We start from the raw sequence: 57,215 nt of genomic DNA, 5'->3' as shown, positions 1-57,215 counted from the left end.
GCGATGCAGGGCATCGAGCGCGGTACGGCGGAGTTCGGTACTGCTCATCGGCGGTCGTCTCCCAAAGGCATGACGGGCGAGGTCGTTCCTCCCCATCTGTCATCGGAACCTGAGAGGTTCGCCCCGACCACCGAAGTGGTCATGGCTTGCACCTTGGGTGGAGCCGCTGACACAGCGGCCCGCTTTTCAGATGTGCCTCGCCCGCGCGGTAACGGTGCCTGAGAGATTCAAGGGAGGGACTTGCTCCTTCGGCGCCCCGCACCATCGGTGCCGGGGACTCTCCCGCGCGGATTCAAACGGCCGGTATGCAGTTGGCGCGCACATCATTGCACGCCGCCCCCTCTCCTTGACCACCCTTGCTTTGTGACCGGCCTGTGGCCGGAAGCGGACGGAACCGCGAGACATCGTGCATTACCTTCTCTTTACATTCAGTGGGGAGAACCTTTCCTGAACCCCCAGGGAGGACGATCACGGTGACAAGGACCACGGCATACGCGACGACGACGGACGTCGCCCTGCCCCAGCAGCCGGCGGCCCCGGCCCGCGAGCGGTGCGGCGACCTCCCCCACGCTCGGCTGCGCTCGCGCGGGGGGACCCCCATGGCACCGGTCGTCCGCGACCTGCGGGACCGTGCGGGGCGCAGTCCGCACGGCCTGCTCTTCGGCCCCCGTGACCTGGTGGTGGTCACCGGCCTGCCGGGCAGCGGCAAGTCGACGCTGATGCACCGCGCGGTCCGGGGCCCGCGCATCGACTCCCAGGACGCCCGCGACCGCTGGGAGCGCCGCATGCCCGGCTTCCTGCCGTACGCGGTGTACCGCCCCCTGGTCCGCCTCGCCCACTACGCCGCACTGCGCCGTGCCCTGCGCTCCGGCGAGGGGGTCGTCGTGCACGACTGCGGTACGCAGGCCTGGGTGCGCGACTGGCTGGCCCGCGCCGCCCGCCGCCGGGGCGGCACGCTGCACCTGCTGCTGCTCGACGTCCCGCCCGCCACGGCCCTTGAGGGCCAGCGCGAGCGCGGCCGGGGCGTCTCCCGGTACGCCTTCCTGCGCCACCGCAGGGCGGCCGCCCGGCTGCTGCGCGGGGTGGAGCGGGGCGAACTGCCCCAGGGCTGCGACTCGGCGGTGCTGCTCGACCGGGAGGCGGCGGACGTGTTGCGCCGCATCGGGTTCGCGGGCTGAGGAGACCCGCCCGGGCGCGCACAGGTACCCGCTAGCCTTTCAGCCACAACAGTTGGTCCCAGCAGGCGGTAGGCAGATGGACTTCCCGGCGGACTTTCCCGCGGACTTCCCGGCACAGACGCAACCCCATCCGCACAGCGGTTGGCCCGGCAACGAGCTGGAGGAGGTGCTGTCGGCTTCCTTCGGCATCCCCTTGGCCGGCGGCCGGATCATCGAGGTGCTGGGCCGGAGCTACGTCTGGGTCCCGCTGCCCAACGGCGGCGGCCCCGGCAGCGGCCCGCTCGACCTGCCCACCATGGAGATCGACGGCCAGGCGTACGTGCCGGTGTTCAGCTCCGAGGAGCAGTTCCGCCAGGTCGTCGGCTCCCACATCGGGTACACCGTCGCCCCGGCCGTGGAGTTCGCCCGCGGCCTGCCCCCGCACGTCGGCGTCGTCGTCAACCCGGACGGCATGGTCGGCGTCCCGCTCCCGCCCGAGGCCGTGGCCGAGCTGTGCCGGGCCGGCCGTACCCCGCTCGACGGCCCGGCGAGCGGCGGCCGCGTCCGCCTCTTCGAACCCGACTGGCAGGAGGACCCGGTCGACTTCCTCGCCGCCGCCTCCGCCGAGTTCGAGCGGATCGGCGTCGTCCGCACCGCCCGCCGCTGCCTGGCCGCCGTCGAGACGGCCGACCCGGTCATGTTCATAGGCGTCGAACTCACCCAGTGGGAGGGCGACCTGCGGGCCCTGCCCCTGGACGCCCTGGGCCGGGCCCTGGGCGCGGTCCCGGTGCGATGGCCGGTCAACCTGGTCCTGCTGGACGTGACCGACGACCCGGTGGCCGACTGGCTGAGGACGACCGTCCGGCCCTTCTACCAGCACGGCAACTGAAGCGCCCGCCCCGAGGGGCGCGGGGCCGTGTCGGCACACGGCCCCGAGCGACAAGCCACACACAACCCGCACCCGCCGACGGACACCGAGCCGCGAGCTCGCAGCGGCTTAAGCTGTTTCCACACGCGGGACGACTTCTCGAAGGGGCGGTAACAGGTGAGCGCGAGCGGCACCGCTGCGACCGGACAGGTCGAGCACATGCTGCGCCAGGTGACGCCCGGGCGTTACGACGCCTACGAGGCACTCCTCAGGGCGCTCGCGACCCCCGCCTCCGGCCAGATCTGGATGCTCCTGTGGCACGGCCAGGCCGGCTCCCCCGACGCCCAGTACGGGAACATGGAGGTGGAGGGCTTCGGCTACGCGCCCTGCGTCACCTCCGCCCAGGAGTTGTCGGCCAGCGGCTGGAACCGCTCCTACGAGGTGGTCGACGCGGTCGACGTGGCCCGCACCCTCTACCCGGACCGCTTCGGCCTCTGGCTCAACCCGCACGCCCCGGGCGGCGGCGTCGGCATCCCCTGGCTCGACCTGCGCCGGATCGCCACCGGCCTCGACCGCCAGCCCGCCGGCCCGCTGCGCCTGTCGGAACCCGGCATCGAGGTCCCGCAGTTCTACGCCCTGCTCGCGCAGAACGCCCACCGCACCCAGGCCGTCCGCTCGTTGCGCCGCGCCTGGGTGCAGCCCGCGCTCGGGGCGCCGTACCTCGCCATCGGCCTGGAGGTGTACGACGCCTCGCCGGCCGCCGTGGACTCGGTGCGCGCGATGATGCAGCAGTCCGTCGGGGCGGTCCCGGACGGACTGCCGGTGTCGACCGTCGTGATGTCGGACGAGTACGACCCCGTGGCCATGTGGATGCGGGCCAACGCCCGCCCGTTCTACGACCGTGAGGCGCACGCCCCCGCCCCGCCCACGGCACCCGCCGCCGGGTACGGTTATCCGCCGGCGCAGGGCGGTTACTGAGCGGATCGGGCCTCCGCGGTCCGCCCCTGGGCTTCACAGGGCCGACACATTTCTCCGCGCGTAGATCACCGACGATGATCCCGATCCGTCCGTAATGAAACTTTTTTCCCAACTGGCATGCGTCCGGGGTGTGTTACCCACTGTTCGGATAACGGAATCCCCTGCACTGCATCACGGTTGCGCATACTTTCCCCGTCAGCTCTGGCGGGTGATCGCGACGAAGCTGAAGACTCGCGACTCAGACGCAAGGTCGAGGGCCTCGTGTCCGAGTGCAAGTCGACAAAGCCGCAATCCGCGGCAGGCACAGGCCGGTCACCACCGGCGAGAGGGGTCAGGTCACTGTGACCGCACCGATCGAGACCACCGGGGCGGCAGCCGAGGCACAGCCGGAAGCTGTGCTCGAGGGTGCCGGTAAGGGGCAGATCGAGGGCCGTTCCCTGGGGCAGATCGCCTGGACCCGGTTCAAGAAGGACAGAGTCGCCGTCGTCGGCGGCGTCATCGTGATCCTGCTGATTCTCATCGCGATCCTCTCGCGCCCGATCCAGGCGATGTTCGGCCTCGACCCCAACGCCTTCCACCAGGACCTCATCGACGCCAACACCTCGCTGCCCAAGGGCGGCATGGGCGGCATGAGCGCCGGCCACCCGCTGGGCGTCGACCCGAAGTTCGGCCGTGACATCGCCACCCGCATCCTGGAGGGCTCCTGGGTGTCGCTGGTGGTCGCCTTCGGCGCCACGATCCTGTCCAACGTGATCGGCGCCATCATGGGCGTCGTCGCCGGCTACTACGGCGGACGGGTCGACTCGGTCATCAGCCGGCTGATGGACACCTTCCTCGCCTTCCCCCTCCTGCTCTTCGCCATCGCCATCTCCGCCACCCTCCAGGGCGGCGCGTTCGGCCTCAACGGACTGCCGCTCCACCTGAGCGTGCTCATCTTCGTCATCGGCTTCTTCAACTGGCCCTACCTGGGCCGGATCGTGCGGGGCCAGACCCTCGCCCTGCGCGAGCGGGAGTTCGTGGACGCCGCCCGCGGCATGGGCGCCAAGGGCCCGTACATCCTCTTCCGCGAGCTGATGCCGAACCTGGTCGGCCCGATCATCGTCTACTCGACGCTGCTCATCCCGACCAACATCCTCTTCGAGGCGTCCCTGAGCTTCCTCGGCGTCGGCATCCAGCCCCCGCAGGCGTCCTGGGGCGGCATGCTCCGGGAGGCCGTCACGTACTACCAGGTCGATCCCCAGTACATGATCGTGCCCGGACTCGCCATCTTCATCACCGTCCTCGCGTTCAATCTGCTCGGCGACGGTCTCCGCGACGCTCTCGACCCCCGCAGCCGCTAGGCAGCTCCCGAGAGCCCATCAAGTTTCCGATCATGGAGGGGAAGCAGACCATCATGCGAAGGTCAGCACTGGCCGCGGTTGCGGCCATCGGCTCCGCCAGCCTGCTCGTTGCAGGTTGCAGCAAGGCCGATGACAACAAGGACGGCGGCACGCCGAAGGCGGCCGGTGCCAACAAGGCGACCACGGGTGTCGTCAACGCGTCCACCAAGAAGGGTGGCACTGTCACCTACGAGATGTCGGACGTGCCGGACTCGTTCGACCCGGGCAACACGTACTACGCGTACATGTACAACCTCAGCCGGCTCTGGGCGCGCCCGCTGATGACGTTCACTCCCGGCCCCGGCGAGAAGGGCAACACCCTCGTCCCGGACCTCGCCGCGAGCAAGGGCGTCTCCAGCGACGGCGGCAAGACCTGGACGTACAAGCTGCGTTCGGGCCTGAAGTACCAGGACGGCACGCCGATCACCTCGAAGGACGTCAAGTACGCCGTCGAGCGGTCCAACTTCGCGCGTGACGTGCTCTCGCTCGGCCCGAACTACTTCCAGCAGTTCATGAAGGACGGCGACAAGTACAAGGGTCCGTACAAGGACAAGAGCGCCAAGGGCCTGTCCTCGATCGAGACGCCGGACGACACCACGATCGTCTTCCACCTGAACCGTTCCTTCCAGGAGTTCGACTACCTGGTGGCGGCCCCGCAGACGGCTCCGGTGCCGCAGGCCAAGGACGACGGCGTCGACTACGTCAAGCACATCGTGTCCTCCGGCTCCTACCAGTTCCAGAGCTACCAGGAGGGCAAGCAGGTCGTCCTGGTCCGCAACAAGAACTGGGACCCGAAGACCGACCCGCTGCGCAAGCAGTACCCGGACAAGATCGTCGTCAACCTGAAGGTCAACGCCGAGACGATCGACAAGGACGTCCAGTCCGGCGACGCCACGGCGGAGCTCACCGGTATCGGTGTCGGCGCCTCGACCCAGGCCAGCCTGCTCAACTCCGCGGACGGCAAGGCCAGCACCGACAACGCCTACGGTGGCCGCCTCGTCTACGCGGCGCTCAACACCAAGGTCAAGCCGTTCGACAACGTCGAGTGCCGCAAGGCCGTCCAGTACGCCATCGACAAGGTCTCCGTGCAGACCGCCGAGGGCGGCCCGATCCGCGGTGACATCGCCACCACCGTGCTCCCGCCGGACATCCCCGGCTACCAGAAGGCCGACGTCTACGCGACGCCCGGCAACAAGGGCGACGTCGCCAAGGCCAAGGAGCACCTGAAGGCCTGCGGCAAGAAGTCGATCACGACCAACATCACGGCCCGCTCCGACCGCCAGCAGGAAGTCGACGCGGCCACGGCGATCATCAGCTCGCTGAAGAAGGTCGGCATCAACGCCAGCCTGAAGCAGTTCCCGCAGGGCAAGTACTTCACCGACTACGCGGGTGTGCCGAAGTTCACCGAGAAGAACAACGTCGGCATCATGATGATGCAGTGGGGTGCCGACTGGCCGTCCGGCTACGGCTTCCTCCAGCAGATCCTGAACAGCAAGGCCATCAGCCAGTCCGGCAACACGAACCTGTCGCAGTTCTCGGACAAGGACGTCGACGCCAAGCTGGCCCAGGCGATCGCCGCCCCGGACGTGGCCACCCGCAACAAGGTGTACGCCGAGATCGACAAGGCCACCATGGACCAGGCGGTCATCGTCCCGCTGACCTACTTCAAGGTCCTGCTGTACCGCTCGCCGTACGCGACCAACGTGGTCTCCACGTCCGCCTTCAGCGGTCAGTACGACTACCTCAACCTCGGCACCACGAAGAAGTAGCAGCCCCGGAAGGCAGGTGAAGGCATTGGTGCCCGCGGGCTTCGCGGCCCGCGGGCACCAGCGCCGGTCCCCGTGATCTCGTACATCCTCCGTCGGACGGTAGCGGCAGTGATCCTGCTGCTGGTCGTCTCCGCGGTCACCTTCGCCATCTTCTTCCTGCTGCCGCGACTGGCCGGTCAGACAGCGGACCAGTTGGCTCAGCAGTACATCGGCAAGAGCCCGTCGAAGGCGGACATCGCCGCGGTCAAGCACAACCTCGGTCTGGACCAGCCCGTCTACGTCCAGTACTGGCACTTCATCAAGGGGATCGCGGCCGGCGCCGACTACAGCGTCGGTCCCAGCACGGTGCACTGCAACGCGCCCTGCTTCGGCTACTCCTTCAAGACCCACGAGGCCGTCTGGCCGAAGCTCGTCGACCGCCTTCCGGTGACCCTGTCGCTGGCCGCCGGCGCCGCCGTGATGTGGCTGCTGTCCGGTGTGGTGATCGGCGTCATCTCCGCGCTGAAGCCGCGCTCGGTCTTCGACCGCACCTTCATGGGCGTCGCGCTCGCCGGTGTCTCGCTGCCCATGTTCTTCACGGGCAACCTGGCGATCCTGCTCTTCACCTACCAGTGGCCGATCTTCGGCCGCACCTACGTCCCGCTCACCGAGAACCCGGCACAGTGGGCCAACACCCTCTTCCCGGCGTGGTGTTCGCTCGCCCTGCTGTACTCCGCCATCTACGCGCGGCTGACCCGCTCGGGCATGCTGGAGACGATGAACGAGGACTTCATCCGCACGGCCCGCGCCAAGGGCCTGCGCGAGCGCAAGGTCGTCGTCCGGCACGGACTGCGCGCCGCGCTCACCCCGATCATCACCGTCTTCGGCATGGACCTCGGTCTGCTGCTCGGCGGCGCGGTGATCACCGAGACCGTGTTCTCGCTGCACGGCATCGGTGAGTACGCGGTGGAGGGCATCACCGACAACGACCTGCCCCCCATCCTCGGCGTGACCCTGCTCGCCGCCTTCTTCGTAGTGATCGCAAATCTCCTGGTGGACCTGCTCTACGCGGCCGCCGACCCGCGGGTGAGGCTCTCGTGACCGAACTCTCCAAGACCGGCGCCGCAGTGGGGGAGCCCACCTCCGGCAGGGCGCCCGAAGCCTTCCTCGAGGTCCGCGACCTCAAGGTGCACTTCCCGACCGACGACGGCGTGGTCAAGTCCGTCGACGGACTCAGCTTCAAGCTGGACAAGGGCAGGACCCTGGCCGTCGTCGGCGAGTCCGGCTCCGGCAAGTCCGTCACCTCGCAGGCCATCATGGGCCTGCACCGGCTCGGCGCGCGCGGCAAGAACGTGCGGATGTCCGGCGAGATCTGGCTGGACGGCAAGGAACTGGTCTCCGCCTCCCCGGACGAGGTGCGCAAGCTCCGCGGCCGCGAGATGGCGATGATCTTCCAGGACCCGCTGTCCGCGATGCACCCGTACTACAAGGTCGGCGACCAGATCGTCGAGGCGTACCGGGTCCACCACGACGTCAGCAAGAAGGTCGCCCGCACGCGTGCCGTCGAGATGCTCGACCGGGTCGGCATCCCCGAGCCCGCCAAGCGCGTCGACAGCTACCCGCACGAGTTCTCCGGCGGTATGCGCCAGCGCGCCATGATCGCCATGGCGCTGGTCAACAACCCCGAGCTGCTCATCGCGGACGAGCCGACCACCGCCCTCGACGTGACCGTCCAGGCGCAGATCCTCGACCTGATCCGCGACCTCCAGAAGGAGTTCGGCTCCGCGGTCATCATGATCACGCACGACCTCGGCGTGGTCGCCGAGATCGCCGACGACGTCCTGGTGATGTACGGCGGCCGCTGCGTGGAGCGCGGTCCGGCCGGCGAGGTCTTCGAGCAGCCGCAGCACCCGTACACCTGGGGTCTGCTCGGCTCGATGCCCCGTATCGACCGCGAGACCTCCGACCGGCTCATCCCGGTCAAGGGCCAGCCGCCGAGCCTCATCAACGTCCCCTCGGGCTGCGCCTTCCACCCGCGCTGCCCGTACGCGGACATCCCCAAGGGGAACGTCACCCGCACGGTGCGTCCCGAGCTGGAGCAGGTGAGCACCGGGCACTGGACCGCCTGCCACCTCTCGGCGGAGGACCGTACGCGGATCTGGACCGAAGAGATTGCGCCGAAGCTGTGAGTGAGACGACGAAGACCGGGGTGACGAGCGGGGCCGCCGACGGCGAGGTGCTGCTCAAGGTCGAGGGCCTGACCAAGCACTTCCCGATCAAGAAGGGCATTCTCCAGCGCCAGGTCGGCGCGGTGAAGGCCGTCGACGGCATCGACTTCGAGGTGCGCAAGGGCGAGACCCTGGGCGTGGTCGGCGAGTCGGGCTGCGGCAAGTCGACCATGGGCCGGGTCATCACCCGCCTCCAGGACCCGACCGGCGGCACGATCACCTTCGACGGGCAGGACATCACGCGGCTGAACACCGGGCAGCTGCGCCCGCTGCGCCGCGACATCCAGATGATCTTCCAGGACCCGTACGGCTCCCTGAACCCCCGTCACACCATCGGCTCGATCGTCTCGGCGCCCTTCCGGCTCCAGGGCGTGGAGCCCGAGGGCGGTGTGAAGAAGGAGGTCCAGCGGCTGCTGGAGCTGGTGGGCCTGAGCCCCGAGCACTACAACCGCTACCCGCACGAGTTCTCCGGCGGTCAGCGCCAGCGCATCGGCATCGCCCGCGCGCTCGCCCTGAAGCCGAAGCTGGTGGTGGCGGACGAGCCGGTGTCCGCGCTGGACGTGTCGATCCAGGCGCAGGTCGTGAACCTGATGGACGACCTCCAGCAGGAGCTCGGCCTCACCTACGTGATCATCGCGCACGACCTCTCGGTCGTCCGGCACGTCTCGGACCGGATCGCGGTGATGTACCTCGGCAAGATCGTGGAACTCGCCGACCGCACCTCGCTGTACGAGGCGCCGATGCACCCGTACACCAAGGCGCTGATGTCGGCGGTGCCGGTACCGGACCCGAAGCGGCGGGGCGCGAAGAGCGAGCGCATCCTGCTCCGCGGCGACGTGCCGTCCCCGATCGCCCCGCCGAGCGGCTGCCGCTTCCACACCCGCTGCTGGAAGGCCACGCAGATCTGCAAGACCACCGAGCCGCAGCTCGTGGAGCTGAGGGCCGGTCAGCGGGTCGCCTGCCACCACCCGGAGAACTTCGCCGACCAGGCCCCGCAGGACACGGTGCTGCTCTCGGTGGCGAAGCAGGCGTCGGAGCTGGTTCCGGACGCGGTGCTGGAGGAGTCCGCGGAGACGTCGGCCGCGGTCGCCGCGGAGACCTCCGGCGGTCTCGCGAAGGAACCCTCGGCGGAGCCCGTCGAGGAGCCGGTCACCAAGGAGCCGGCCGCCGAGGCCAAGGTTCCGGCCCCCCGGTCCGCCGAAGCCGACGCGGAGGCCTCGACCGCCGAGGCGGCTGCCGACGCCGTGGCCCCGGCCGAGAAGACCGGCCCCGGTGCGAAGACGTCGACCGAGAAGGCCGCACCCGAGGCCGACTCCGGCGAGCCGGCGGAAGCCGAGGACACCCGGGAAGCCGAGTCCCAGGAGTCAACCGACAAGTAGCACATGACAACTCGGCAAAGTCATGTACATGCATGAACGGGAGAGCGCAGAGTCGTCCGTGTCCGTCTGATGATCGACACGATCGAAAGGGACGACCATGGCACTCTCCCGTTCGGCACGTTTAGGGGTTGTCGCCACCGCGGCGGCCTCTTTCTTCGCCGTAGCCGCATCCTCCGCCCCCACCCCCGGCGCGCCCGGCATCGGCGACAGCTACTTCCCGCAGCTCGGCAACGGCGGCTTCGACGCCCGCCACTACGACCTGTCCGTGGCCTACGACCCCGCCACCGACCGCCTCGACGGCCGTACGACGCTCACGGCCCGCGCCACCCAGAACCTCTCCTCCTTCGACCTCGACCTCCAGAAGCTGGAGGTCACCCGGGTCGAAGTGGACGGCAGACGCGCCCGGTTCACCCGGGACGGCGACGAACTGCGGATCACCCCGCGCAGCCCCGTGCGCAAGGGCCGGACCTTCACCGCCACGGTCACCTACGGCGGCGTACCCGAACCACTCGGCGGCCCCATCGTCTTCGGCTCGGACTACGGCTGGATGAAGACCGACGACGGCGTCTTCGTCGCCTGCGAACCCAACGCCGCCTCCACCTGGTTCCCGTCCAGCGACCACCCCTCCGACAAGGCCACCTACGACATCCGGATCAAGGCGCCGAAGGGCCTGACCGGCGTCTCCAACGGCCGGCTGGTCTCGACGTACGACAAGGGCGCCTCGACGTACACCCACTGGCGCGAGAACAGGCCCATGGCGACCTACCTCGCGACGGCCACCATCGGCAAGTTCGACGTGCGGACCGGGAAGACGCCCTCCGGCATCCCCATTTACGTCGCCATCGACCCGGTGCTGAAGAACAGCAACAGCGTCGACGTGTACGCCGTCACCGCCGCCGCCACCGACTACTGGTCCCAGATCTTCGGGCCCTACCCCTTCGAGGAGACCGGCGCGATCGTCGACGACATGCCCCAGGCCGGGTTCTCGCTCGAGGTGCAGAGCAAGCCCGCCTACTCGGCCGTGCGCAACGAGACGACGATCGTGCACGAGCTGGCCCACCAGTGGTTCGGCGACTCGGTCAGCGTGGCGAAGTGGAAGGACATCTGGCTGAACGAGGGCTTCGCCACCTACGCCCAGTGGCTGTGGGCCGAGCACCAGGGCACCCGCTCGGCGCACGACTCCTTCCTGGCCGGCTACAACTCGCGCCCCGCCGACTCCGACTTCTGGAAGCTCGAGGTCGCCGACCCGCAGCACGACACCATGTTCGCCTCGGCCGTCTACCAGCGCGGCGCGATGACCCTCCAGGCCCTGCGGGAACGGATCGGCGACAAGGCGTTCTTCAAGCTGCTGCCCGCCTGGACGAAGCTCCACCGGTACGGCAACGCCGACACCGCCGACTTCATCCGCCTCGCCGAGAAGGTGAGCGGACAGCAGCTCGACGACCTCTTCCAGACCTGGCTCTTCACCACAGGGAAACCGGCGCTCTGACCTGCACTTGTAAGGCGCATGCTCCCTGACAGGTGAGAATGTCGGGGTGGTCGAGCAACTCTTCAGTCCCTCCGTCCAGCACACCCTCGATGTCGTCGGCATCTTCGTCTTCGCGATCTCCGGTGCGCTGCTGGCCGTCCGCAAGAACTTCGACGTCTTCGGCATCGCCGTCCTCGCCGAGGTCACCGCGCTGGGCGGAGGACTGTTCCGCGACATCGTGATCGGGGCCGTGCCGCCGGCCGCGTTCTCGGACCTGGGGTACTTCCTCACCCCGCTGCTCGCGACGCTCGTCGTGTTCTTCCTGCACCCGCACGTGGAACGCATCCAGGCCGCGGTGCTCGTCTTCGACGCGGCCGGCCTCGGCCTGTTCTGCGTGGCCGGCACGACCAAGGCGTACGACTACGGCCTCAACCTCACCGCTTCGGCGACCCTGGGCCTGGCCACCGCCGTCGGCGGCGGTGTGCTCAGGGACGTGCTCGCCAACGAGGTGCCGTCGCTGCTGCGCTGGGACCGTGACCTGTACGCGGTCCCGGCGATCGTCGGCGCGACCATGGTGGTGCTGTGCATCCACTACGGCGTGCTGACCCCGTACACCACCGCTCTCGCCGTCGTCACCGCTTTCGTGCTGCGCCTGCTCGCGATGCGGTACCACTGGCGAGCGCCGCGTGCGTGGAACCGCCGGTCGACGGTGACAGAGGAGTAGTACCGTCCGTGGCCGCCGTCCGTGGCCGGTTCTTGCCCATCTGGAGGGTCAGCCAGCGGAAGGAGGGCACCACCTGCGGCCGCCACAGCGCCATGGTGTGGCCACCGGCGCTGCGCGGCAGGAACACCACGTGCACGGTCGTCGGCGCCTTGGCGATCTCTTCCAGGGCCACGCCCGCCTGGTAGCCGTCCCCGGACTCGCCGGAGGCGTACAGCGCGATCCGGGGCGGCACGGCCGACTTCCTGAGAAGCAGGTAGGGATTGTTCGCCGCGCGCAGGGCCGGGGTCTGCGAGGCGAGCGAGTTGCGTTCGCCGATCGGGTCGTTGTACCCGGAAAGGCTCACGGCGGCCCGATAGCGGTCGGGATGGGCGACGGCCAGCTTGACCGCGCAGTGCGCGCCCGCCGAGTACCCGGCGACCGCCCAGCCGGAGGGCGCGGGCTCGGCGCGGAAGTTGTCCATGACCATCTTGGGCACGTCGATGCTCAGCCAGCTGTCGGCGTTCACCGTGCCCGGGATGTTGGCGCAGCCGGTGTCCACGCCGGCCAGCAGGTTGGTGCGCGGCGCCACCAGGATGAACGGCGCGACCTGGCCGTCCTTCATCAGCGGCAGCAGCTGCTCGTGGGCCTTCATGGAGCCGAACCAGGCCTTCGCCGAGCCGGGGTAGCCCGGCAGCAGCTCCACGACCGGGAACTTGTGGTGGCGGTAGGCGGGCTCGTCGTACTGCGGCGGCAGCCAGACGTAGACCTCGGCGTTCACGCCCGAGACCCGTCCCTTGAGCTGGGTGACGCGGACCCCGCCGGCCGCGTGCATACCGGGGCCGTCGGCGGTCTGGAAGGCCTGTTTGACCCTGGGCAGCCGCTTGAACGCTATGCCGCCGGTGCCGTCCCGGCCGAGGTCGGCGGCCTGCTGGACGTGGTTGCCGGTGCCGAGCAGGTCGGCCCAGTTGTCGTAGAGGTTGTTGGAGTTGTTGACGAGGATGAACACCAGCGTGACCGCCGTGCCCTGGGCGAACAGCAGCATCAGCACCCGGGCCGCGACGCGCAGCGCCTTGGGCCCCCGCATCCTCGACCACAGAACGAGCGGCAGAACGAGGGCGACGACGGACAGCACGATCGTCGTGTAGAGAAACGCAGTCCCGGTGAGGCTCATGCCTTCATAGAGGGGGATCAAGGGCTCGGGGTTACGGACGTGTCCGGACACTTACCGAACAATTGCCGGGATCTCACCCGGGAGGCGGGATCTTGCCGTCCGCGTCTCGTCACGCGCCCGCAACATCCAAAGCTACCGCTTAGTAATTTCCTGTTGTACGGTTCACTCATGCCAGAAGCAGCCTCCACTCCCGTCATACGGGCCGTGATCGGCGCCAGCGAGTTCGACCGCGACACCGCGGTCACCCGGCGCGAGCCCGGGGTCTACGACATCGACCTCTCCGCCGGCTGGACCATCATCAACGCCGTCAACGGCGGCTACCTGCTGGCCGTGCTCGGCCGTGCCCTCGCGGACACCCTCCCGCACCCCGACCCCTTCACGATCTCGGCGCACTACCTCACCGCCTCCCAGCCGGGCCCGGCGGTCGTCCGCACCGAGACCGTCCGCACCGGCCGCACCCTCTCCACCGGCCAGGCCTCCCTCTTCCAGTACGACGAGGCGGGAGACGAGGTCGAACGGATCCGCGTCCTCGCCTCCTACGGCGACCTCGACTCCCTCCCCGACGACGTCCGTACGACGGCCACGCCGCCCGCGATCCCGCCCATGGACCAGTGCTTCGGCCCCGAGGACGGCCCGGCCCCGGTCGAGGGCAGCTCCGCCATCACCGACCGCCTCATGCTCAAGCTGGACCCGGCCACCCTCGGCTGGGCACTCGGCGCCCCCTCCGGCAAGGGGGAGATGCGCTCGTGGTTCGGCCTCGCCGACGGCCGGGACCCGGACCCCTTCGCGCTGCTGCTCGCGGTGGACGCGCTGCCGCCGACCGCCTTCGAGATCGGCCTGTCCGGCTGGGTCCCGACGGTCGAACTGACCGTGCACGTACGCCACCGCCCGGCCCCCGGCCCGCTCCGGGTGGCCATCACCACCCGCAACCTGGCCGGCGGCTTCCTGGAGGAGGACGCCGAGGTCTGGGACAGCGACGACCGCCTGGTCGCCCAGTCCCGCCAACTCGCCCGCGCCAGGCTCGGCTAGGGCCGGTCACGCCCCCAGCGGGGCGCGCCCCAGCCAGGCCGCCAAGCGGGTGTAGGCGTCGGCCCCTTCGGGGGCCTCGATCACGTCGCCGAAGGGGGTGTCCGCGTCGCGCCGCGGGTCGGGCAGGACGCGGCGGGCCGTGGTGAGCGCGAACTCGGCGAGTTCCGGGTCGAGTTCGTGCGGGTGGCCGATGGACTCGGCCAGGTCCCAGGTGTGCGTCACCAGTTCCATGACGTAGCCCGACAGTGCGGCGTGGCCGGGGACCTCACCCCACGGGACGCGGACCGGTGCCGTCATCCGCTCGTCGCTCTCCCAGGCCTTGAGGGCCCGGGTGCGCGCCTCGTCGTACACCGCCGCCCACTCGGCGTCCTCGACACCGTCGGCGAACGGGTGCACCGCGAGCCCGTCACCGCCCTCGCCGACCACCGCGATCCGTCGGGTGCCGCCGACGGTGTGGCTGAGCAGCGTGCGTACGTCGAACTCGGCGCAGGGGGTGGGGCCGGACAGCTGCTCGGGCCGCACGGTCTTGATGAGGGCCGCCGCCTGCTCCGTCGCGCGGGCGTACAGGGGACGGGGGTCGATGATGTCCATGGGATGCCTCTCCTTGAGCCGTCGAGCCGTCGATTCGTCGGGGCGAGCATCGCCGGATAACCTGACATCCGCCGTCAACATTTGCCGCGGGATCTCCGACGGCGCGATCCTGGCCGGGTGAAGTCCGACCGCCTGCTGTCCATCCTGCTGCTCCTCCAGACCCGGGGCCGGGTCCCGGCGCACGAACTCGCCCAGCGGCTCGAGGTGTCGGTGCGCACCATCTACCGCGACGTCGAGGCGCTGTCCGCCTCCGGCGTCCCGGTGTACGCCGAACGCGGGCGGCACGGCGGCATCGAGCTCCTCGCCGGCTTCCGTACGGACGTCACCGGTCTCACCGCCGACGAGTCCCGCGCCCTGTTCATCCTGGCCGCCCAGGGCGCGCACGCCGCCCTCGGACTGGACGCGGCCCTCGGCTCGGCGCTGCGCAAGGTGATGGCGGCCCTGCCCGCGCCGCACAGGCCGGCCGCCGAGGTGACCAGCCGCCGGATCCTGGTCGACGCCACCCGCTGGAAGAGCGGGCCGCGACGGGCCGTCGACCTGGAGACGCTTCAGGACGCGGTGTTCGCCGACCGGCGCCTGCGGCTGCGCTACCGGCACAGCGGGGAGCGGGAGCCGCACACGTACACCGTGGACCCCTACGGCCTGGTCGCCAAGGCGGGCATCTGGTACCTGGTCGCCGACCGGCGGGGCGGCCCGCGCCTGTTCCGCGCCGACCGGGTGCGATCCGCCCGGGTCCTGGACGCCCCCGTGCGCCGCCGGCCCGGCGTCGAACTCGCCGACGTCTGGGAGGCGCTGCGGCAGCAGGTCGAGGAGACACCGGGGGGCGTGGAGGTCACCGTACGGGTGCGCCGGGAGCGGCTCGACATGTTCGTCCGGATCACGGCCTCCCTGCTGTCCGAACTCCCGGACGACGCCGCCGAGGACGAGTGGGTGACCGCCCGGCTCACCTGTCCGTCCGTCCGCGCGGCCCGCCAACTGCTCGCGTTCGCCGACGGGGTGGAGGTCCTCGCGCCGCCCGAGGCGCGTGCCGACCTGCTGGCCGCGGCGCGTTCCGTCACGGAGCTGTACCAGTGAGTAAGCCCGGGCCGCGGCCGAAAGCCCAGGTGGAAGCGGGTACTTGGGGCTGCCTTTACCCGGTGGACAGGGCGGTCACAGGAAGGACCCAAGAACGCCCTAAGCGCCGTTGATTGAGTGCCCGCCTCAGGACTTCCTCACCCTTTCTGGAGCTGGCTCTCATGAAGCGTGCACGCCTCGTCCCGGCCGTCGCCCTGCTCGCGCTCTCCCCGCTGCTGCTGACCGCGTGCGGCTCGGGCGACTCCTCGTCCTCCGGCGGCGGCTCCGCCCAGCAGAGCTGCCAACCGCCGTCCGGCATGCCGACCGGGGGCGCGTCCGGCCGCCCGAGCGGCGCGCCGAGCGGCGCACCGTCCGGCGCCCCGTCGGGTGCGGCCTCGGGCAAGCCGACCGGAGCTCCCTCGGGAGCCCCCTCCGGCATGCCGAGCGGCGCGCCCGGCGGTGGCCAGGGAGGCCCCGGTGGCGGTCAGGGCGGCGGCTGCGGCGGCCCCGGCGGGGGACAGCCGGGGCAGGGGCAGCAGGCTCAGCAGGGCTGACGGGGGTTTCGTACCGCAGGGGCGGTGGGTCCGGGTGAACGGGCCCGCCGCCCCTTGGCGTTCACGCGGTCACGCGTTCGCGCGGGTCAGTCGTGCCAGTGGTGGCGGCCGACGCTGATCAGCCGCAGCTGCCGGGTCGCTAGCCGGGTGACGCGCTCCCGCGCCTCCTCGGCGGCGTCCGGCGTCTCCTGCGCCTCCTGTGCCTCCAGGAAGAGGGAGGCCGTGATGAGCATCTGGTCGACGTAGAGGTGCGCGAGCATCAGCAGATCGTCGTCGCTCCACCCCTCCGCCTCGGGATCCTTGGCCAGCTCGGCCTTGACCTCCTGGGCGAACCGGGCCAGTTGGGCCCGGATGGCCTCGCGCACCGGCTGGACCCCGCCGTGGCGCTCGCGGGCGATGAAGCGGACGTGCGCGGGGAACGCGTCGACGTGGTGCGCGATCAACTCGACGGCCCGCGCGATGCGTTCCTCGCTGTCGCCCGCCGAGGACACCGTCGTCCGCACCATCGGGTGCAGACTGCCCAGCGCCTCGTCGACCAGCGCCACCCCGAGGTCCGCCGTGGAGCGGAAGTGCCGGTAGAACGCGGTGGGCGCGACTCCGACGGCGCGGGTGACCTCGCGCAGGCCCAGGCTGCTCAGGCTCTGCTCCTCCAGCAGCCCCAACGCCGCGTCCAGGAGCGCCTGCCGGGTCTTCTGCTTCTGGGCCTGCCGGATCCCGAGGGTGTGACTCATGTCATCCAGTTAACAACTGTTCTCTGGAATTGAAAAGCCGTAGGGAGCGCTAGACTCATAAGTCAGTGAACAAGTGTAACCACAACTGTTCACCGAAGCTTCACGCGAGCACCTCGAAGCACCTCGGAGCACCTCGGAAAGGGGGACCCATCCCATGCTGTTCATCGTCGCGGCTCTCCTGCTGTTCGGCGTCGCCCTGGGCACCGTGGCCCACGCGCCGCTGACCTTCAGCGCCATCGCGGCCGTCGTCATCGCCGCCTGGCTCGGCGTCTTCGCGCTCCGCGAACGCCACGGCCGCCGGCGCGGCACGTCCGCCAACTGACCCGCACCCCACGCCGCACCGCCCCATCCCACCCGCCTTTGCCCGTCCGTCCGTTCCATTCGGAGCTGATCACCATGCAACTCACCGCACCGGTGACACGCCGTACCGCCGTCCGCGATGCCGACGGCATGGCCGTCGCGTCCTTCATCCTCGGCCTCCTCGGCCTCCTCGTCCTGAACCTGTTCCTCGGCCCCATCGCCATCGTTCTGGCCGGTGTGGCCCTGTGGCGGGGCACCGCCCGCCGTGGCCGCGCCCTGCTCGGCATGACCCTCGGCGTCGCCGACCTGCTGGTCCTGGTGGCGTTCATGCAGGTGGACAACACCGTGTCCTGGAGCTTCTAGGGAACTCCCGCGGCGCTCCCGGGACCTTGGCGAGCCGTACGAGCGCGTGGGATGCGGCCTGGACGAGCCGCGACCACCGCCGAGGGGCCCCGTAGAATCGGGCTCACCATGGCTTACCTCGACCACGCCGCGACCACCCCGATGCTCCCGGAGGCGGCAGAGGCACTGACCGCCCAGCTGAGCATCACCGGCAACGCGTCCTCCCTGCACGGATCCGGCCGCACGGCCCGCCGTACGGTCGAGGAATCCCGCGAGACCCTCGCGGACGCGCTGGGCGCCCGTCCGAGCGAGGTGGTCTTCACCTCCGGCGGCACCGAGGCCGACAACCTCGCCGTCAAGGGCCTGTACTGGGCCCGCCGTGACGCCGACCCGGCCCGCACCCGCGTACTGGCCAGCCCCGTCGAACACCACGCCGTCCTCGACGCCGTCCACTGGCTCGGCGAACACGAGGGCGCCACCGTCGAGTACCTCCCGGTCGACTCCTACGGCCGTGTCCACCCCGAGGTACTGCGCGAGGCCATCGCCCAAAACCCCGAGGACGTCGCCCTGGCCACCGTCATGTGGGCCAACAACGAGATCGGCACGGTCCTGCCGGTCCGTGAACTGGCCGACGTCGCACGCGAGTCCGGCATCCCCCTGCACGCCGACGCCGTCCAGGCCTTCGGCCAGGTCCCCGTCGACTTCGCCGCCTCCGGCCTCGCCGCGATGACCGTCTCCGGCCACAAGATCGGCGGCCCGTACGGCATCGGCGCCCTCGTCCTCGGCCGCGAGTGGTCCCCCGTACCCGTGCTGCACGGCGGCGGCCAGGAGCGCCACGTCCGCTCCGGCACCCTGGACGTCCCGGCCATCGCCTCCTTCGCGGTGGCCGGCCGCCTCGCCGCCGAGCAGCGCGAGTGGTTCGCCCGGGAGATCGGTGCCCTGCGCGACGCCCTGATCGAGGCGGTCCGCACCGCGGTGCCCGACGCGATCCTGGGCGGTGACCCGGTGGACCGCCTCCCGGCCAACGCCCACTTCACCTTCCCCGGCTGCGAGGGCGACTCCCTGCTGCTCCTGCTGGACGCGCAGGGCATCGAGTGCTCCACCGGCTCCGCCTGCACGGCCGGTGTCGCCCAGCCCAGCCATGTCCTGCTGGCCACCGGCACCGACCCGGACCTGGCCCGCGGCACCCTGCGCTTCTCCCTCGGCCACACCTCCACCGAGGCGGACGTCGAAGCGGTCGCGAAGGCGATCGGCCCCGCGGTGGAGCGTGCGCGCGCCGCGGGGCTGACCTGACCTAACCGTCCGTCGCGCTCGCGGAAGCCGACGCCGAGGCCGATGCCGATGCCGAAGCGCTCGGGCTGGCCGAGGCGGTGGAGTCGCTGCTGTCCGTACTGGTGGTGGACGAACCGTCATCCGTGATCATGAGGGACGCCATCATGCCCTCGTCCTCGTGCTGGAGCAGATGGCAGTGGAGCATGTACATGTACGTGTCGTCGGCGAAGTCGGTGAACTCCATGGCGATCTCGATGGACCCGCCGCCCACCACCTCGTAGGTGTCGTACCAGCCGAGTTCGACGCCGCTGGGGTCCTCGCCGTTGATGGAGACCAACTGGTACGGCACGTCATGCAGGTGGAAGGAGTGCTCCAGCTGCGTGCTGTTCTTGATCGTCCAGATCTCCTTGGACCCCAGGGTCGTGCTGATCATGGCCATGGAGGACATGGTGGTCCCGGCCGAGCCGTTGATCAGCATGGTGGCGCCGCTCTGGCCGAGCGTGATCGTGCGGGCGGTGAAGTCGCTGGTGTCGTACCGGTCGATGGTGTTCAGCGTGCTGGGCAGGTCGTCCGGGGTGTCGGTGCCGGAGGCGGTGACGGCGAGCACGTCGTAGGTGCCGCTGCCGCCGCGGACCCAGCCGGTGGTGACCACGGCCTGGAGGGTGACGTCGTCCGACAGGTCCATCACGAACTCGGCGCGGGCGCCCGCCACGAGCCGGATGGAGTCCACGGCGGCCGCCTCGGTCAGATAGCCCTGGTCGGTGGCGATCTGCGTCAGCGTGCCGCCGTCGCTGCGCTGGACGGTGATGATGTCCGACGGCGAGGCGTTCAGTACCCGGAACCGGGTGCGGGTCTTGGTGGCGGTGAAGGAGAGCGTGGTGTCGTCCACGTTCGTCCCGTTGAGCAGCAGCGGGAAGCTGAGGTTGTTCGTCAGGTAGCCGGTCAGGTTGTACTTGATGTCCCCGGAGCTGTCCGCGGCCAGGCTCTGGAAGATGAGCGGGATGTCGTCGGTGCCGTAGTCGCTGGGCAGCGCGGCGGAGGCGTCCGAGTCGTCCTCGACGATGATCATGCCGGCCAGGCCGTGCACGGCCTGCTCGGCCGTGGTGCCCAGGGCGTGCGGGTGGTACCAGAGGGTCTTGGCCTCGTCCTTCACCTCGAAGGTGGGGGCCCAGGTCTCCCCGTCCGCGAAGGCCACCTGGGGGCCGCCGTCCATCTTGGCGGGGACGTGGGCGCCGTGAAAGTGAACCGTGGTGTCCGCGCCCAGGCTGTTGGTGATGTCGAGCAGCACGGTGTCGCCCTTGGTCCACTTCATGGTGGGGCCGAGGAAGGACTGGTTGTAGCCCATCGTGTCGCTGGTGACGCCGGACAGCACCTCGGCGGTGCCGGTCTGCGCCTCCAGCGTGAACGTGGTCGTGCCGTCCGAGGTGGTGCCCTCCAGGAGGTCCGGGACGGTGAGCGTGCCGGACGCCGCGGACGCCTTGTCGCTTCCGTTGCTCAGGAACGCGAAGGTCGCACCGGCCGCCCCGACCGCGGCCAGGCCGACCCCGGCCATCCCGCCGAGGAACTTCCGCCGGTGCAGACCCTTGCCGGCCTTGGCCCTGCTGCCCTTGGTGTGCTCCCGCTTGGTGTGCCCGCGCTTGACGTGGGTGCCGTTGTCGCTTCCGCCCGCAGTGGTGTCGGGCTCGGTGATGTCAGCCATGGCCCCGGATGTTTGACGTATGGACTATGTAAGGACTGAGCCGAAGCTGGGGGGAAGCCGCGCGGGCTGTGAGGCCGCCGTGAGCCGTGCGCTCTCTCGACTCCCTTGAATGAAAGCCACGTTGATGTGCGGCAGGTCACATCCACAGTGGGGGACGTATCGGACGCGTACGACGCGGAGCCACCTCACAGCGTGCGCGGCTTGTGAGGTGGGTCACACTTGCCGTCGTATCAGTCCCAGGTACCGGTCCCAGTCCCAGAACCGGCCGGGATCCGTGTGGTCCGTCCCCGGCACCTCCACGTGCCCGATGATGTGCTCCCGGTCCACGGGTATGCCGTACCGCCCGCAGATCGCGGCCGTCAGCCGCGCCGAGGTCGCGTACATCGCGTCCGTGAAGGAGGACGCGTGCTCCACGAACCCCTCGTGCTCGATGCCGACGCTCCGCTCGTTGTACTCCCGGTTCCCCGCGTGGAAGGCCACGTCCAGCTCGCGGATCAGCTGGGTCAGCCGCCCGTCCTTCCGCACGATGTAGTGCGCCGCCGCCTGGTGCGCCGGGTCCTGGAAGGCCTTGACCGCGCTCGCGTAGTCGCCCTGCGTGACATGGACGACCACCCGGTCCACGGGATAGTCGTCCGGCCGGTCCGCCCGCCGGTAGTTCGCCGGGGACGCCGCCACCCAGCGCGCCCCCCGGAAGTCCACCGCGCCCGCCACCCGCGACTTCTCCACCCCGGGCAGCCGCCACCACAGGTGCGAAAGCTCCTCGCGGGCGAGCGCGGCCGTGCCCGCGGCGGCCGCGAGCCCGCCGACGAGCAGGGCCCGCCGCCCCAGCCGCCGATCGGAATCGCCCCTCGCCGCACTCACCTCTGTCACCCCCATGTGATCGTCAACGGATATGCGGGACCTCCGGTTCCCACGCCCCCGTACCCTGGAGGGGCTATGACTGACACCCCGCAGCGCACCCGTCCCCTCCGCGTCCTCGCCGCCATGTCGGGCGGCGTGGACTCCGCCGTCGCCGCCGCCCGCGCGGCCGAGGCGGGCCACGACGTGACCGGCGTCCACCTCGCGCTCTCCGCGAACCCCCAGTCGTTCCGCACCGGAGCGCGGGGCTGCTGCACCATCGAGGACTCCCGCGACGCCCGCCGGGCCGCCGACGTCATCGGCATCCCGTTCTACGTCTGGGACCTCGCCGACCGCTTCCGCGAGGACGTGGTCGAGGACTTCGTCGCCGAGTACGAGGCCGGCCGCACCCCGAACCCGTGCCTGCGCTGCAACGAGAAGATCAAGTTCGCCGCGCTCCTGGACAAGGCGCTGGCCCTCGGTTTCGACGCGGTCTGCACCGGCCACTACGCCAAGGTGATCGTGGGCGAGGACGGCACGCGCGAACTGCACCGCGCCTCGGACATGGCCAAGGACCAGTCCTACGTCCTCGGTGTCCTCGACGACCGCCAGCTCGCCCACGCGCTCTTCCCCCTCGGTGACACGGTCACCACCAAGGACGAGATCCGCGCCGAGGCCGAGCGCCGGGGCCTGGCCGTGGCCAAGAAGCCCGACTCGCACGACATCTGCTTCATCGCCGACGGCGACACCCAGGGCTTCCTGGCCCGGCGCCTGGGCAAGGCCGAGGGCGACATCGTCGACGAGTCCGGCGCCAAGCTCGGCACGCACGAGGGCGCGTACGGCTTCACCATCGGCCAGCGCAAGGGCCTCAGGATCGGCATCCCGGCCCCCGACGGCAAACCGCGCTACGTGCTGGACATCTCCCCGGTGAACAACACCGTGACGGTCGGCCCGGCCGCCGCCCTGGACGTGACCGGCCTGACGGCGATCAAGCCGCGCTGGTGCGGCGCCGCCCCCACCGGACCGGGCACCTACACCGCCCAGCTGCGCGCCCACGGCGGCGAGACCGAGGTCACCGCCGAACTGGTCGACGGCTCCCTGGAGGTCCGGTTCACGGAGCCGGTCCGGGGCGTGGCCCCCGGTCAGGCGATCGTCCTGTACGACGGCACGCGCGTGGTGGGCTCGGCGACGATCTCGGAGACGGTACGGGCGACGGCCGGGGTGGCCTGAGCCCGCACCCTACGAGGTGAGGAACTCCGCCAGCACCGGCGCGAGCACGTCCGGGTCGACCATGTGCGTCTGGTCCTCCAGGACGCGGTACGTGCCGTGCGGGGCCGCCTCCGCGACCGTCCGGGTCGCCTCGCGCAGCCAGTCCGGGCTCGCGCCGCCCGCTACCGCCAGGAGGGGAACGGCGAGCGACGCGAGCCGGTCCCCCGGGACCAGGCCGTCGCCCATCACGGCGTCGTCATAGGCCAGGGTCGGCGCGATGGCCTCCATGTCGGCCCACATGGGGGACTGGCGGGCACCCTTGATCACGGCCTCGGCCAGGCCCGTGAGCCTCAGGAACAGTTCGACCGCGTCGCCGCGCCGGCCCTGCGCGAGTGCCTCGCCGAGGTTCCGGGTGTACTCGGCACGCTCCTTCGCGCCCCCCTCGTCGACGGCGAAGGGCGTCTCGTACACGGCCACCCGCCGCACCGGCAGCCCGCTCTGAGCCGCCCGCAGCGCCAGCGCACCGCCCGAGGACATGCCGTAGAGCGCCGCCTCGCCGCCCACCGCGTCGATCAGCGCCGCGATGTCCTCGACCTCGCGCTCCACGGCGTACGGCGCGGTGTCGCCGCTCTCGCCGCGGCCCCGGCGGTCGTACACGACGGCCTGGAAGCGGTCCGCGAGCCGCTGCGCCAGGGGCGCCATGGTGTGACCCGTGGACATCGCGCCGCTCACGAGGATCACCGCGGGACCCCGGCCGGTGGTTTCGTAGGCGATACGGGTGCCGTCGCCGGAAAGCGTCTCCTTGTCCATACCAGTGCAGATTGCCGCACGGTACGGAACTAGTCGGTCATGACACGTCGACTTCGTAGAAGCAAAGGTGGTCCTTGATCTGCGCCACGTCCGGCTTGGGATCGGGGTACGCCCACACGAGGTCGGGCGCGTCCGGCAGCGACCAATAGGAGGCCGTCCCCTTGAAGGGGCACTGGGTGTGGGTGTCGGAGGGCGTGAGGAGGTCCAGCCGGACATCCTCCGGGGGGATGTAGTACCGCACCGGACAGCCGGTCTCCCGCAGCACCAGGGGCCGGTCGGTCTCGGCGAGCACCTGCTCCCCGCGCACCACGCGTACGTGCTGCTCGCCCTGTTCGATGGTGATCGTGTGTCCATGGGCCATACCGGTAGAGCACCGGCGGGCCCCGCCTTCTTCCCTCCCTCGTACCCTGACCGCATGCGAATCTGCGTCTTCCTCTCCGCCGCCGACCTCGACGACCGCTACACCCGACCCGCGCGCGAGTTCGCCGAACTGCTCGGCAAGGCGGGGCACACGCTGGTGTGGGGCGGTTCGAACGTGGGCCTCATGAAGGTGGTCGCCGACGGGGTGCAGCAGGCGGGCGGCCGGCTCGTCGGCGTCTCCGTCGGCTTCCTGGCGAACAAGGCGCGGCCCGGCGCCGACGAGATGGTGATCGCCCACGACCTGGCCGAGCGCAAGAGGCTGCTGCTGGAGAAGGCCGACGCCGTGGTGATCATGGTGGGCGGTACCGGGACGCTCGACGAGGCCACCGAGATCCTGGAGCTGAAGAAGCACGGCCGCACCGCCAAGCCGGTGGTGCTGCTGAACACGGCGGGCTTCTACGACGGGCTGAAGGAACAGTTCCACCGCATGGAGGCCGAGGGCTTCCTGCCCCGCCCGCTGGCCGAGCTGATGTTCTTCGCCGAGCAGCCGGCCGCCGCGCTGGCCTACCTGGAGGAGCACCAGGACGTCGCGTGAGCGGCGGGCGGTGCGAGCATGGCGGCATGGCTACTCATGTGATCACCGGGGCGGGTTCCGGCATCGGCGCGGCCGTGGCCCGCCTTCTGCACGCGCGCGGGGACGAACTCGTCCTGCACGCGCGCGACGCGGGCCGCGCGAAGGAACTGGCGGCCGAGTTCCCCGGCGCGAGGACGCTCGTGGGCGACCTCGCCGACCCGGACCGGCTGTCCTGGGCCTTCTCCCACCAGACGCTCCCCGAGCGGGTCGACTCCCTCCTCCACATCGCCGGAGTCGTCGACCTCGGCGAGGTGGGCGACCTGACCCCCAAGTCCTGGCGCCACCAGCTCAACGTCAACCTGATCGCCCCCGCCGAACTGACCCGCCACTTCCTGCCCCAGCTCCGCGCCGCCCGGGGCCACGTGGTGTTCGTCAACTCCGGCGCCGGCCTCGCCGCCCACGCCGGCTGGTCCGCCTATGCCGCCTCCAAGCACGGCCTCAAGGCCCTCGCCGACTCCCTCCGCCAGGAGGAGCACGGCAACGGCGTCCGCGTCACCTCGGTCTACCCCGGCCGCACGACCAGCCCCATGCAGGCCAAGGTCCACCAGCAGGAGGGCAAGGACTACGACCCGGATCAGTGGATCGCCCCCGAGTCGATCGCCACCACGATCCTCACCGCCCTGGACCTCCCCAGGGACGCGGAAATCAACGACCTGACAGTACGACCGGGCCGCTGAAGCTCCGGAACCAGGGGTGAGGCCTGCTCTTGTCAGCCCCTCTGGGGGAGTTTGAGGACGAGGCCGTTCAGGCCGATGGGGGGTCGAAGGGGCGCAGCTCCCTGGCGGGGTCGAAGGGGCGGAGCCCCTGGGGACGGGAAGGGTAGGGGTGGCGGGGGCGAGACAACCAAGGGCCGCCCCACCTACGTAGGCTTCACCCGTGACCGACACCCCACCCTTCGGCCCCGCCACCGCCATCGGCTCCCTCCCCGGCACCGACGCCCGGGAAGCCGCCAGAACAGCCACCGGCAGCTTCGAGGACTTCCCCTTCCTCCCCGAGCTCCCCGCCCGCGGCCCCGGCGCCGACATGATCGGCCGCACCGCCGGAATGCTCGTCGAGCTGTACGCGCGCGTGGAGCCCAGCGGCTGGCGGATCGGCGACCGGCCGGGCCGGGACACCAAGCGGGCCCGCTCCTGGCTGGGAGAGGACCTGGACGCGCTCGAGGAGTTCACGCAGGACTACGAGGGCCCGCTGAAGGTGCAGGCCGTCGGCCCCTGGACGCTCGCCGCCGCCCTGGAACTGAGGAACGGCGAGGTCGCCCTCTCCGACCCCGGCGCCTGCCGCGACCTCGCCGCCTCCCTCGCCGAGGGCCTGCGCCAGCACCTCGCCGAGGTCCGGCGCAGGATCCCCGGCGCCCAGCTCGTGCTCCAGCTCGACGAGCCCTCCCTCACCGCCGTCCTGCGCGGTCAGGTGAAGTCCGCCAGCGGCTACCGCACCCACCGCGCCGTCGACCGGCAGATCGTCGAGGCCACCCTCCGGGACCTGGTCGGCGTGCACGCGCCAGGCCCCGTCGTGGTCCACACCTGCGCCCCCGACGTGCCCTTCGCCCTGCTGCGCCGGGCGGGCGCGGCCGGGGTCTCCTTCGACTTCTCGCTTCTCACCGAGCGTGACGACGACGCGATCGGCGAGGCGGTGGAGGGCGGCACCCGGCTGCTGACCGGAGTCGTGCCCGGCACGGACGGTCCATTGTCAGACCCTGCCGGTAGCGTCATGGGTGTCAGAACGTTGTGGCGCAGGCTGGGACTGCATCCGGGGCTGCTCGCCCGGGCGGTGACGGTCACCCCGGCGTGCGGACTCGCGGGCGCTTCCCCGGAGTACGCGCGCCGGGCGCTCGCCCACTGCGTCCAGGCGGCGAGATCCCTCGCGGACAACCCAGAGTAACGGGAGGACAACACGGTGGCCGGCGACAAGCAGCAGGCGGAGACGGCAGTGCCCGCCGAGGCACGGGAGAAGCACGCGCAGCTCGCTGAGCAGATCGAGGAGCACCGCTTCCGGTACTACGTGAAGGACGCTCCCGTCATCAGCGACGCCGAGTTCGACGGGCTCCTGAAGACTCTGGAGGCGCTGGAGGAGGAGTATCCGGAGCTGCGCACGCCGGACTCGCCGACCCAGAAGGTCGCCGGGTCGTACCAGACGGAGTTCACGTCGGTCGAGCACCGCCAGCGGATGCTGTCCCTCGACAACACCTTCAACGACGACGACCTCGCCACCTGGGCCGACCGCATCGCCCGCGAGCTGGGCGACCAGGAGTACCACTTCCTGTGCGAGCTGAAGGTCGACGGCCTCGCCGTCAACCTCACCTACGAGCGGGGCCGCCTCACCCGCGCCGCCACCCGCGGCGACGGCCGCACCGGCGAGGACATCACCCCCAACGTCCGCACGATCGCGGAGATCCCGGACCGCCTGAAGGGCGACCGCGTCCCCGACCTGGTGGAGATCCGCGGTGAGGTCTACTTCCCGATGGAGCGCTTCGAGGAGCTCAACCGCCGCCTGGTCGCGGCCGGGGACAAGCCCTTCGCCAACCCCCGCAACGCGGCGGCCGGTTCGCTGCGCCAGAAGGACCCGCGGGTCACCGCCACCCGCCCCCTGCACATGGTGGTCCACGGCATCGGCGCGCTGGAGGGCTACGAGGGCCTCACCCGCCTCTCCCAGGCCTACGACCTGCTGGGGACCTGGGGCCTGCCCACCTCCCGGCACAACCGGGTGGTCGACGACCTCGACGGCGTACGGGAGTTCATCGCGTACTACGGCGAGAACCGCCACTCCGTGGAGCACGAGATCGACGGTGTGGTCGTCAAGCTCGACGAGATCCGCCTCCAGGGCCGCCTCGGTTCCACGGCCCGTGCCCCGCGCTGGGCGATCGCGTACAAGTACGCGCCGGAGGAGGTCAACACCAAACTCATCGACATCAAGGTGGGCGTCGGCCGCACCGGCCGGGTCACGCCGTACGCCCAGGTCGAGCCGGTCACGGTCGCCGGCAGCGAGGTCGAGTTCGCCACCCTGCACAACCAGGACGTCGTCAAGGCCAAGGGCGTCCTCATCGGCGACACCGTGGTGATCCGCAAGGCCGGTGACGTCATCCCGGAGATCCTCGGCCCGGTCGTCGACCTGCGCGACGGCACTGAGCGCGAGTTCGTGATGCCGGGCGAGTGCCCCGAGTGCGGTACGCCGCTGCGGGCCATGAAGGAGGGCGACATCGACCTCCGCTGCCCCAACGCCCGTACCTGCCCCGCCCAGTTGAGGGAACGCGTCTCCTATCTCGCGGGCCGGGAGTGCCTGGACATCGAGCACTTCGGCGGGGTGGCGGCGGCGGCGCTGACGCGCCCGCTGGAGCCGGCCGACCCGCCGCTGGTCGACGAGGGCGACCTGTTCGACCTGACGGTGGAGAAGCTGCTCCCCATCAAGGCGTACGTGCTCGACCCCGACAGCGGTCTGCCCAAGCGGGACCCCAAGACGGGCGAGGAGAAGGTCGTCACGGTCTTCGCCAACCAGAAGGGCGAGCCCAAGAAGAACACCCTCGCGCTGCTCCAGAACATCGAGGAGGCCAAGACACGTCCGCTGGCCCGCTTCCTGAACGGGCTTTCCATCCGCCATGTGGGGCCCGTGGCGGCCCAGGCCCTCGCGCGCGAGTTCCGCTCCGTCGACCGCATCGAACAGGCCACCGAGGAGGAGTTGGCGACCACCGACGGCGTCGGCCCCATCATCGCCGCGGCCCTGAAGGAGTGGTTCGCCGAGGACTGGCACCGCGAGATCGTCAGGAAGTGGAAGGCGGCTGGAGTCCCGCTGGAGGAGACCGGTTCCGGCGAGGACGAGGGACCGCGTCCGCTGGAGGGGCTCACGGTGGTCGTCACCGGCACGCTGGAGAACCACACGCGCGACGGCGCCAAGGAGGCGCTACAGAGCCGAGGCGCGAAGGTGACCGGTTCCGTATCGAAGAAGACGTCGTTCGTCGTCGTGGGTGACAACCCGGGATCGAAGTACGACAAGGCCATGCAGCTCAAGGTGCCGGTCCTGAACGAGGACGGTTTCGGCGTCCTGTTGGAACAGGGCCCCGAAGCGGCGGCCGAAGTCGCGCTTCCGACCGGAGAGTAGCGGTTGAAGGCCGCCCGAACGGCGCATATCAGATGCATACGGGTGGCCGGGGTGCATTCGGGCAACCGTCGACGACCGCTGCCCGTGGAAGCGTTCCGCGGCCTACTGTTGAGGGGTGCGCCTGCCGTGCCCAGCTGCGGTCGGGGCATCCCCCTGCCCGTGCGGAGCAAGGGGAAGGGCTTTCCAACGCGGAGCCGCTGAGGGTTGTCGGGCGTCGGGCCGCGTGGCGTGGGCACCGCCGGTTGTGAGAGGGACGGGAATGGAACCGACCGAGAGCGTCGCTCCGGACTCCCGGCTGCGCCTGCGCCGCATGGCGGACGCATGGCGGGCGAGCCGGTGGCCGGGGCGGACCGCGGAGCGCCCGGGCGCGCAGGGACGCGCCACCGGGCCGCCCACCGCCACGGACGCGCGCACCACCCCCCTACCGCTGGCCGTCGAGCCCGCCGCGCTGCCGGGCGCCGAACCCGAACGCCACCTGACCTGGCCCGCGCTGCACGCGGCCGTCGTGGCGGCCGCCGCCCTCGCCCTGGGCGCCGGTTTCCTCCGCGCGTTCACCGACCACCACGCGCTCTTCCCGTCCGGCACGGTCGGCTGGTCCCTGGCCGTGCTGACCGGTGTCATCGTCGGCCATCTGGTCATGCTCGGCCGCTCCCGCTGGTGGGGCGGCACCGGTTCCGGCGCCGCCCTCACCATCGCCGTCCTGCTGCTGTACGGCTGGGTGCCCGCCGGCATGGTCAGCCTCACCGTGGTCGTCCTGGTCGGCATAGCCCGCCGCCACCGCTGGCGCCAGGGACTGCTGCAAGGCGCCGTGGACATCCTCGGGATCGGCGCGGGCGCCCTGGTACTGGGCGCCTTCGGCCGCGTACCCACCGTCGAGCGGCCCTGGAACCCCGAGAACTGGACCGTCACCACCGCCCCCGAGGTCGTTCTCGTCGCCGTCGCCTACCTCGGCGTCACCCGCATCCTGCTGTGGTACCTGCACGCCCCGCGCGGCGGTCTGCCCACCGTCGCCCGCACCGCCCTGGTCCGGCACGGCCTGGTCGCCGTGGCACTGCTCGGCATCGCCCCGCTGGTCTGCGTGGTCGCCGTCGCCCAGCCGCTGCTGCTCCCGCTGTTCGCCATCCCGCTCATCGCGCTCGACTCCACCCTGTGGATAGCCCGGGCCCGGGCGGAGGAGCAGCTGCGCGATCCACTGACCGGGCTGCCCAACCGGCAGTGGCTCCTGGAGCGGATCTGGACGGCCCTCGACGACGCCGAGCGCATCGGCGCCCGCGCCGCCCTCATGCTGATCGACCTGGACCGCTTCCGGTCGGTGAACGACACCCTCGGTCATCTCGCCGGTGACCGGCTGCTGTTGCAGATAGCGGACCGCCTGCGCCTGGCGCTGCCGCGTGGCGCGGAGGCCGCCCGGCTGGGCGGCGACGAGTTCGCCGTGTTACTGCCCGTCGCCGACTCCACCACGTCGGCGACCCGGGTCGCCCGCGGCCTCGTCACCGCCCTCAGCTCCCCGCTCGACCTCGACGGGCTCACCCTCGTCCTGGAGGCCAGTGCGGGCGTCGCCGTCTTCCCCGACCACGCCCTGGACGCCGAAGGGCTGCTGCGCCGCGCGGACGTGGCGATGTACCAGGCGAAGCGGGACCGTACGGGCGTCGAGGTCTACGAGTCCAAGCGGGACTCCAACACGCCCGACCGGCTGGGCCTGCTGGGCGACCTGCGCCGGGCCCTGGACGCGCACGAGGTCCAGTTGCACTACCAGCCCAAGGTCCGCTTCGACGGCCAGGTGGCCGGACTGGAGGCGCTGGTCCGCTGGGTGCACCCGGAGCGCGGGAAGGTGCCGCCGGACGAGTTCATAGCGATCGCCGAGTCCTCTGGGCTGATGCCCCATCTGACGGAGTACGTACTGGAGACCGCCCTCGGCCAGGTCGCCGAGTGGCGCGCGCAGGGCCTGTGCGTGCCGGTGGCCGTCAACGTCTCCCCGCGCGACGTGCACACCCCCGGCTTCGCGGGCTCGGTGGCCGCGCGGCTGGCCCGGCACGGAGTGCCCGCGGGAGCGCTCCAACTGGAGATAACGGAACACGTGCTGCTGGAGGACCCGCAGCGGGCCGCCGACACCCTCGCCGGACTGACCGGGCACGGCGTGAAGATGTCCCTGGACGACTTCGGCACCGGGTACTCCTCGCTGGTCCATCTGCGCCGGCTGCCGGTCAGCGAGCTGAAGATCGACCGCTCGTTCGTGGCCCGGCTGGCCGTCGACGCGCAGGACGCGGCGATCGTCCGCTGCACGGTCGACCTCGCCCACTCCCTCGGCCTGCTCGTCGTCGCCGAGGGCGTCGAGGACGACGAGACCTGGGAACGCCTGCGGGACCTCGGCTGCGACGCCGTCCAGGGATGGCTGGTGGCCGCCGCGATGCCCCCGGAGGAGACCACCGCCTGGCTGCTGGCCCGCGGACCGCGTGGGTGGCAGCGGCCACGGGCGGCTCTGCCGGCTGCCGAGTGATCCTCGTCTGAAGCGGTTCGCCGAGCACGGTGTACGCCTCGCCCACCGCCGTCAGTGCGGTCCAAGCCCTCTCGGCCGTCGCTTTTCTAGCAATGCTAGCCAATCTGTCGATGCTCTGATAGCTTCGCTCTTGTCCCTAGCGCTGCTAGAAAAGAGACGAGACATGACCGTCACCGCGTACACCCTGGCCGTCGTCCTCGACCTGTTCTGCCTGTTCCTCGGCTACCGGTTCCTGTTCCAGCCCGGCCCCGCGGCCGCCGGTTACGGCGTCCCGGCGGACCCCGGCGGCGACGCCGGCGCCTACCTGACCAACAAGGGCCTCAAGGACGGCACGTTCGGCGTGGTGGGCCTGGTACTGCTGGCCTTCGCCGGGGCGCGCCCCGAGGCCTGGTTCATGCTCTGCGTGGCACTCCTGCCGCTCGGCGACACGCTGATAGTCCTGCGGCACGGCGGTACGAAAGCCGTCGCGTTCGGGATCCACTTCGCCACCGCGGTCGTTGTACTGATCAGCGCCGCCCTGCTCTTCCTCGTCTGACGTCCGTACCGATCACCGGGGGTATGACCATGTCGCTGTTCGTCCCGAAGTTCGACGAGACCGTGATCGTCCGCGAGGCCGAGGCCGAAGTCGTCGGCCGCGCGCCCACCACCGTCCGCCTGCTGGCCGACAGCAGCGCGACCGGCGGCGCCCTGTCCACCCAGCGCGTCACCCTCACGGGCGGCGCGGACGGCGCCAAGCCGCACTGGCACGACAACTCCGCCGAGATGTTCTTCCTGCTCGACGGCGCCGCCGAGATCCTCTCCGGCGAGGACGTCGTCACCGCCGGCCCCGGCGACCTCGTCGTCGTCCCGCCCGGCAAGCCGCACGCCTTCGCCGCCGTGCCGGGTGCCGACGCCGATCTGCTGATCGTCATCACCCCGGGCGTGGAGCGCTTCGAGTACTTCCGCCACCTACAGCGCATAGCCCTCGGCGAGGCCACGCCGGAGAGCCTTCTGGAGGTGCAGGAGCTGTACGACAACCACTTCCTGAAGAGCCCCGCCTGGGACGCCCGCCGGTGACAGGCCAAACCGTTTCACGGGCACGGGGCCCCGCCCCATAGGATTGGCCCCAAACCACACACACTCACCCCAGAGGAACGCTGCATGCCTGGCATCACGCGCGAGGAGGTCGCCCACCTCGCCCGGCTGGCGCGTCTGGAGCTGAAGCCCGAAGAGCTCGACCACTTCGCGGGACAGCTGGACGACATCATCGGCGCGGTCGCCCGCGTCAGCGAGGTCGCCGACCAAGACGTACCGCCGACCTCGCACCCGCTCCCGCTGACGAACGTCATGCGCCCGGACGAGGTCCGTCCCTCGCTCACCCCCGAGCAGGCGCTCTCCGGCGCCCCGGCCCAGGAGCAGCAGCGTTTCAAGGTGCCGCAGATCCTGGGGGAGGACTAAGAAGCCATGACGGACATCATCAAGCTCACGGCCGCCCAGACCGCCGAGAAGATCGCCTCCGGCGAGCTCACGGCCGTCCAGGTCACCGAGGCCCACCTCGCGCGCATCGAGGCCGTCGACGAGAAGGTGCACGCCTTCCTGTACGTGGACCGCGAGGGCGCCCTCGCCCAGGCCCGCGCCGTGGACGCCAAGCGCGAGCGCGGCGAGAAGCTCGGCCCGCTGGCCGGCGTCCCGCTCGCGCTCAAGGACATCTTCACCACCGAGGGCGTGCCCACGACCGTCGGCTCGAAGATCCTCGAGGGCTGGATCCCGCCGTACGACGCGACGCTCACCAAGCGGCTGAAGGCCGCCGACGTCGTCATCCTCGGCAAGACCAACATGGACGAGTTCGCCATGGGGTCCTCCACCGAGAACAGCGCCTACGGGCCGACCGGCAACCCCTGGGACCTCACCAAGATCCCCGGCGGCTCCGGCGGCGGCTCCTCCGCCGCCCTGGCCTCCTTCCAGGCGCCGCTCGCCATCGGCACCGACACCGGCGGCTCCATCCGCCAGCCGGCCGCCGTCACCGGCACGGTCGGCGTGAAGCCGACGTACGGCGCGGTCTCCCGCTTCGGCATGGTGGCGTTCTCGTCCTCCCTGGACCAGGGCGGCCCCTGCGCCCGTACGGTCCTGGACGCGGCCCTCCTGCACGAGGTGATCGCCGGCCACGACCCGCTCGACTCCACCTCCATCGACGCCCCGGTCCCGCCGGTCGTCGAGGCCGCCCGCAACGGCAGCGTGGCGGGCATGCGCGTCGGCGTGGTCAAGCAGTTCCGCGGCGAGGGCTACCAGGCCGGCGTCATCCAGCGCTTCGACGAGTCCGTGGAGCTGCTGAAGGAGCTCGGCGCCGAGATCGTCGAGCTGGACTGCCCGTCCTTCGACCTCGCCCTGTCGGCGTACTACCTCATCGCGCCGTCCGAGTGCTCCTCCAACCTCGCCCGCTTCGACGGCCTGCGCTACGGCCTGCGCACCGGCGACGACGGCAGCCACTCGGCCGAGGAGGTCACCTCCCTCACCCGCGAGGCGGGCTTCGGGCCCGAGGTCAAGCGCCGCGTCATGCTCGGCACGTACGCCCTGTCGAGCGGCTACTACGACGCCTACTACGGCAGCGCGCAGAAGGTCCGCACCCTCATCACGCGCGACTTCGAGAAGGCCTTCGAGCAGGTCGACGTGATCGTCTCCCCGACGACCCCGACCACCGCCTTCGCGATCGGCGAGCGCGCCGACGACCCGATGGCGATGTACCTGGCCGACCTGTGCACCATCCCGACCAACCTGGCGGGCAACGCGGCCATGTCGCTGCCCTGCGGTCTCGCCCCGGAGGACAACCTCCCGGTCGGACTTCAGATCATCGCCCCGGCGCTGAAGGACGACCGGCTCTACAAGGTCGGTGCCGCCGTGGAAGCCGCCTTCGTGGAAAGGTGGGGGCACCCGCTCCTGGAGGAGGCTCCGTCGCTGTGAGCAAGGCACTGAAGAAGGCCAAGGGCTTCAAGAAGTCCAAGTCCGGCCTCTACCTGTCCATGGCCACCACCGCGTTCGGCGCGGTCAGCGTCGCCAAGCAGGCCAAGCTGGCCCGCGCCGAGAGCGACACGCTCCGTCTGGTCGACGCCGCCGTGTCCGCCGCCGCCATCGTCACCGGCCTCGCCATCCTCTACCGCGAGCTGAAGCGGTTGGGCGACGACGACGTCCTGCTGGGCTGAGAGGGAAGTTTCACCGTGACCACCACGACCGACCTGGTGTCGTACGAGGACGCGCTGGCGTCGTACGACCCCGTCATGGGCCTCGAGGTCCATGTCGAACTCGGCACCAAGACCAAGATGTTCTGCGGGTGTTCGACCGAGCTGGGCGCCGAGCCCAACTCGCAGACCTGCCCGGTCTGCCTCGGCCTGCCCGGCGCGCTCCCGGTCGTCAACGCGATCGGCGTCGAGTCCGCGATCAAGATCGGTCTCGCGCTGAACTGCGAGATCGCCGAGTGGTGCCGCTTCGCCCGGAAGAACTACTTCTATCCGGACATGCCGAAGAACTTCCAGACCTCCCAGTACGACGAGCCGATCGCCTTCAACGGCTACCTCGACGTGCAGCTGGAGGACGGCGAGAGCTTCCGCGTGGAGATCGAGCGCGCCCACATGGAGGAGGACACCGGCAAGTCGACGCACGTCGGCGGCGCCACCGGCCGTATCCACGGAGCGTCCCACTCCCTGCTGGACTACAACCGCGCCGGCATCCCGCTGATCGAGATCGTCACCAAGCCGATCGTCGGCGCCGGCGAGCGTGCCCCCGAGGTCGCCCGGGCGTACGTGCGCGAGCTGCGCGAGCTCATCAGGGCGCTCGGCGTCTCCGAGGCCCGCATGGAGATGGGCCAGATGCGCTGCGACGTGAACCTGTCGCTGCGCCCGAACGGCACCGAGAAGTTCGGCACCCGTTCGGAGACGAAGAACGTCAACTCGCTGCGGTCCGTGGAGCGCGCGGCCCGCTTCGAGATCCAGCGGCACGCGGCCGTGCTGTCGTCCGGCGGCACGATCGTCCAGGAGACCCGCCACTTCCACGAGGACACGGGGTCGACGACCTCGGGCCGTGTGAAGGAGGAGGCCGAGGACTACCGGTACTTCCCGGAGCCGGACCTCGTCCCGGTGGCCCCGTCCCGCGAGTGGGTCGAGGAGATCCGGGCCGCGCTGCCGGAGATGCCGCTGGCCCGCCGTACCCGGCTGCTCGCCGAGTGGGGCATCTCCGCCACCGACATGCAGGCGATCCTCAACGCCGGCGCGCTGGACCCGATCGTCGCCACGATCGACGCCGGCGCCGACGCGGCCTCCGCCCGCAAGTGGTGGATGGGCGAACTGGCGCGCAGCGCCAACGAGTCCGGCAAGTCCCTGGACGAGCTGGCGATCACCCCGGCGCAGGTCGCCCGGGTCACCGAGCTGGTCTCGAAGGGTGACCTGAACGACAAGCTGGCCCGCCAGGTCATCGAGGGCGTCCTCGCGGGCGAGGGCACCCCGGACGAGGTCGTCGACAAGCGCGGTCTGAAGGTCGTCTCCGACGAGGGCGCGCTCACCGCCGCCGTCGAGGAGGCCATCGCCGGCAACCCGGCCATCGCGGACAAGATCCGCGGCGGCAAGGTGGCCGCGGCCGGCGCCCTGGTCGGCGCGGTCATGAAGGCCACCCGGGGCCAGGCCGACGCGGCCCGCGTCAAGGAGCTCATCCTGGAGAAGCTGGGCGTCAGCGAGGGCTGAGTCCCCACGTGTACGGCCCCGGAGGCAGGACCTCCGGGGCCGTACACGTCTGTGTCACGACTGCCTACGGCGTCCCACGACCCGGGCGAAGCCGAGCACCCGGCCCCCGTCCGCCCGCAGCAGCTCCACCGAGTCCCGTGCCATCCCCGCCATGAACTCGCTGGGGCTCTCCTCGGCGCACACCTCGCTCCACAGCAGCCAGTCGCGCCAGCCGTCCTGGAGCCAGTCGGCGGTCTCGACGGTGACGGCCCCCGTGCGTGTCCAGTTCCGGTGCCACCAGGCGGGGGAGTGGAACGCCCAGAAACCCGGGTCCCAGTGGGGTGCGAGATGCTCCGGCGGCTCGGCCCCGGCGATCTCCTCCCGCAGCGCCGGCACGGCGACCCCGATCCGCCCGCCCGGCTTCAGCAGCCGGGTCAGCGTGGGCAGATACAGGTCGTTGGTGCCGAAGTACTGATAGGCGTCGACGGAGACGATGGCGTCGAACGTGCCCTCGCCGAACGGCAGATCGTGCGCCTCGGCGTGCACGGGCAGCACACGGTCGCCGACGCCCGCCTCGGCGAGCCGCGCGGCGTTCTCGTCGGACCCGACCCACAGGTCGGCGGCGACGACCTGGACGTCGTACTCCTTGGCGAGGAAGACGGAGGTCATGGCCCGGCCGCAGCCGAGATCGAGCACGCGCGCACCGGGCGGCAGCGTGTCGAGACCGAGCGCGGGGGCCAGCCACTCCAGCAGCCACAGCGCGTGCGGGCCCATCTGGTTCTCGATGGTCCAGCGGACGTCGTAGCGGCTGCTGCGCGGGTAGCGCGGGTGGGTCAGACGGTCGGTCAACGGGTCGCTCGACAGGTCGTTCGATGGCATCGGGTGAACGGGCTCCTCGCCTGCTGCGTACGGAAAAGGTATGCGCAAGAGTTCGATAGCAGTCGAAGCCGCTCCCCGCACCTGGATTGCTCAGCGACAGGTACTACGCTCGCCCGCCATGAGTGGACTTGCTGATTCCGGCACGCGGCCTGGAATAGCCGAGGTGGACGACGTAGAGGACCCCGCGGAGGACGACGTCGAGTTCGAGGACCCCGCGGAGGACGCGCGCCGGGCTCGCTGGACGGCCGCCGGCACCGGAGCCGTGCTGACGCTGGCCGGTGTCACCGCCTCGCTGATGCGCCTGAGCGGGGTGCCGGCCCTGGTGCCGGCCGCGTACGGCGTCGGCGCCGGCGTGTGTGCGCTCGCCGGGGTGCTGGGTGCCAAGGGCCGTACCCGGCGGGCGCTGTGGCTGCTGATCGCGGGCACGATGATCATGGCGCTCGGAGACCAGTTCGACTGAAGTGCCCCGAGGGGTGACAGAGTTCGTGTGACTGTCCTGTGATGTGCCTCCCAGTCGCGCCGGCCGGCCCGTGAACGTGGCGGACCATCACTTTCGCCGTGCAAGAGTTGTCCTCCCCTTGCTCACATGTTCTTTGCGGGCTGTTCCGTTTCTGGACGATCGTTCCCGGCCAAAGACCCACATTCAGTACCTGGGAGCACGCCCGTGGCAGCCCTTGCCCGTTGGTGTGTCCGGCACCGCCTGGTAGCCGTCCTGTTGTGGCTCCTCGCCTTCGGCGGGGCGACCGCGGCCGCAACCGTCACCGGCTCGGCCTACTCGAACGACTACGAGGTGCCCGGCACCGAATCCGGCCGCGCCGCCCAGCTGTTGCGGCAGGGATTCCCGGGTCTGGCCGGCGACGCCGACACCGTCGTCTGGCACACCACCTCCGGCACGGTCCGCGCCGCCGACGTCGAACAGACCATGACACGCGCCCTCGACCGGGTCGCCGGCCTGCCGGGCGTGGCCTCGGTGACAAGTCCGTACGACGGAGAGGGCACCGGCAGGATCAGCCGGGACGGTCACACCGCGTACGCCACCGTCACCTTCGACCGGCAGGCCGAGGACGTCAGCAGGTCCGCGGCCCAGGCCGTCGTACACGCCGCCAAGTCCGCCGAGGCCGACGGGCTCCAGGTCGAACTGGGCGGCAGCGCCATCACGCTGACGAAGTCCGCCGGCGGCCACCTGGCCGAGGCGGCCGGCGTGGTCGTGGCCGCGGTCGTGCTGTTCCTCGCCTTCGGCTCGCTCGCCGCCTCGCTGCTGCCCATCGCCACCGCGCTGGTCAGTGTCGGCACCGCGTACGCCGCGACCGTGCTCCTCGGCCACGCCATGACCGTCGCCGACTTCGCCCCCATGCTCGGCATGCTGATCGGGCTCGGCGTCGGCATCGACTACGCGCTGTTCATCGTGACCCGGCACCGGCGTGGACTGAAACGCGGCCTGGAGGTCACCGAGGCCGCGGTGGACGCCGTCGCCACCACCGGACGTGCGGTCGTCTTCGCGGGCGCCACGGTCTGCATCGCCCTGCTCGGGATGTTCATACTGCGGCTGGGCTTCCTCAACGGTGTCGCCGTCGCCGCCTCGCTGACCGTGGTGCTCACCGTCGCGGCGGCCGTGACCCTGCTGCCCGCGCTGCTGTCCTTCATCGGCCCGCGCGCCCTGAGCCGGCGCGAGCGGCGCCGGCTGGCCGAGCACGGGCCGCAGCCGGAACTGCCCACGGGGCTCGCCGCCCGCTGGTCCGCCTTCGTCGAACGCCACCCCAAGCTGCTCGGCTCCGCGGCCGTGGCCGTCATCGCCCTGCTCGCACTGCCCACACTCGCCCTCCGCCTCGGCACCTCCGACCAGGGCAACGACCCCAAGTCCGCCACCACGCGCCAGGCGTACGACCTCCTCGCCGACGGCTTCGGACCCGGCGTCAACGGGCCGCTCACCCTGGTGGCACGCGTGGACGGCGGCGCCGACCGGCTCGCCCTCGACAACCTCGACGCCACCCTGCGCGCCACCGAGGGCGTCGCGTCCGTGACGCCCGCGCGGTACGCCAGCGGCGGCGACAACGCCTACCTCACCGTCGTCCCCGACTCCGCGCCCCAGTCCCAGCGGACCAGCGAGCTCGTCGACCGGCTGCGCACCGAGGTCCTCCCGCGCGCGGAGACCGGCACCTCGCTCGACGTACGCGTCGGCGGGGTCACCGCGAGCTACGACGACTTCGCCGACGTGATCGTCGGCAAGCTGCCCCTGTTCGTCTCAGTCGTCATCGGACTCGGCTGCGTGCTGCTCCTGGTCGCCTTCCGCTCGCTCGGCATCCCGCTGAAGGCCGCCGTGATGAACGTCGCCGCCGTCGCCGCCGCCTTCGGCATCGTCGTCGCCGTCTTCCAGTGGGGCTGGGGCAGCGAACCGCTGGGCCTGGGCAGGGCGGGTCCGATCGAGCCCTTCCTCCCCGTGATCATGGTGTCGGTCCTCTTCGGCCTCTCCATGGACTACCAGGTCTTCCTGGTCAGCCGGATGTACGAGGAATGGCTGGAGACCGGCGACAACCGGCGGGCCGTCCGCGTCGGCCTCGCCGAGACCAGCCGGGTGATCAACTCCGCCGCGGTCATCATGATCTCGGTCTTCCTCGCCTTCGTGCTCAGCGGCGACCGGGTGATCGCCATGTTCGGCATCGCGCTGGCCTCCGCCGTCGCCCTGGACGCCTTCGTGCTGCGCACCCTCCTCGTCCCCGCGCTGATGCACCTGCTCGGCAGCGCCAACTGGTGGCTGCCGCAGTGGCTGGAGAGCCGTCTCCCGCGCATCAGCATCGAGCCGCCCGAGTGCCGTGTCCCGCATGAGAGGCTCACTCAGGCCGTGGTGGGACTTCAGAAGGAGCAGCAGCGCGATGTACGCGATATCGCTGGGTGACGACGGTGCCGAGCTTCGCCCCCTGGAGACCTGGCACGCCGAGGAGCTCATCGCCAACATCGACCGGGGACGGGAGTTCATCGGCCGCCACGTCGGTCTGCCGGACGTGGTGACCGACCTGGCGGCGGCCCGCGCCTGGCTGCGCTCCTACGCCGACAAGCGCGCCGCGGACGCCGGCAGCCTGCACGGGGTGTGGCTGGACGGCAGGCTCGTCGGCGGGCTGCTGTTCCGCGTCTGGGACACGGCCGGCGGGGTCTGCGAGGCCGGCTGCTGGGTGGAGCCCTCCGCCGCCGGGCGCGGGCTGGTCACGCGCGGCATGCGGGTGCTGCTGGAGTGGGCGTTTGACGAGCGTGGCATGCACCGTGTGGAGTGGCATGTGTCGTCGGCCAACGAACCCAGCATCAACGTGGCGCGACGGCTGGGCATGACCCGCGAGGGCGTGCTCAGGGAGAACGATCTCTACCGGGGCGTGCGCACCAGCACCGAGATCTGGTCGGTGCTCGCCCCCGAGTGGCGTACGGCACGCGCGCGTGCCGCCCACAACGATCATTAAGACACCTCTCAGACAGCGTCCGTACGGTGCGAGGCATGGGAACGAAGACAATGGACGAAGCCGAGACCGGCACCGACGCCAAGAAGGCCGAGGCGACGGCCGACGTCACCAAGACCGATGCGGAGCGGGCCGAGGAGCGCGCCGCCGACCAGGTGACCGCCGAGAACGAGGAGACCGACGGCGAGCAGCCGGTCGGCGTGACCGAGGAGGCGGGCCCCTCCGGTGTCGGACAGGGCGCCGGTGCCGTGGTCTCCGCCGCCCTGGGCGTGGTCTCGCTCACCGGCGGCTGGATCGGCACCGTTGCCGCCGCGCGCGAGACCCTCGTCGGCCAGTTGCAGACCTCCTCGGGCGCGACCGTCGCCAAGCAGATCAAGGAGGTCTACGGCGACGCCTGGCACACCACCGCGCTGTGGGCCGGCCTGTTCGCCCTGGCCGCGCTGATCACCGGCGTCGTGGTCCTGGCCCGGCCCGCCTTCGGCGCCCCCGGGAAGCCGCAGGCCGCGTGGATCAAGTCGGTGGCCTGGGCGGGCGTCTCCCTCGGAGTCATCGGCCTGCTCCTGGCCGTCCTCAAGTACTCCGACGCCCTGGTCAGCCTGCCCTCCGCGGGCTGAACCACCACAGACCCGAGAGACCTCGGGAGCCTTAGGGGACTTAAGGGGCCTTAGGCCGTCAGTGAACGCCTCACGGACGGCCTGAGGCCCCTTACGCGTGTCCCGGCCCCCTCGGACCGCCGAAGATGCGGAACCTTCCCGATGTGGCGCACCCCCCTGGGAGACGACAGTGGAGGCATCACCGGAACCGATCCGGAAACCACCTCTCACCAGGGAAGCAACCATGTTCGAGCTCGAACTGCACCACGCCCGTTCCACCGAACTGTTCCGCCGGGCCGAGGCCGAGCGCCTGGCCCGCGAGGCCGTCCGCGGCAGGCGCGCGGCCCGCCGCGAGGAGGCGGCCCGCCGCGCCGCCGAGACCGAGACCCATACCCGCGGCCCAGGCCGGGACCGGCTCACCCGCGCCGCATGAGGGCGGGGGCGGAGGTGGGCGGCCGCACGGGGGTCGGCCGCCCACTCCCGTATGGTCGTACGACGAATGCGCCGGCGCTGTGGAAAACCCGTGCCACGCCGTCCGGCCCACATGCGATGCTCTGGCCCGTGGAGACCAGATCCGTCAGTCCCGTCTTCGTCGGCCGCACCGACGAACTGGGCGTCCTGAACGACGCGCTCGCCCGTGCCGCCGCGGGGGAGCCCCAGGCGTTGGTGGTCGGCGGCGAGGCCGGAGTCGGCAAGACACGACTCGTCGAGGAGTTCGCCACCGCCGCCTGCCGCCACGGCGCCGTCGTCGCGCTGGGCGGCTGCGTGGAGATCGGCGCCGACGGACTGCCCTTCGCCCCCTTCTCCACCGCCCTGCGCACCCTGCGCCAGGCCCTTCCCGGCGAACTGGCCGCCGCGGCCGCCGGACAGGAGGAGGAACTCGCCCGGCTGCTGCCCGAACTCGGCGAGGCCACCTCCAGCCGGCACGACGAGCAGGGCATGGCCCGCCTCTTCGAACTCACCGCCCGCCTCCTCGAACGCGTCGCCGCCCACCACACCGTCGTCCTCGCCCTCGAGGACCTGCACTGGGCCGACGCCTCCACCCGCCACCTCCTCGCCTACCTCTTGCGCACCCTGCGCACCGGCCGTCTCGTCATCCTCGCCACCTACCGCTCCGACGACATCCACCGCCGCCACCCCCTGCGCCCCCTGCTCGCCGAACTAGACCGGCTGCGCACCGTCCGCCGCCTCGAACTCGCCCGCTTCACCCGCGAGGAGGTCGGCCAGCAGGTCGCCGGCATCCTCGCCACCCAACCCGCCCCCGCCCAGGTCGACGAGATCTTCGAACGCTCCGACGGCAACGCCTTCTTCGTGGAGGAACTCGCCGTCGCCTCCGGCGAAGGCTGCTGCACGGGCCTCACCGACACCCTGCGCGACCTGCTCCTGGTCCGCGTCGAGGCACTGCCCGAAACCGCCCAGCGGGTCGCCCGGATCGTCGCCGAAGGCGGCTCCACCGTCGAATACCGGCTCCTCGCCGCCGTCGCCCGGCTGCCCGAGGACGACCTCATCGAGGCGCTGCGCGCCACCGTGAACGCCAACCTGCTCAGCGCCACACCCGCCGGTGACGGCTACCGCTTCCGCCACTCCCTGGTGCGCGAGGCCGTCGCCGACGACCTGCTGCCCGGCGAACGCTCCCGCCTCAACCGCCGCTACGCCGAGGCCCTGGAGGCCGACCCGGCGCTCGTCCCCGCCGACGCACGCGTGACGCGCCTGGCCAGCTACTGGTACCACGCCCACGACGTCGGCAAGGCCCTGCCCGCCGTCCTGGACGCCTCGGTCGTCGCCCGCCGCCGGCACGCCTACAGCGAGCAACTGCGGCTGCTGGAGAGGGCGATGGAGCTGTGGGACACCGCCCCCGGGGACGTACGGGCCGCCCTGCGCCCCGTCGACTACACCGAGGTCTACCCGCCCTGCGGCTGCGACCCCGCGACCACGCCCCTGCGTTACCTCGACCTCATGGCGGAGGCGGCCGTCGCGGCCCGCTTCTGCGGGGAACGGGAACGCGCTCTGAAGATCGCCAAACGGGCGCTGCGGCTGCTGGAGGACGAGGACGACCCCCTGCGCGCCGCCTGGTTCTGGGTACAGCGCTCCCGCCTGGTCCAGGACCAGGCCCGCGGCGACGGCTGGAAGGAACTGGCCACCGCGCAGGAACTGGTCCGCGGGCTGCCGCCGTCGGAGGTGCACGCCGAGGTCCTCGCCCACGTCGCCAACTGGTCCATGCTGCACGAGCCCGGACCCGACGCCCTCGCCGCCGCCGAACGGGCCCTGCAGTACGCGCGCATGGTGGGCGCCCGGGAGATCGAGCTGCACGCCCGGCTCACCCTCGGTGGCCTCATGGTCGACGCGGGCGACACCGAAGCCGGGCTCGCGCAGATGTACGAGGTCAAGGAGCAGGCACTCCAGGAAGGCGTCACGCGCGTCGCGGGCCGCGCCTATGTGAACCTGCCCAGCGAACTGGGGTCCGTCGGCCGCGCACGGGAGGCCGTCCCGATCCTGCGGGAGGGGATCACCTTCGCCCGCAAGTACGGCCTGCTGGACACCGAGGCGTGGGTGTGGGGCAACCTCTCCGCGTTGCAGTACGGGCTCGCCCACTGGGACGAGGCCACCGAAGCCGCCGCCAACGCGCTCGCTGTGGGACACAGCGCCAAACCCCGGGGCGTGGGCGCCCTCCGCCTCGCCGACCTCGCGCTCGGCCGGGGCGACATCGCCGAGGCCGGCCGCCATCTGGCCACCGCCCGCGCCCACTACGGTCCCCACGACCCCATGCCCCAGCACTGGCTGCCGCTGGCCCGCATCGCCATCGGCATCGCCGCGGCGGAGGGCAGACTGCTCGACGCCCGCGCCGAACTGCTGCGCGTCGTGGAACCCGGCTTCCCGCCCGGCACCCACCGCTACGCCTGGCCCCTGCTGCTGGCCGCCGCCACCGCCGAGGCCGACGCCCGCGCCCTGCCCGCCACGGCGGAGGGCCGGGCCGAGTTCCTCGCCGGTCTCACCGAGGCCGTCAGGAAACTCACCACCGGCCTGCCCGTCTGGCACGCGTACGAGAGATGGACCCGCGCCGAGCTGCTGCGCGCCACCGGCGAGGACACCGCGGACATCTGGTCGGAGGCGGTCACCGCCTTCGAGTGCCTGGAGCGCCCCTACGACCTCGCCCGCGTCCGGCACCGGCTCGCCCAGGCCCTGCTGTCCGACGGCGGCGACGACCAGCGCGACCGCGCCGCGGAGCTGCTCCGCCTCGCCGGGGCCGTCGCCGACCACCTGGGCGCCCGCCCGCTCGCCGACGCCGTCGCCCTGCTCGCCCAGCGCGCCCGCCTCACCCCGGCCCGTGCCCCGCGGCCGGAACTCGCCACCGACCCCGCCGCGGCGCTCGGCCTCACCAGCCGGGAGCGGGACGTCCTGCGCCTGGTGTCCGCCGGCCGCACCAACCGCCAGATAGCCGAGGAACTGTTCATCTCCCCGAAGACGGCGAGCGTCCACGTGTCGAACATCCTGGCCAAGCTCGGCGTCTCCGGACGGGGGGAGGCGGCGGCGGTGGCACACCGGCAGGGGCTGTTCCCGGCCGAAACCGCCACGTCCCGATCGACCGGGTGACGCTTACGCTGTAGGGGACTTCGGCTGAGGGGGACTGCGTGTTCAACGCCTTCGAGGAACTGTTCGCGCCCGGCCGCAAACACACCCGCGACGAGCAGAACCGGCTGGAGCTGACCCGGGAGGACGTCGGTGACGGCGACCCTGGACGCGGGCCGATAGATCTCGGCTCCGGAAAGGTCGTCGTACGGCTGCCGGAGCGCTCCGAGGAGGAGTCCGCCGGGGACTGACCGTGCCGGGGCGCGAGGGCCCGGCCCTACTTCACCTCCAGCTCCAGAATCCGGTCGTCCCCGCTCTTGGGCTTGCCGCGGCCGTCCGTGTTGCTGGTGACCAGCCACAGCTTGTCGCCGCCCGCCGCCGCCACGGTGCGCAGCCGGCCGTACGTGCCGGTGAGGAAGGCCTGCGGGTCCGCCGAGGCCTTCGTGCCGTTCAGCGGGATGCGCCACAGGCGCTGCCCCTTCAGGCCGGCCATCCAGATGACGCCGTCCACGTAGGCGATGCCGCTGGGGGAGGCGTCGTCGGTGTGCCACTGGGCGATGGGGTTCTGGTACCGGGAGTCGTCCGACCGGCCCTCGGCGTCGGGCCAGCCGTAGTTGCCGCCGGGCTTGACCGCGTTCAGCTCGTCCCAGGTGTCCTGGCCGAACTCCGAGGCGAACAGGCGCTCCTTGCCGTCCCAGGCGAGCCCCTGCACATTGCGGTGCCCGTAGCTGTACACCGGGGAATCGGGGAAGGGGTTGCTCGGGGCCGGTTCGCCCTCCGGGGTCATCCGGAGGATCTTGCCGCCCAGCGACTTCTTGTCCTGGGCCAGGCCCCGCCGTCCGCTCTCGCCCGTGCCCGCGTAGAGCATGCCGTCCGGGCCGAACGCGATCCGGCCGCCGTTGTGGATGTAACCCTTGGGGATGCCCTTGAAGATCGTGTCGGGGGCGCCGAGCTGTTCGCCGGCGGGCTTGTGCTCGTCGTAGAGCATGCGGACGATGCGATTGTCCGATGCCGAGGTGAAATAGGCGTAGATCATGTGGTCCGAGGCGTAGTCGGGGGAGAGGGCGATACCCAGGAGGCCGCCCTCGCCGGCCGGGGAGACCCCGGAGACCTTGCCCAGCTCCGTCTTCCGGCCCGTCTTCTCGTCGACCCGGACGACCGTCCCGTCGTCCCGGGAGGAGACGAGCAGACCGCCGTCCGGCAGGGGAGCGAGGCCCCACGGCGACTTCAGGCCCTCGGCGACCGTCCGCACCACCTTCACCGTGCCCTTGGCGGGCGGTGTCCGCTCGGCCGTCCGCCCCGAGGGGGACGCACCGGACGACACACCGGACGACGCTCCCCCCGCCGTCGTGCTCCCGCCCCCGCCCGGCGACGACCCCCCGTCCGAGGAGCAGCCGGCCGCCAGCAGGAGCGCGGCAGCGGCCAACGCGGCCGTCACAGCTCGACGTTGCACGATCATGGTCCCTTCACAGTGGCGGTTCCAGCGGAACCTCCACTGTCCCTCACCCACCGCTCACGAGGGCAGGGTTCCCCCTCCGCGCCCCCGCATCCGGGCGCGGGGCACGCTCAGTCCCACGACCCCCGTGCCGCGGGCAGCGCCGCCACCTCCGCCAGGTCCTCCGGGGTCAGACGGAGCCCGGCCGCCGGGGCGTTCTCGGCCACCCAGCGCTCCTGCTTGGCGCCGGGGACGGCGACGACGTGACGGCCCTGGGCCAGGACCCACGCCAGGGCCACCTGGGCGGGGGTCACCCGTTCACCGTGCCGGCGCGCGATACGGCGCAGGCCGACGACGATCGGCTGGTTGGCGGCCATCATCTCGGCCGTGAACCGGGGATGTCGGGCCCGGAGGTCGTCCCGCTCGAAACCCTCGCCCGGGGTCAGCGTCCCGGTCAGGAAGCCGTTGCCCAGCGGCATCGCGGCCAGGAAACCGACCCCGCGGGCCTCGCACCAGGGCAGCAGCCCCTCCAGCGCCTCCGGTGACCACACCGACAGCTCGGCCTGCACCGCGCTCACCGGGAAGACCTGCTGCACCCGCTCGAGCTGGCGCAGCGTGGCGTCGTGCAGACGGCGGCCCGAACGCCGGCCCGCCCGCGCACCCACCGCGCACAGGCCCAACGCCCGTACCTTTCCGGCCCGGACGAGCTCCGCCATCGCACCCCACGTCTCCTCGACCGGCACCTCGGGGTCGGCGCGGTGGAGCTGGTAGAGGTCGATCACATCCGTCTGGAGGCGTCGCAGCGACGCGTCGCACGCCCGCTTCACATACCCCGGGCGCCCGTTGGCCACGATGTGCTGCTCGCCGACCAGCAGGCCCACCTTGGTCGACACGAAGGCGTCCGCGCGCCGCTCCCTGAGCACCCGGCCCAGCAGCAACTCGTTGGTGAAGGGCCCGTACATGTCGGCCGTGTCCAGCAGCGTCGAGCCCAGGTCCAGCGCCCGGTGCACCGCCCTGACCGACTCCTCACCCCGCTGCCGCGACCCGCTGTACGCCCAGCTCATCGGCATGCACCCGAGTCCGACGGACCCCACAGCGAGCGCCCCCGCGCCGATCGTCCTGCGCTCCACCTGCCGTGAACCTCCCTCTGACCGGCCCCCAACCTAACCTCTGCGCTGTCACGCGCCTGACCTAGGGCCTCCCCGGCGGGCCCTGCCGAGACGCGGGGGCTGGCACGCCCATCTGCGGCGTTGTCGTCAGTTGCCGATTCCCCCACTCTCGACTTCGCTCGAGCGGGAGGGACCCCCATCGCATCGGCGCCTTCCTCCGCCTCGCAGCTGCACGCCCCAGCCCCCGCTCACCCCAGCTGACAAGGTGCCGCTGATTTTCTCCGGCCTGACCCGCGGGGAAGGCCCTAGCCTCCAGAGCATGACTGCTGACGTGTGGCTCCCACTCCCGGCCGAGGAGATCGAGGGGCTCCCCGAGGAACTCCGCTACCGGTTCTGGAACGGGGAGGAGGAGTTCCCCGCGGACCCGGCCGACTGCGCCTTCTATGTCGTGCCCTATATGAAGCCCAGCGCCCTGTGCGTACGCCCGCTGCCGTACATGCGTTCGCTTCAGGTCGTGCAGACACTCTCCGCCGGCGTCGACAACGTGCAACGGGGCCTGGACCAGGTGCACCCGGGCGTACGGCTGTGCAACGCGCGCGGGGTGCACGAGGCCAGCACCGCCGAGCTCACGCTCGCGCTGATCCTTGCCTCGCTGCGCGGCATCCCCGACTTCGTACGGGCGCAGGACAAGGGGGAGTGGCGCGCCGGTTTCCGTCCGGCCCTCGCCGACCGGACCGTTCTCATCGTCGGCTACGGAGCCATCGGCGCCGCCATCGAGGACCGGCTCGCACCGTTCGAACTCGCGCGGGTGGCGCGCGTCGCGCGCTCAAGGCGCACCACGGCGCGCGGTCCGGTGCACCCGCTCACCGAACTGTCGTCCCTGCTCCCGGAGGCCGATGTCGTCGTCCTGTCCACCCCCTTGACACCGGAAACCCGGGGCCTGGTCGACGCCGATTTCCTGGCCCGGATGAAGGACGGGGCACTCCTGGTCAATGTCTCCAGGGGGCCCGTCGTGGACACCAAGGCGCTGCTCGCGGAGCTGGACAGCGGGCGCATCACCGCCGCCCTGGACGTCACCGACCCGGAGCCGCTGCCCCCGGCGCACCCCCTGTGGCGGGCACCGGGTGTGCTGATCAGCCCGCATGTGGGCGGCCCCACCTCGGCCTTCCTGCCGCGCGCCAAACGGCTGCTGGCAGACCAGTTGCGCCGTTTCGTGAACCGGGAGCCCCTGCGCAACGTGATCCTTACAACAGGCTCCTCGGCAGGGGCGTAATCCGCTTCGCGTACCCTCCGCGACCTTGTGGACGCAGTGTGTACGCGCCTTTCTGTTGATCGTCACGGAGCGTAGAGAAGCTATGTCCCTGAGTGACGAGACTGGTGTATCGTCCCGACAGGGGCTGCGCCGCGGACCGTTCGGCGCCGGGGATGGACATTTCAGAATTTGTGAGGGGGGCGACGGGCGATGCACGGCCTATGGACGAACGATCCGACGCGGCGGAGCCGCCGACGGCGACCCTGGCGCAAGGTCACGCGCAAGCGCGGCCACCACACCAGCCACCACCGCACCAGCCACCACCCACGGACCGGGAGGGCCCGGTGAGCCCCCCGCCCGTGACGACCCTCGACACGGCGCTGCGCCCGCAGCGCCCGTCGGGGACGCTGCTGCCCCGTCCGCCGGTCTCCGGCGACGGCTCACGCCTGGCCCACCAGCTGGCCCTGGCCCTGATCTGCGCGGGATACGCCGTCGGTTCCGCGTTCGGCTGGGGCTCGAACGAAGTCGCGCTGTTCATGGGCGACTTCGGGCTGACCGCCGCGGCCGGCACCGCCGCGGTCTCCTGCTTCCTCTACGCCCGCGGACCCAGGGTCCGCTTTCGATCCGCCTGGCTGCTGTTCGCCCTGTCGTCGGCGATGGCGGCCCTGGGCAACGCGGTCTGGGGATGGTACGAGGTCGTGCTGGACCAGGCCGTGCCCAGTCCCAGCTACGCCGACCTGTTCTTCCTGTGCTTCGCGCCGCCCGCCATCGTGGGCCTGCTGGTCCTCGCCAAGCGCCCGGTGAACAAGGCGGGCTGGATCTGTCTGGCGCTGGACGCCTGGCTGATCGGCGGCTCGCTGCTCACCCTGTCGTGGAGCCTCGCGCTCGCCCAGGCCGCCCGGTTCGAGGGGCCGAGCGTGGCACACGCCGCCCTGTCGCTGGCGTACCCGCTGCTCGACATCGCGCTCGTCAGCATGGTGCTCGCCCTGCACTTCCGGCGCGCACCGGGCAACCGCACGGCCGTGAACACGGCCATCGGCGCGCTCGCCCTGACCGTGCTGTGCGACGCCCTGTTCACCTCTCCGCTGCTGCACAGCAGCTACCACTCGGGCCAACTGCTCGACGCGGGCTGGTTCGCCGGCTCCCTGCTCCTGGCGTACGCCCCCTGGGCCGCTCCCCGGCACCAGGGCCAGCAGAACGCCGAGCGGGACCGGTGCGCCGTCGACGGCCACACGCGCGTGGTCCACGAGCACGTGCCCGGCCAGCGCGGCGGCGGCCACTCCAAGGCGGCGGCCACCGCCCCCGAGCCCGCGCCGGGCGGTGACCACAGCCGGTACCCGGCGGGCCCGCCCCTCACCGGCTCCCTGGCCGCGCTCACCCCGTACCTGGCCGCGGCCGTGTGCACGCTGGGCATCCTGTACAACGTCCTCGACGGCCGCAGCCCCGACCACGTGGTGCTCATCACCGCCGGCTGCGTGGTGCTCGCACTCGTCGTGCGCCAGGGCATCATGCTGCTCGACAACATCACCCTCACCCAGGAACTGGCACAGACGGAGAACCACTTCCGCTCCCTGGTGCAGGGCTCCAGCGACGTCATCATGATCGCCGCGCCCAACGGCATCCTCCGGTACGTCTCGCCGGCCGCCGCCGGCGTCTACGGACGGCCCGCCGAGGAACTGGTGGGCACCGAACTGGCCGGTCTCATCCACCCGGAGGACCTGGGCTGCGTGGTCCACGAGGTGCGCCGCTTCCTCGCCGCCAGCCCGCTCGAGGAACCCACCACCCGCATCGAGTGCCGCTTCCGGTCCGGCGAGGGCCGCTGGCTCAACGTCGAGTCCACCGTCAACCGCCACCACGGCGGCCTCATCTTCAACAGCCGGGACGTGACCGAGAGAGTGCGGCTACAGGCGCAGCTCCAGCACAACGCCGAACACGACCCGCTCACCGACCTGCCCAACCGCTCCCTGTTCACCAAGCGCGTGCAGCAGGCACTTTCCGGCCGCCGCGCCTCCGACCGGGGCGACCGTCTGCGCGGCACGGCCGTCCTCTTCATCGACCTGGACGGATTCAAGGCCGTCAACGACACGATCGGGCACCAGGCCGGGGACGAGCTGCTCGTCCAGGCCGCCCGCAGACTCCAGGACGCGGTCCGGCACGGGGACACCGCGTCCCGGCTGGGCGGCGACGAGTTCGCGGCCCTGATCGTCGGGGACGGCACCCGTGACCGTGCCGCCCGGGAGCGGAACATCCTGGAGCTCGCCGACCGCCTCAGGCTGACCCTCTCCCAGCCCTACCTCATCGACGGCAACGACGTCCGTGTCAACGCCTCCATCGGCGTCGCCTTCGCCGAACCCGGCCTCGGCGCGGGCGAGCTGCTGCGCAACGCCGACCTGGCGATGTACCGGGCCAAGTCGGCCGGTAAGGGCCGCGTCGAGCTGTACAAGCCCCAGATGCAGCAGGACGTGGTACGCAAGGCGGAGCTGGCCACGCGACTGCGTGCCGCGCTGCACGACGGCGAGTTCGCGCTGCTGCACCAGCCCGTGGTGTGCCTGGAGAACGGCCGGATCACTTCGGTCTCCGCACAGGCGCGCTGGCGCTCCTCCCAAGGGGTGCTGTTCACCCCGGCGGAGTTCCTGCGGGTGGCCGAGGACAGCGACAAGACCGCGGAACTCGGCCGCTGGATCCTCGAGGAGGCCGTGGAGCAGGCCGCCGAGCGGACCGCGACCGGGCTCTGCGTGCCCGTGTCCGTCCGGATGAGCGCCCGGCGGCTGCTGGACCGCTCCATGCCGCTCGGCTCGGTGGAAGCCCTCCTCACCCGGCACGGACTGCCCTCCGGCTCGCTGGTCCTCGAACTGTCCGACACCGATCCCCGGGTCAGCCTGGACGAGCTGGAGCGGCGTCTGACCGCCCTCAGCCGGCTCGGCGTCCGCATCGCGCTGGACGGCTTCGGCAGCGGCTACGCGGCGATCACCGCACTGCGCAGACTCCCCGTCGACGTGCTGAAACTCGACCGCGGCCTGGTCGAGGGCGTCGTGGAGTCGGCACGGCTGCACAAGATCACGAGCGGGCTGCTCCGCATCGCCACCGACCTCGGGCTCCAGTCCGTGGCCGAGGGCGTGGACCTGCCCGAGCAGGTCGCGGCGCTGCGCGCGATGGGCTGTACGCACGGGATGGGCATGGCCTTCTCCGGGCCGCTGGACGAGTACCGGCTGCGCAGAGCGCTCGGATCCGGCCATTATCCGCTTCCGCACGCACCGGCCGAGCCGGCGCCGGCCTTCGCGGGCGGTGCGGCGGGGGTGTACACCAGTGGTGTCACCGGCGGTGTCTCCGCGGTCTTCGGAGGCGGCAGTGCCCTACGCTCACATAATGAGACTCCCGTCCCACCCACTTGACACGTGGTGCGGGTCGGGGGGAGGGTCAGTGCCATGCGCACCCGAATTCTCGTACTTGGACAGCGCGTCGGCTGAGCTGGGGCCCACCGGAGGACGATCCGGAAACCCCAGCGACCCTCACCGGCGCGCTCCCCTCGCTTGCCTTACGGCACGAGGGGTTTTTTGTTGCACAGGCACCTGCCGTACAGCAGTCGTACACCGCACAAACCTCGCAAAAACCCTCGCAAAAACCTCAGCATCGAGAAGAGAATGCCGATGACCGAGCAGGCCACCGGGGCCCACCATCCGCAGCCGCGGCCCCGTTCCGGAGGACAGTCCACCCTCGTCGAGCACGTCACGGGTGCGCAGTCCCTCATCCGCTCGCTCGAGGAGGTCGGGGCCGACACGGTATTCGGTATCCCCGGCGGCACGATCCTTCCGGCGTACGACCCGCTGATGGACTCCACCAAGGTCCGCCATGTGCTTGTCCGGCACGAGCAGGGCGCCGGCCACGCGGCCACCGGCTACGCGCAGGCCACCGGCAAGGTGGGCGTCTGCATGGCGACCTCGGGACCCGGCGCCACCAACCTGGTCACCCCGATCGCCGACGCCAACATGGACTCGGTGCCGCTGGTCGCGATCACCGGGCAGGTGGTGTCCTCCGCGATCGGTACGGACGCCTTCCAGGAGGCGGACATCGTCGGCATCACCATGCCGATCACCAAGCACAGTTTCCTGGTCACCAAGGGCGAGGACATCCCGCGGGTGATCGCGCAGGCGTTCCACATCGCCTCGACCGGCCGCCCCGGACCGGTCCTGGTCGACATCCCCAAGGACATCCTCCAGAAGAAGACCGTCTTCTCCTGGCCGCCCGTCATGGACCTGCCCGGCTACCGCCCGGTGACCAAGCCGCACGCCAAGCAGATCCGCGAGGCCGCCAAGCTGATCACCTCCGCCAGGCGGCCCGTCCTCTACGTCGGCGGCGGCGTCATCAAGGCCCAGGCCACCGCCGAGCTCAAGGTCCTCGCCGAGCTCACCGGAGCGCCCGTCACCACCACCCTGATGGCGCTCGGCGCCTTCCCCGACAGCCACCCGCTGCACGTGGGAATGCCGGGCATGCACGGTTCGGTCACCGCCGTCACCGCGCTGCAGAAGGCCGACCTGATCGTCGCCCTCGGAGCCCGCTTCGACGACCGCGTCACCGGCAAGCTGGACAGCTTCGCCCCGTACGCCAAGATCGTCCACGCCGACATCGACCCCGCTGAGATCGGCAAGAACCGCGCCGCCGACGTGCCGATCGTCGGGGACGCCCGTGAGGTCATCGCCGACCTGGTCCAGGCGGTGCAGAAGGAGCACGCCGAGGGCCACAAGGGCGACTACACCGCCTGGTGGAAGGACCTCAGCCGCTGGCGTGAGACGTACCCGCTCGGCTACGACCAGCCCGAGGACGGCTCCCTGTCCCCGCAGCAGGTCATCGAGCGCATCGGGCAGCTCGCGCCCGAGGGCACGATCTTCACGGCGGGCGTCGGCCAGCACCAGATGTGGGCCGCGCACTTCGTCCAGTACGACAAGCCCGCCACCTGGCTGAACTCCGGCGGCGCCGGAACCATGGGCTACGCGGTCCCGGCCGCGATGGGCGCCAAGGCGGGACAGCCGGACCGGGCGGTCTGGGCGATCGACGGTGACGGCTGCTTCCAGATGACCAATCAGGAGCTCACCACCTGCGCCCTGAACAACATCCCGATCAAGGTCGCCATCATCAACAACGGCGCCCTCGGGATGGTCCGCCAGTGGCAGACCCTCTTCTACAACCAGCGGTACTCCAACACCGTGCTGCACTCCGGCCCGGGCGACGAGCCCAAGGGCCCGAGCGCCGGCACCCGCGTCCCCGACTTCGTGAAGCTGTCGGAGGCCATGGGCTGCCACGCGATCCGCTGCGAGTCCCCCGAGGACCTCGACAAGGTCATCGAAGAGGCGAACTCCATCAACGACCGCCCGGTCGTCGTCGACTTCATCGTCCACGAGGACGCGATGGTGTGGCCGATGGTCGCCGCCGGCACCTCCAACGACGAGATCATGGCCGCCCGGGACGTCCGCCCCGACTTCGGCGACAACGAAGACGACTGAGCCAGGAAGAGCGAAGAGGAAGACCAGACATGTCCAAGCACACGCTCTCCGTCCTGGTGGAGAACACGCCGGGCATCCTCGCCCGGATCGCCGCGCTGTTCTCCCGCCGCGGCTTCAACATCGACTCGCTCGCCGTCGGCGTCACCGAGCACCCCGACATCTCCCGCATCACCATCGTGGTGCAGGTCGAGGACCTGCCGCTGGAGCAGGTGACCAAGCAGCTCAACAAGCTGGTCAACGTGCTGAAGATCGTGGAGCTGGAGCCCACGCAGGCGGTCCAGCGCGAACTCGTCCTCGTGAAGGTGCGCGCCGACAACGAGACGCGCTCCCAGATCGTCGAGATCGTCCAGCTCTTCCGCGCCAAGACCGTCGACGTCTCCCCGGAGGCCGTGACGATCGAGGCCACCGGCAGCAGCGACAAGCTGTCGGCCATGCTCAAGATGCTGGAGCCGTACGGCATCAAGGAGCTGGTCCAGTCCGGCACGATCGCCATCGGCCGCGGCGCCCGCTCGATCACGGACCGGTCGCTGCGCGCACTCGACCGGTCGGCGTAACCCTCGTCGGTGCGGCCGGGTGACACCGGCCGCCCGTATTGCGAGATCCCGAAACCTCCCTCCCGCCCGCCGTCATACGGTGGGAGCAACACCTGCACACCAAGGAGAGAACCCAAAGTGGCCGAGCTGTTCTACGACGCTGACGCCGACCTGTCCATCATCCAGGGCCGCAAGGTCGCGGTCATCGGCTACGGCAGCCAGGGCCACGCCCACGCGCTGTCGCTGCGCGACTCGGGTGTCGACGTGCGGGTCGGTCTGCACGAGGGCTCCAAGTCCAAGGCGAAGGCCGAGGAGCAGGGGCTGCGCGTGGTGACGCCGTCCGAGGCCGCCGCCGAGGCCGACGTCATCATGATCCTGGTCCCGGACCCCATCCAGGCCCAGGTCTACGAGGAGCACATCGCCCCGAACCTGAACGACGGCGACGCCCTGTTCTTCGGCCACGGCCTCAACATCCGCTTCGGCTTCATCAAGCCCCCGGCCGGCGTGGACGTCTGCATGGTCGCCCCGAAGGGCCCGGGCCACCTGGTGCGCCGCCAGTACGAGGAGGGCCGCGGCGTTCCCTGCATCGCCGCCGTCGAGCAGGACGCCTCGGGCAACGCCTTCGCGCTCGCCCTGTCGTACGCCAAGGGCATCGGCGGCACCCGCGCCGGCGTCATCAAGACCACCTTCACCGAGGAGACCGAGACCGACCTGTTCGGTGAGCAGGCCGTCCTCTGCGGTGGCACCGCGGCGCTGGTCAAGGCGGGCTTCGAGACGCTGACCGAGGCCGGCTACCAGCCGGAGATCGCCTACTTCGAGTGCCTGCACGAGCTGAAGCTGATCGTGGACCTCATGTACGAGGGCGGCCTGGAGAAGATGCGCTGGTCCATCTCCGAGACCGCCGAGTGGGGCGACTACGTCACCGGCCCGCGCATCATCACCGACGCCACCAAGGCCGAGATGAAGAAGGTCCTCGCCGAGATCCAGGACGGCACGTTCGCCCAGCAGTGGATGGACGAGTACCACGGCGGCCTGAAGAAGTACAACGAGTACAAGCAGCAGGACTCCGAGCACCTGCTGGAGACCACCGGCAAGCAGCTGCGCAAGCTGATGAGCTGGGTGAACGAGGAGGCGTAGGCTTCCCCAGAGGGGCCGGAGCGACTGCTCCGGCCCCCTTGGCCTTTGGTTTGGCCAAACCGTCCTGCCACGGACGGGTGATCTCTCCGCAGAGGCGTAAGACACCCCCTGTCACGCCACTACACTGCTGCACAACACGCGTCAGGCCCACAGCGTCGTGCGTCTACCGCGGCTAGCCACCCTCCACCGCCTGCGGCCGTCGGGACGGCCGTCCGCATTGGACTTGTGAGGACCTCACGTGAGCTCGAAACCCGTCGTACTCATCGCTGAAGAGCTTTCGCCCGCGACCGTCGACGCGCTCGGCCCGGACTTCGAGATCCGGCACTGCAACGGCGCCGACCGTGCCGAACTGCTGCCCGCCATCGCCGACGTGGACGCGATCCTGATCCGTTCCGCCACGAAGGTCGACGCCGAGGCGATCGCCGCCGCGAAGAAGCTGAAGGTCGTCGCGCGAGCCGGCGTCGGCCTGGACAACGTGGACGTCTCCGCCGCCACCAAGGCCGGCGTGATGGTCGTCAACGCACCCACCTCGAACATCGTGACCGCCGCCGAGCTGGCCTGCGGTCTCCTCGTCGCCACCGCCCGCCACATCCCGCAGGCCAACGCCGCGCTGAAGAACGGCGAGTGGAAGCGCAGCAAGTACACGGGCGTGGAGCTCGCGGAGAAGACCCTCGGCGTCGTGGGCCTCGGCCGCATCGGCGCGCTCGTCGCGCAGCGCATGTCCGCGTTCGGGATGAAGGTCGTCGCCTACGACCCCTACATCCAGCCCGCGCGCGCCGCGCAGATGGGCGTCAAGGTGCTGTCGCTGGACGAACTGCTCGAGGTCTCCGACTTCATCACCGTGCACCTGCCCAAGACGCCGGAGACGCTCGGCCTGATCGGCGAGGAGGCGCTGCGCAAGGTCAAGCCGAGCGTGCGGATCGTCAACGCCGCGCGCGGCGGCATCGTCGACGAGGAGGCGCTGTACTCCGCCCTCAAGGAGGGCCGCGTCGCCGGCGCCGGCCTGGACGTGTACGCCAAGGAGCCGTGCACCGACTCCCCGCTGTTCCAGTTCGACCAGGTGGTGTGCACCCCGCACCTCGGCGCGTCGACCGACGAGGCGCAGGAGAAGGCCGGCATCGCCGTCGCCAGGTCCGTGCGCCTCGCCCTCGCCGGTGAGCTGGTCCCGGACGCGGTCAACGTCCAGGGCGGTGTCATCGCCGAGGACGTCAAGCCGGGCCTGCCGCTCGCCGAGCGCCTCGGCCGGATCTTCACCGCGCTCGCGGGCGAGGTGGCGGTCCGCCTCGACGTCGAGGTGTACGGCGAGATCACCCAGCACGACGTGAAGGTACTGGAGCTGTCCGCGCTCAAGGGTGTCTTCGAGGACGTCGTCGACGAGACCGTGTCGTACGTCAACGCCCCGCTGTTCGCCCAGGAGCGCGGTGTCGAGGTGCGTCTGACCACCAGCTCCGAGTCGGCCGACCACCGCAACGTGGTCACCGTGCGCGGCACGCTCGCCGACGGCGAGGAGGTGTCGGTCTCCGGCACCCTGGCCGGCCCGAAGCACCTCCAGAAGATCGTCGCCGTCGGGGACTACGACGTCGACCTCGCGCTCGCCGAGCACATGGTCGTCCTGCGGTACGAGGACCGGCCGGGCGTCGTCGGCACCGTCGGCCGGATCCTCGGCGAGGCGGGCATCAACATCGCCGGTATGCAGGTCGCCCGCGCGGCGGCCGGCGGCGAGGCGCTGGCCGTGCTGACCGTCGACGACACGGTGGGCTCCGGCGTGCTGGCCGAGGTCGCGGAGGAGATCGGCGCCACGTCGGCCCGCTCCGTGAACCTCGTCTGACCCGGTAGGGACACAGCGGTAGGACACAGCAGTACGAAAGCGCCGGGGGGGGGGGGGGACCCCCCCCCCCCCCCCGGCGGGGGGGGGCCCCCCCCCCCGGCGGGGCCCCACCCCCCCCCCGCGCCCCCCGGGGGGGCCCCCCCCGTGTTGCCCCCCCCCCGCGCGGCCGC

The 57,215-nt window shown here is 71.1% G+C and carries 52 protein-coding genes and 1 riboswitch (1 of these 53 running past the window's edge); of the genes, 41 read left to right on the top strand and 11 right to left on the bottom strand.

The genetic code is table 11. The features are described from left to right. Positions 1-48 carry the beginning of a glycine cleavage system aminomethyltransferase GcvT gene (gene gcvT / locus ACFY01_RS39410; RefSeq protein WP_390740599.1) on the bottom strand. Its footprint begins 1,071 nt before the window's first position, so the window shows 48 of its 1,119 coding nt (coding positions 1-48); it begins with the start codon at positions 46-48; its stop codon lies beyond the left edge, outside the window. 148 nt (positions 49-196) lie between these two features. Continuing rightward, positions 197-295, bottom strand: a riboswitch (glycine riboswitch). Between the two features lie 178 nt (positions 296-473). Between gcvT and ACFY01_RS39405 the strand changes: the two genes are divergently transcribed. The 10 genes from ACFY01_RS39405 (at position 474) to ACFY01_RS39360 (ending at position 11,929) form a co-directional block, all read left to right on the top strand. Next, positions 474-1,178 (top strand): AAA family ATPase, encoded by a 705-nt coding sequence (locus ACFY01_RS39405; RefSeq protein ID WP_390740598.1) that lies wholly within the window; start codon positions 474-476, stop codon positions 1,176-1,178. A 76-nt stretch (positions 1,179-1,254) separates the two neighbouring features. After that, positions 1,255-2,046, top strand: a complete 792-nt coding sequence (locus tag ACFY01_RS39400) for an enhanced serine sensitivity protein SseB (protein WP_390740597.1) — start codon at positions 1,255-1,257, stop codon at positions 2,044-2,046. Positions 2,047-2,202: 156 nt separating this feature from the next. Beyond that, positions 2,203-3,003 (top strand): enhanced serine sensitivity protein SseB C-terminal domain-containing protein, encoded by an 801-nt coding sequence (locus tag ACFY01_RS39395; protein WP_390740596.1) that lies wholly within the window; start codon positions 2,203-2,205, stop codon positions 3,001-3,003. Positions 3,004-3,344: 341 nt separating this feature from the next. Then, positions 3,345-4,343 carry an ABC transporter permease gene (locus ACFY01_RS39390; protein WP_390740595.1) on the top strand — a complete coding sequence of 333 codons (999 nt, stop codon included), beginning with the start codon at positions 3,345-3,347 and terminating at the stop codon, positions 4,341-4,343. A gap of 32 nt (positions 4,344-4,375) precedes the next feature. Next, a complete protein-coding gene (locus tag ACFY01_RS39385; RefSeq protein ID WP_390740594.1) occupies positions 4,376-6,151 on the top strand; it encodes an ABC transporter substrate-binding protein in 1,776 nt (591 codons plus the stop codon). Between the two features lie 72 nt (positions 6,152-6,223). Further along, the gene (locus ACFY01_RS39380; RefSeq protein WP_390740593.1) at positions 6,224-7,231 is read left to right on the top strand and encodes an ABC transporter permease; all 1,008 of its coding nucleotides are present in this window, start codon (positions 6,224-6,226) and stop codon (positions 7,229-7,231) included. After that, entirely contained in the window at positions 7,228-8,319 is a 1,092-nt protein-coding gene (locus ACFY01_RS39375) for an ABC transporter ATP-binding protein (protein WP_390740592.1), read from the top strand. The genes ACFY01_RS39380 and ACFY01_RS39375 overlap by 4 nt, the downstream gene beginning before the upstream one ends. Then, on the top strand, positions 8,316-9,737 hold the full coding sequence (locus ACFY01_RS39370) for an ABC transporter ATP-binding protein (protein ID WP_390740591.1): 1,422 nt from the start codon (positions 8,316-8,318) through the stop codon (positions 9,735-9,737). Before ACFY01_RS39375 ends, ACFY01_RS39370 begins: the two co-directional genes overlap by 4 nt. A gap of 97 nt (positions 9,738-9,834) precedes the next feature. Beyond that, positions 9,835-11,226: a M1 family metallopeptidase gene (locus ACFY01_RS39365; RefSeq protein ID WP_390740590.1), complete on the top strand. Its 1,392-nt coding sequence runs from the start codon at positions 9,835-9,837 to the stop codon at positions 11,224-11,226. Between the two features lie 46 nt (positions 11,227-11,272). After that, entirely contained in the window at positions 11,273-11,929 is a 657-nt protein-coding gene (locus ACFY01_RS39360; protein WP_390740589.1) for a trimeric intracellular cation channel family protein, read from the top strand. On the opposite strand, the gene ACFY01_RS39355 is transcribed toward ACFY01_RS39360, so the two are convergent. Beyond that, entirely contained in the window at positions 11,838-13,079 is a 1,242-nt protein-coding gene (locus tag ACFY01_RS39355; protein ID WP_390740588.1) for an alpha/beta hydrolase, read from the bottom strand. The two genes, ACFY01_RS39360 and ACFY01_RS39355, sit on opposite strands and share 92 nt — an antisense overlap. Positions 13,080-13,247: 168 nt before the next feature. Between ACFY01_RS39355 and ACFY01_RS39350 the strand changes: the two genes are divergently transcribed. Then, positions 13,248-14,108: a thioesterase family protein gene (locus ACFY01_RS39350; RefSeq protein WP_390740587.1), complete on the top strand. Its 861-nt coding sequence runs from the start codon at positions 13,248-13,250 to the stop codon at positions 14,106-14,108. Positions 14,109-14,114: 6 nt separating this feature from the next. Here ACFY01_RS39350 and ACFY01_RS39345 read toward each other — a convergent pair whose 3' ends face one another. Then, positions 14,115-14,699: a TIGR03086 family metal-binding protein gene (locus ACFY01_RS39345; protein ID WP_390740586.1), complete on the bottom strand. Its 585-nt coding sequence runs from the start codon at positions 14,697-14,699 to the stop codon at positions 14,115-14,117. 117 nt (positions 14,700-14,816) lie between these two features. Between ACFY01_RS39345 and ACFY01_RS39340 the strand changes: the two genes are divergently transcribed. Both ACFY01_RS39340 and ACFY01_RS39335 read left to right on the top strand, forming a co-directional pair. Then, positions 14,817-15,773, top strand: coding sequence for a helix-turn-helix transcriptional regulator (locus ACFY01_RS39340; RefSeq protein ID WP_390740585.1), 957 nt, complete (start codon positions 14,817-14,819; stop codon positions 15,771-15,773). Positions 15,774-15,934: 161 nt separating this feature from the next. Then, positions 15,935-16,306, top strand: coding sequence for a hypothetical protein (locus ACFY01_RS39335; RefSeq protein WP_390740584.1), 372 nt, complete (start codon positions 15,935-15,937; stop codon positions 16,304-16,306). 86 nt (positions 16,307-16,392) lie between these two features. Here the strand turns inward: ACFY01_RS39335 and ACFY01_RS39330 are convergent, their stop codons facing one another. Further along, positions 16,393-17,037 (bottom strand): TetR family transcriptional regulator, encoded by a 645-nt coding sequence (locus ACFY01_RS39330; protein WP_390740583.1) that lies wholly within the window; start codon positions 17,035-17,037, stop codon positions 16,393-16,395. Positions 17,038-17,191: 154 nt separating this feature from the next. On the opposite strand from ACFY01_RS39330, the gene ACFY01_RS39325 reads away from it, so the two are divergent. From ACFY01_RS39325 to ACFY01_RS39315, 3 genes are all read left to right on the top strand, one after another. Further along, positions 17,192-17,359: a hypothetical protein gene (locus ACFY01_RS39325; protein WP_390740582.1), complete on the top strand. Its 168-nt coding sequence runs from the start codon at positions 17,192-17,194 to the stop codon at positions 17,357-17,359. Between the two features lie 74 nt (positions 17,360-17,433). Then, complete coding sequence (locus tag ACFY01_RS39320) at positions 17,434-17,700, top strand: DUF4190 domain-containing protein (protein ID WP_390740581.1); 267 nt, start codon at positions 17,434-17,436, stop codon at positions 17,698-17,700. Between the two features lie 108 nt (positions 17,701-17,808). After that, positions 17,809-18,972 carry a cysteine desulfurase family protein gene (locus ACFY01_RS39315; protein ID WP_390740580.1) on the top strand — a complete coding sequence of 388 codons (1,164 nt, stop codon included), beginning with the start codon at positions 17,809-17,811 and terminating at the stop codon, positions 18,970-18,972. A gap of 1 nt (position 18,973) precedes the next feature. Here the strand turns inward: ACFY01_RS39315 and ACFY01_RS39310 are convergent, their stop codons facing one another. Further along, entirely contained in the window at positions 18,974-20,650 is a 1,677-nt protein-coding gene (locus ACFY01_RS39310) for a multicopper oxidase family protein (RefSeq protein WP_390740579.1), read from the bottom strand. A 213-nt stretch (positions 20,651-20,863) separates the two neighbouring features. Next, positions 20,864-21,526 carry an N-acetylmuramoyl-L-alanine amidase gene (locus ACFY01_RS39305; RefSeq protein WP_390740578.1) on the bottom strand — a complete coding sequence of 221 codons (663 nt, stop codon included), beginning with the start codon at positions 21,524-21,526 and terminating at the stop codon, positions 20,864-20,866. A 60-nt stretch (positions 21,527-21,586) separates the two neighbouring features. Here ACFY01_RS39305 and mnmA point away from each other — a divergent pair, with 60 nt between their 5' ends. Further along, positions 21,587-22,717: a tRNA 2-thiouridine(34) synthase MnmA gene (gene mnmA, locus ACFY01_RS39300; protein WP_390740577.1), complete on the top strand. Its 1,131-nt coding sequence runs from the start codon at positions 21,587-21,589 to the stop codon at positions 22,715-22,717. A gap of 9 nt (positions 22,718-22,726) precedes the next feature. Here mnmA and ACFY01_RS39295 read toward each other — a convergent pair whose 3' ends face one another. Beyond that, the gene (locus ACFY01_RS39295; protein WP_390740576.1) at positions 22,727-23,506 is read right to left on the bottom strand and encodes an alpha/beta fold hydrolase; all 780 of its coding nucleotides are present in this window, start codon (positions 23,504-23,506) and stop codon (positions 22,727-22,729) included. Between the two features lie 37 nt (positions 23,507-23,543). Further along, positions 23,544-23,867: a DUF427 domain-containing protein gene (locus tag ACFY01_RS39290; protein ID WP_390740575.1), complete on the bottom strand. Its 324-nt coding sequence runs from the start codon at positions 23,865-23,867 to the stop codon at positions 23,544-23,546. A 54-nt stretch (positions 23,868-23,921) separates the two neighbouring features. Here ACFY01_RS39290 and ACFY01_RS39285 point away from each other — a divergent pair, with 54 nt between their 5' ends. The 11 genes from ACFY01_RS39285 to gatB all read left to right on the top strand — a co-directional run bounded on the left by ACFY01_RS39285 (position 23,922) and on the right by gatB (position 35,792). After that, entirely contained in the window at positions 23,922-24,461 is a 540-nt protein-coding gene (locus ACFY01_RS39285) for a TIGR00730 family Rossman fold protein (RefSeq protein WP_390740574.1), read from the top strand. Positions 24,462-24,487: 26 nt separating this feature from the next. After that, entirely contained in the window at positions 24,488-25,177 is a 690-nt protein-coding gene (locus ACFY01_RS39280) for an SDR family oxidoreductase (RefSeq protein WP_390740573.1), read from the top strand. A gap of 199 nt (positions 25,178-25,376) precedes the next feature. Continuing rightward, complete coding sequence (locus ACFY01_RS39275) at positions 25,377-26,378, top strand: methionine synthase (protein ID WP_390740572.1); 1,002 nt, start codon at positions 25,377-25,379, stop codon at positions 26,376-26,378. 15 nt (positions 26,379-26,393) lie between these two features. Then, positions 26,394-28,589, top strand: a complete 2,196-nt coding sequence (gene ligA / locus ACFY01_RS39270; protein ID WP_390740571.1) for an NAD-dependent DNA ligase LigA — start codon at positions 26,394-26,396, stop codon at positions 28,587-28,589. A gap of 259 nt (positions 28,590-28,848) precedes the next feature. Then, positions 28,849-31,086, top strand: coding sequence for a putative bifunctional diguanylate cyclase/phosphodiesterase (locus ACFY01_RS39265; RefSeq protein WP_390740570.1), 2,238 nt, complete (start codon positions 28,849-28,851; stop codon positions 31,084-31,086). A 163-nt stretch (positions 31,087-31,249) separates the two neighbouring features. After that, positions 31,250-31,621, top strand: a complete 372-nt coding sequence (locus ACFY01_RS39260; protein WP_390740569.1) for a DUF4267 domain-containing protein — start codon at positions 31,250-31,252, stop codon at positions 31,619-31,621. A 29-nt stretch (positions 31,622-31,650) separates the two neighbouring features. Further along, the gene (locus ACFY01_RS39255; protein ID WP_390740636.1) at positions 31,651-32,142 is read left to right on the top strand and encodes a cupin domain-containing protein; all 492 of its coding nucleotides are present in this window, start codon (positions 31,651-31,653) and stop codon (positions 32,140-32,142) included. 84 nt (positions 32,143-32,226) lie between these two features. Further along, positions 32,227-32,523 (top strand): Asp-tRNA(Asn)/Glu-tRNA(Gln) amidotransferase subunit GatC, encoded by a 297-nt coding sequence (gene gatC, locus ACFY01_RS39250; RefSeq protein WP_031117542.1) that lies wholly within the window; start codon positions 32,227-32,229, stop codon positions 32,521-32,523. A 6-nt stretch (positions 32,524-32,529) separates the two neighbouring features. Next, complete coding sequence (gene gatA / locus ACFY01_RS39245; RefSeq protein WP_390740568.1) at positions 32,530-34,023, top strand: Asp-tRNA(Asn)/Glu-tRNA(Gln) amidotransferase subunit GatA; 1,494 nt, start codon at positions 32,530-32,532, stop codon at positions 34,021-34,023. Next, positions 34,020-34,262, top strand: coding sequence for a hypothetical protein (locus ACFY01_RS39240; RefSeq protein ID WP_390740567.1), 243 nt, complete (start codon positions 34,020-34,022; stop codon positions 34,260-34,262). The genes gatA and ACFY01_RS39240 overlap by 4 nt, the downstream gene beginning before the upstream one ends. Before the next feature lie 15 nt (positions 34,263-34,277). After that, a complete protein-coding gene (gatB, locus tag ACFY01_RS39235; RefSeq protein ID WP_390740566.1) occupies positions 34,278-35,792 on the top strand; it encodes an Asp-tRNA(Asn)/Glu-tRNA(Gln) amidotransferase subunit GatB in 1,515 nt (504 codons plus the stop codon). 54 nt (positions 35,793-35,846) lie between these two features. Here the strand turns inward: gatB and ACFY01_RS39230 are convergent, their stop codons facing one another. Next, positions 35,847-36,650: an SAM-dependent methyltransferase gene (locus ACFY01_RS39230; RefSeq protein ID WP_390740565.1), complete on the bottom strand. Its 804-nt coding sequence runs from the start codon at positions 36,648-36,650 to the stop codon at positions 35,847-35,849. A gap of 163 nt (positions 36,651-36,813) precedes the next feature. Here ACFY01_RS39230 and ACFY01_RS39225 point away from each other — a divergent pair, with 163 nt between their 5' ends. The 7 genes from ACFY01_RS39225 (at position 36,814) to ACFY01_RS39195 (ending at position 44,504) form a co-directional block, all read left to right on the top strand. Next, the gene (locus ACFY01_RS39225; RefSeq protein ID WP_390740564.1) at positions 36,814-37,110 is read left to right on the top strand and encodes a hypothetical protein; all 297 of its coding nucleotides are present in this window, start codon (positions 36,814-36,816) and stop codon (positions 37,108-37,110) included. A gap of 204 nt (positions 37,111-37,314) precedes the next feature. After that, entirely contained in the window at positions 37,315-39,543 is a 2,229-nt protein-coding gene (locus ACFY01_RS39220) for an MMPL family transporter (protein WP_390740563.1), read from the top strand. Further along, the gene (locus ACFY01_RS39215; protein WP_390740562.1) at positions 39,521-40,096 is read left to right on the top strand and encodes a GNAT family N-acetyltransferase; all 576 of its coding nucleotides are present in this window, start codon (positions 39,521-39,523) and stop codon (positions 40,094-40,096) included. Before ACFY01_RS39220 ends, ACFY01_RS39215 begins: the two co-directional genes overlap by 23 nt. Positions 40,097-40,131: 35 nt before the next feature. Further along, entirely contained in the window at positions 40,132-40,707 is a 576-nt protein-coding gene (locus ACFY01_RS39210) for a hypothetical protein (RefSeq protein WP_390740561.1), read from the top strand. Positions 40,708-40,930: 223 nt separating this feature from the next. Next, the gene (locus ACFY01_RS39205; protein WP_390740560.1) at positions 40,931-41,119 is read left to right on the top strand and encodes a hypothetical protein; all 189 of its coding nucleotides are present in this window, start codon (positions 40,931-40,933) and stop codon (positions 41,117-41,119) included. 116 nt (positions 41,120-41,235) lie between these two features. Then, a complete protein-coding gene (locus ACFY01_RS39200; RefSeq protein WP_390740559.1) occupies positions 41,236-44,277 on the top strand; it encodes an AAA family ATPase in 3,042 nt (1,013 codons plus the stop codon). A 38-nt stretch (positions 44,278-44,315) separates the two neighbouring features. Next, on the top strand, positions 44,316-44,504 hold the full coding sequence (locus tag ACFY01_RS39195; protein WP_390740558.1) for a DUF6191 domain-containing protein: 189 nt from the start codon (positions 44,316-44,318) through the stop codon (positions 44,502-44,504). A 26-nt stretch (positions 44,505-44,530) separates the two neighbouring features. Here the strand turns inward: ACFY01_RS39195 and ACFY01_RS39190 are convergent, their stop codons facing one another. Then, positions 44,531-45,712 carry a PQQ-dependent sugar dehydrogenase gene (locus tag ACFY01_RS39190; RefSeq protein ID WP_390740557.1) on the bottom strand — a complete coding sequence of 394 codons (1,182 nt, stop codon included), beginning with the start codon at positions 45,710-45,712 and terminating at the stop codon, positions 44,531-44,533. Positions 45,713-45,819: 107 nt separating this feature from the next. Further along, complete coding sequence (locus ACFY01_RS39185) at positions 45,820-46,818, bottom strand: aldo/keto reductase (RefSeq protein ID WP_390740556.1); 999 nt, start codon at positions 46,816-46,818, stop codon at positions 45,820-45,822. A gap of 298 nt (positions 46,819-47,116) precedes the next feature. Here ACFY01_RS39185 and ACFY01_RS39180 point away from each other — a divergent pair, with 298 nt between their 5' ends. From ACFY01_RS39180 to serA, 6 genes are all read left to right on the top strand, one after another. Then, positions 47,117-48,070, top strand: coding sequence for a 2-hydroxyacid dehydrogenase (locus ACFY01_RS39180; RefSeq protein WP_390740555.1), 954 nt, complete (start codon positions 47,117-47,119; stop codon positions 48,068-48,070). A gap of 323 nt (positions 48,071-48,393) precedes the next feature. After that, a complete protein-coding gene (locus ACFY01_RS39175) occupies positions 48,394-51,441 on the top strand; it encodes a putative bifunctional diguanylate cyclase/phosphodiesterase (protein ID WP_390740554.1) in 3,048 nt (1,015 codons plus the stop codon). Between the two features lie 255 nt (positions 51,442-51,696). Then, positions 51,697-53,547 (top strand): acetolactate synthase large subunit, encoded by a 1,851-nt coding sequence (locus ACFY01_RS39170; RefSeq protein ID WP_390740553.1) that lies wholly within the window; start codon positions 51,697-51,699, stop codon positions 53,545-53,547. Positions 53,548-53,576: 29 nt separating this feature from the next. Further along, positions 53,577-54,101 carry an acetolactate synthase small subunit gene (gene ilvN, locus ACFY01_RS39165; RefSeq protein WP_361812583.1) on the top strand — a complete coding sequence of 175 codons (525 nt, stop codon included), beginning with the start codon at positions 53,577-53,579 and terminating at the stop codon, positions 54,099-54,101. Positions 54,102-54,218: 117 nt separating this feature from the next. Continuing rightward, complete coding sequence (gene ilvC, locus ACFY01_RS39160) at positions 54,219-55,217, top strand: ketol-acid reductoisomerase (RefSeq protein ID WP_361451996.1); 999 nt, start codon at positions 54,219-54,221, stop codon at positions 55,215-55,217. A gap of 238 nt (positions 55,218-55,455) precedes the next feature. Beyond that, positions 55,456-57,045 (top strand): phosphoglycerate dehydrogenase, encoded by a 1,590-nt coding sequence (serA, locus tag ACFY01_RS39155; RefSeq protein WP_390740552.1) that lies wholly within the window; start codon positions 55,456-55,458, stop codon positions 57,043-57,045. The last annotated feature ends 170 nt before the right edge of the window (positions 57,046-57,215 follow it).

It is taken from the genome of Streptomyces sp. NPDC001480, from assembly GCF_042894725.1.
Lineage (GTDB): Bacteria > Actinomycetota > Actinomycetes > Streptomycetales > Streptomycetaceae > Streptomyces.
The sequence above is the reverse complement of the archived record's forward strand: the minus strand, read 5'-3'. Positions and strand labels throughout refer to the sequence as shown.

Bases quoted from the DNA above. Each gene is read 5' to 3' on its own strand.
- ACFY01_RS39400 (WP_390740597.1), top strand. From the start codon at position 1,255: ATGGACTTCCCGGCGGACTTTCCCGCGGACTTCCCGGCACAGACGCAA.
- ACFY01_RS39385 (WP_390740594.1), top strand. From the start codon at position 4,376: ATGGAGGGGAAGCAGACCATCATGCGAAGGTCAGCACTGGCCGCGGTT.
- ACFY01_RS39365 (WP_390740590.1), top strand. From the start codon at position 9,835: ATGGCACTCTCCCGTTCGGCACGTTTAGGGGTTGTCGCCACCGCGGCG.
- ACFY01_RS39355 (WP_390740588.1), bottom strand. From the start codon at position 13,079: ATGAGCCTCACCGGGACTGCGTTTCTCTACACGACGATCGTGCTGTCC.
- ACFY01_RS39350 (WP_390740587.1), top strand. From the start codon at position 13,248: ATGCCAGAAGCAGCCTCCACTCCCGTCATACGGGCCGTGATCGGCGCC.
- ACFY01_RS39345 (WP_390740586.1), bottom strand. From the start codon at position 14,699: ATGGACATCATCGACCCCCGTCCCCTGTACGCCCGCGCGACGGAGCAG.
- ACFY01_RS39335 (WP_390740584.1), top strand. From the start codon at position 15,935: ATGAAGCGTGCACGCCTCGTCCCGGCCGTCGCCCTGCTCGCGCTCTCC.
- ACFY01_RS39330 (WP_390740583.1), bottom strand. From the start codon at position 17,037: ATGAGTCACACCCTCGGGATCCGGCAGGCCCAGAAGCAGAAGACCCGG.
- ACFY01_RS39325 (WP_390740582.1), top strand. From the start codon at position 17,192: ATGCTGTTCATCGTCGCGGCTCTCCTGCTGTTCGGCGTCGCCCTGGGC.
- ACFY01_RS39320 (WP_390740581.1), top strand. From the start codon at position 17,434: ATGCAACTCACCGCACCGGTGACACGCCGTACCGCCGTCCGCGATGCC.
- ACFY01_RS39315 (WP_390740580.1), top strand. From the start codon at position 17,809: ATGGCTTACCTCGACCACGCCGCGACCACCCCGATGCTCCCGGAGGCG.
- ACFY01_RS39310 (WP_390740579.1), bottom strand. From the start codon at position 20,650: ATGGCTGACATCACCGAGCCCGACACCACTGCGGGCGGAAGCGACAAC.
- ACFY01_RS39305 (WP_390740578.1), bottom strand. From the start codon at position 21,526: ATGGGGGTGACAGAGGTGAGTGCGGCGAGGGGCGATTCCGATCGGCGG.
- mnmA (WP_390740577.1), top strand. From the start codon at position 21,587: ATGACTGACACCCCGCAGCGCACCCGTCCCCTCCGCGTCCTCGCCGCC.
- ACFY01_RS39295 (WP_390740576.1), bottom strand. From the start codon at position 23,506: ATGGACAAGGAGACGCTTTCCGGCGACGGCACCCGTATCGCCTACGAA.
- ACFY01_RS39290 (WP_390740575.1), bottom strand. From the start codon at position 23,867: ATGGCCCATGGACACACGATCACCATCGAACAGGGCGAGCAGCACGTA.
- ACFY01_RS39285 (WP_390740574.1), top strand. From the start codon at position 23,922: ATGCGAATCTGCGTCTTCCTCTCCGCCGCCGACCTCGACGACCGCTAC.
- ACFY01_RS39280 (WP_390740573.1), top strand. From the start codon at position 24,488: ATGGCTACTCATGTGATCACCGGGGCGGGTTCCGGCATCGGCGCGGCC.
- ACFY01_RS39265 (WP_390740570.1), top strand. From the start codon at position 28,849: ATGGAACCGACCGAGAGCGTCGCTCCGGACTCCCGGCTGCGCCTGCGC.
- ACFY01_RS39260 (WP_390740569.1), top strand. From the start codon at position 31,250: ATGACCGTCACCGCGTACACCCTGGCCGTCGTCCTCGACCTGTTCTGC.
- ACFY01_RS39255 (WP_390740636.1), top strand. From the start codon at position 31,651: ATGTCGCTGTTCGTCCCGAAGTTCGACGAGACCGTGATCGTCCGCGAG.
- gatC (WP_031117542.1), top strand. From the start codon at position 32,227: ATGCCTGGCATCACGCGCGAGGAGGTCGCCCACCTCGCCCGGCTGGCG.
- gatA (WP_390740568.1), top strand. From the start codon at position 32,530: ATGACGGACATCATCAAGCTCACGGCCGCCCAGACCGCCGAGAAGATC.
- ACFY01_RS39230 (WP_390740565.1), bottom strand. From the start codon at position 36,650: ATGCCATCGAACGACCTGTCGAGCGACCCGTTGACCGACCGTCTGACC.
- ACFY01_RS39215 (WP_390740562.1), top strand. From the start codon at position 39,521: ATGTACGCGATATCGCTGGGTGACGACGGTGCCGAGCTTCGCCCCCTG.
- ACFY01_RS39210 (WP_390740561.1), top strand. From the start codon at position 40,132: ATGGGAACGAAGACAATGGACGAAGCCGAGACCGGCACCGACGCCAAG.
- ACFY01_RS39205 (WP_390740560.1), top strand. From the start codon at position 40,931: ATGTTCGAGCTCGAACTGCACCACGCCCGTTCCACCGAACTGTTCCGC.
- ACFY01_RS39200 (WP_390740559.1), top strand. From the start codon at position 41,236: ATGCTCTGGCCCGTGGAGACCAGATCCGTCAGTCCCGTCTTCGTCGGC.
- ACFY01_RS39190 (WP_390740557.1), bottom strand. From the start codon at position 45,712: ATGATCGTGCAACGTCGAGCTGTGACGGCCGCGTTGGCCGCTGCCGCG.
- ACFY01_RS39180 (WP_390740555.1), top strand. From the start codon at position 47,117: ATGACTGCTGACGTGTGGCTCCCACTCCCGGCCGAGGAGATCGAGGGG.
- ACFY01_RS39170 (WP_390740553.1), top strand. From the start codon at position 51,697: ATGACCGAGCAGGCCACCGGGGCCCACCATCCGCAGCCGCGGCCCCGT.
- ilvN (WP_361812583.1), top strand. From the start codon at position 53,577: ATGTCCAAGCACACGCTCTCCGTCCTGGTGGAGAACACGCCGGGCATC.